This window comes from Parabacteroides sp. AF27-14, from assembly GCF_003635425.1.
GTDB lineage: Bacteria > Bacteroidota > Bacteroidia > Bacteroidales > Tannerellaceae > Parabacteroides > Parabacteroides distasonis.
Genome location: NZ_QTLZ01000013.1, coordinates 49764 through 107434 on the forward strand (window position 1 = coordinate 49764; position 57671 = coordinate 107434).

At 44.3% G+C, this 57671-nt stretch carries 40 protein-coding genes, 1 pseudogene and 2 riboswitches (1 of these 43 only partly in view); of the genes and pseudogenes, 20 read left to right on the forward strand and 21 right to left on the reverse strand.

Annotated features, from left to right (window positions below; genetic code table 11):
* Positions 1–104: 104 nt before the first annotated feature.
* From accC to DWY79_RS14010, 8 genes are all read left to right on the forward strand, one after another.
* Positions 105–1616: an acetyl-CoA carboxylase biotin carboxylase subunit gene (gene accC, locus DWY79_RS13975; RefSeq protein WP_008777846.1), complete on the forward strand. Its 1512-nt coding sequence runs from the start codon at positions 105–107 to the stop codon at positions 1614–1616.
* Positions 1617–1628: 12 nt separating this feature from the next.
* The gene (locus DWY79_RS13980; RefSeq protein ID WP_005859628.1) at positions 1629–2153 is read left to right on the forward strand and encodes a biotin/lipoyl-containing protein; all 525 of its coding nucleotides are present in this window, start codon (positions 1629–1631) and stop codon (positions 2151–2153) included.
* On the forward strand, positions 2146–3678 hold the full coding sequence (locus tag DWY79_RS13985; RefSeq protein WP_005859626.1) for an acyl-CoA carboxylase subunit beta: 1533 nt from the start codon (positions 2146–2148) through the stop codon (positions 3676–3678). The genes DWY79_RS13980 and DWY79_RS13985 overlap by 8 nt, the downstream gene beginning before the upstream one ends.
* 157 nt (positions 3679–3835) lie before the next feature.
* Positions 3836–4037: riboswitch (cobalamin riboswitch) on the forward strand.
* Between the two features lie 299 nt (positions 4038–4336).
* A complete protein-coding gene (locus DWY79_RS13990) occupies positions 4337–6019 on the forward strand; it encodes a putative transporter (protein ID WP_005859616.1) in 1683 nt (560 codons plus the stop codon).
* Between the two features lie 109 nt (positions 6020–6128).
* Positions 6129–6334, forward strand: a riboswitch (cobalamin riboswitch).
* Positions 6335–6371: 37 nt separating this feature from the next.
* A complete protein-coding gene (locus DWY79_RS13995; RefSeq protein WP_034526476.1) occupies positions 6372–8375 on the forward strand; it encodes a TonB-dependent siderophore receptor in 2004 nt (667 codons plus the stop codon).
* A gap of 20 nt (positions 8376–8395) precedes the next feature.
* Positions 8396–9760, forward strand: a complete 1365-nt coding sequence (locus DWY79_RS14000) for a DUF5074 domain-containing protein (protein ID WP_005859612.1) — start codon at positions 8396–8398, stop codon at positions 9758–9760.
* Positions 9760–10878 (forward strand): ABC transporter substrate-binding protein, encoded by a 1119-nt coding sequence (locus DWY79_RS14005; RefSeq protein WP_122369524.1) that lies wholly within the window; start codon positions 9760–9762, stop codon positions 10876–10878. Before DWY79_RS14000 ends, DWY79_RS14005 begins: the two co-directional genes overlap by 1 nt.
* 63 nt (positions 10879–10941) lie before the next feature.
* A complete protein-coding gene (locus DWY79_RS14010) occupies positions 10942–13713 on the forward strand; it encodes an FAD-binding and (Fe-S)-binding domain-containing protein (protein ID WP_122369525.1) in 2772 nt (923 codons plus the stop codon).
* Positions 13714–13811: 98 nt separating this feature from the next.
* Here DWY79_RS14010 and DWY79_RS14015 read toward each other — a convergent pair whose 3' ends face one another.
* The 3 genes from DWY79_RS14015 to carB form a co-directional block, all read right to left on the reverse strand.
* Positions 13812–15188 carry an NAD(P)/FAD-dependent oxidoreductase gene (locus DWY79_RS14015; RefSeq protein WP_008772856.1) on the reverse strand — a complete coding sequence of 459 codons (1377 nt, stop codon included), beginning with the start codon at positions 15186–15188 and terminating at the stop codon, positions 13812–13814.
* A gap of 202 nt (positions 15189–15390) precedes the next feature.
* Positions 15391–17451 (reverse strand): transcriptional regulator, encoded by a 2061-nt coding sequence (locus tag DWY79_RS14020; protein ID WP_008779156.1) that lies wholly within the window; start codon positions 17449–17451, stop codon positions 15391–15393.
* A 77-nt stretch (positions 17452–17528) separates the two neighbouring features.
* Positions 17529–20747 (reverse strand): carbamoyl-phosphate synthase (glutamine-hydrolyzing) large subunit, encoded by a 3219-nt coding sequence (carB, locus tag DWY79_RS14025; protein ID WP_005859594.1) that lies wholly within the window; start codon positions 20745–20747, stop codon positions 17529–17531.
* Between the two features lie 318 nt (positions 20748–21065).
* Here carB and DWY79_RS14030 point away from each other — a divergent pair, with 318 nt between their 5' ends.
* Positions 21066–22784, forward strand: a complete 1719-nt coding sequence (locus tag DWY79_RS14030; protein ID WP_122369526.1) for an ATP-binding protein — start codon at positions 21066–21068, stop codon at positions 22782–22784.
* Positions 22785–22904: 120 nt separating this feature from the next.
* Here DWY79_RS14030 and DWY79_RS14035 read toward each other — a convergent pair.
* The 14 genes and pseudogenes from DWY79_RS14035 to DWY79_RS14105 form a co-directional block, all read right to left on the reverse strand.
* Positions 22905–23265 (reverse strand): annotated as a pseudogene (locus DWY79_RS14035) (DUF6078 family protein).
* Positions 23266–23339: 74 nt separating this feature from the next.
* Positions 23340–24686 (reverse strand): family 10 glycosylhydrolase, encoded by a 1347-nt coding sequence (locus DWY79_RS14040; RefSeq protein ID WP_008772850.1) that lies wholly within the window; start codon positions 24684–24686, stop codon positions 23340–23342.
* Between the two features lie 52 nt (positions 24687–24738).
* The gene (locus DWY79_RS14045; RefSeq protein ID WP_122369527.1) at positions 24739–27969 is read right to left on the reverse strand and encodes an efflux RND transporter permease subunit; all 3231 of its coding nucleotides are present in this window, start codon (positions 27967–27969) and stop codon (positions 24739–24741) included.
* Positions 27959–29452: a TolC family protein gene (locus DWY79_RS14050; RefSeq protein ID WP_005867468.1), complete on the reverse strand. Its 1494-nt coding sequence runs from the start codon at positions 29450–29452 to the stop codon at positions 27959–27961. Before DWY79_RS14050 ends, DWY79_RS14045 begins: the two co-directional genes overlap by 11 nt.
* On the reverse strand, positions 29449–32514 hold the full coding sequence (locus DWY79_RS14055; protein WP_122369528.1) for an efflux RND transporter permease subunit: 3066 nt from the start codon (positions 32512–32514) through the stop codon (positions 29449–29451). The genes DWY79_RS14050 and DWY79_RS14055 overlap by 4 nt, the downstream gene beginning before the upstream one ends.
* A gap of 27 nt (positions 32515–32541) precedes the next feature.
* Positions 32542–33609, reverse strand: a complete 1068-nt coding sequence (locus DWY79_RS14060) for an efflux RND transporter periplasmic adaptor subunit (RefSeq protein ID WP_122369529.1) — start codon at positions 33607–33609, stop codon at positions 32542–32544.
* Positions 33610–33709: 100 nt separating this feature from the next.
* Entirely contained in the window at positions 33710–35518 is a 1809-nt protein-coding gene (locus DWY79_RS14065; protein ID WP_009016859.1) for an O-antigen ligase family protein, read from the reverse strand.
* Positions 35519–35520: 2 nt separating this feature from the next.
* Positions 35521–36930, reverse strand: coding sequence for a transglutaminase domain-containing protein (locus DWY79_RS14070; RefSeq protein WP_122132144.1), 1410 nt, complete (start codon positions 36928–36930; stop codon positions 35521–35523).
* Between the two features lie 6 nt (positions 36931–36936).
* Positions 36937–37797: a signal peptidase I gene (lepB, locus tag DWY79_RS14075; protein WP_008779164.1), complete on the reverse strand. Its 861-nt coding sequence runs from the start codon at positions 37795–37797 to the stop codon at positions 36937–36939.
* 95 nt (positions 37798–37892) lie between these two features.
* Complete coding sequence (locus tag DWY79_RS14080; RefSeq protein WP_005859567.1) at positions 37893–38945, reverse strand: BF3164 family lipoprotein; 1053 nt, start codon at positions 38943–38945, stop codon at positions 37893–37895.
* 188 nt (positions 38946–39133) lie between these two features.
* Complete coding sequence (locus DWY79_RS14090; RefSeq protein WP_005859565.1) at positions 39134–39364, reverse strand: NVEALA domain-containing protein; 231 nt, start codon at positions 39362–39364, stop codon at positions 39134–39136.
* Positions 39365–39570: 206 nt separating this feature from the next.
* Positions 39571–40425: a DUF1573 domain-containing protein gene (locus tag DWY79_RS14095; RefSeq protein ID WP_122369530.1), complete on the reverse strand. Its 855-nt coding sequence runs from the start codon at positions 40423–40425 to the stop codon at positions 39571–39573.
* Between the two features lie 12 nt (positions 40426–40437).
* Positions 40438–41487 (reverse strand): TolB-like 6-bladed beta-propeller domain-containing protein, encoded by a 1050-nt coding sequence (locus DWY79_RS14100; RefSeq protein WP_122114866.1) that lies wholly within the window; start codon positions 41485–41487, stop codon positions 40438–40440.
* An 8-nt stretch (positions 41488–41495) separates the two neighbouring features.
* Positions 41496–41714, reverse strand: coding sequence for an NVEALA domain-containing protein (locus DWY79_RS14105; protein ID WP_009275352.1), 219 nt, complete (start codon positions 41712–41714; stop codon positions 41496–41498).
* Positions 41715–41906: 192 nt separating this feature from the next.
* On the opposite strand from DWY79_RS14105, the gene DWY79_RS14110 reads away from it, so the two are divergent.
* Together DWY79_RS14110 and DWY79_RS14115 are read left to right on the forward strand one after the other, a co-directional pair.
* Positions 41907–42914, forward strand: a complete 1008-nt coding sequence (locus DWY79_RS14110; protein WP_233563985.1) for a helix-turn-helix domain-containing protein — start codon at positions 41907–41909, stop codon at positions 42912–42914.
* 928 nt (positions 42915–43842) lie between these two features.
* Positions 43843–45015, forward strand: coding sequence for an ATP-binding protein (locus tag DWY79_RS14115; RefSeq protein WP_122369532.1), 1173 nt, complete (start codon positions 43843–43845; stop codon positions 45013–45015).
* 72 nt (positions 45016–45087) lie between these two features.
* Here DWY79_RS14115 and DWY79_RS14120 read toward each other — a convergent pair whose 3' ends face one another.
* The 3 genes from DWY79_RS14120 to DWY79_RS14130 all read right to left on the reverse strand — a co-directional run bounded on the left by DWY79_RS14120 (position 45088) and on the right by DWY79_RS14130 (position 48598).
* Positions 45088–46248, reverse strand: coding sequence for a DUF4221 domain-containing protein (locus DWY79_RS14120; protein ID WP_122369533.1), 1161 nt, complete (start codon positions 46246–46248; stop codon positions 45088–45090).
* 33 nt (positions 46249–46281) lie between these two features.
* Positions 46282–47211 carry a 6-bladed beta-propeller gene (locus tag DWY79_RS14125; protein WP_306797874.1) on the reverse strand — a complete coding sequence of 310 codons (930 nt, stop codon included), beginning with the start codon at positions 47209–47211 and terminating at the stop codon, positions 46282–46284.
* Between the two features lie 124 nt (positions 47212–47335).
* On the reverse strand, positions 47336–48598 hold the full coding sequence (locus DWY79_RS14130; protein WP_122369534.1) for a DUF4933 domain-containing protein: 1263 nt from the start codon (positions 48596–48598) through the stop codon (positions 47336–47338).
* Positions 48599–48813: 215 nt separating this feature from the next.
* Between DWY79_RS14130 and DWY79_RS14135 the strand changes: the two genes are divergently transcribed.
* A complete protein-coding gene (locus DWY79_RS14135; protein ID WP_122369549.1) occupies positions 48814–49818 on the forward strand; it encodes a Fic family protein in 1005 nt (334 codons plus the stop codon).
* Here the strand turns inward: DWY79_RS14135 and DWY79_RS14140 are convergent.
* Positions 49813–50766, reverse strand: a complete 954-nt coding sequence (locus tag DWY79_RS14140; protein ID WP_122369535.1) for a DMT family transporter — start codon at positions 50764–50766, stop codon at positions 49813–49815. The genes DWY79_RS14135 and DWY79_RS14140 overlap by 6 nt on opposite strands.
* Positions 50767–50865: 99 nt before the next feature.
* Between DWY79_RS14140 and DWY79_RS14145 the strand changes: the two genes are divergently transcribed.
* The 8 genes from DWY79_RS14145 to DWY79_RS14175 form a co-directional block, all read left to right on the forward strand.
* Complete coding sequence (locus DWY79_RS14145; RefSeq protein WP_009016867.1) at positions 50866–51168, forward strand: PAAR domain-containing protein; 303 nt, start codon at positions 50866–50868, stop codon at positions 51166–51168.
* A gap of 82 nt (positions 51169–51250) precedes the next feature.
* The gene (gene trpS, locus DWY79_RS14150) at positions 51251–52303 is read left to right on the forward strand and encodes a tryptophan--tRNA ligase (RefSeq protein WP_122369536.1); all 1053 of its coding nucleotides are present in this window, start codon (positions 51251–51253) and stop codon (positions 52301–52303) included.
* Positions 52304–52452: 149 nt separating this feature from the next.
* A complete protein-coding gene (locus tag DWY79_RS14155; RefSeq protein WP_005859552.1) occupies positions 52453–52965 on the forward strand; it encodes an RNA polymerase sigma-70 factor in 513 nt (170 codons plus the stop codon).
* Between the two features lie 88 nt (positions 52966–53053).
* Positions 53054–53863, forward strand: coding sequence for a porin family protein (locus tag DWY79_RS14160; RefSeq protein WP_034531632.1), 810 nt, complete (start codon positions 53054–53056; stop codon positions 53861–53863).
* A gap of 12 nt (positions 53864–53875) precedes the next feature.
* Positions 53876–54049, forward strand: coding sequence for a hypothetical protein (locus DWY79_RS23060; protein ID WP_005859549.1), 174 nt, complete (start codon positions 53876–53878; stop codon positions 54047–54049).
* Positions 54050–54064: 15 nt separating this feature from the next.
* A complete protein-coding gene (locus DWY79_RS14165) occupies positions 54065–54910 on the forward strand; it encodes a FecR family protein (RefSeq protein ID WP_008772830.1) in 846 nt (281 codons plus the stop codon).
* Positions 54911–54923: 13 nt separating this feature from the next.
* Entirely contained in the window at positions 54924–57587 is a 2664-nt protein-coding gene (locus DWY79_RS14170) for a TonB-dependent receptor (protein ID WP_008772829.1), read from the forward strand.
* Between the two features lie 3 nt (positions 57588–57590).
* Positions 57591–57671 carry the beginning of a DUF4249 domain-containing protein gene (locus DWY79_RS14175; protein ID WP_121961549.1) on the forward strand. The gene runs 942 nt beyond the window's last position, so the window shows 81 of its 1023 coding nt (coding positions 1–81); the start codon lies at positions 57591–57593; the stop codon falls past the right edge of the window.

Here is a 57671-nt window from a genome sequence, read left to right on the forward strand (position 1 = left end):
CATTCATTAAAGGCTGTTTTTGCTCGAGGGATTAGGAAAGCAGTACGAAAAGAATAAGAATCAATAGTTAATGATTTATGGAGAATTTATGTCCTCGTGGCGACATGATCCGTAAAGTGCTTGTTGCGAATCGAGGTGAGATCGCTATCCGTGTGATGCGCTCATGTAAGGAGATGGGGATTCGCACTGTTGCCGTATATTCGGAGACCGATCGTACCGCTCGGCATGTAATGTATGCGGATGAGGCAGCCTTGATAGGCCCGGCGGCTTCCAAGGAAAGTTATTTGAATATAGACAATCTGATCGCTGCGGCGAAACGGCACCATGCCGATGCGATACATCCCGGTTATGGTTTCTTGTCGGAGAACGCGGACTTCGCACGCCGTTGTAAGCAAGAAGGATTGATATTTATCGGTCCGTCAGCGGAGACGATGGAAGCGATGGGAGATAAGATCGCCGCACGCAAACGCATGATCGCCGCAGAGGTTCCTGTGGTTCCCGGTACGGAGCAACCGTTGCAAAGTGCGGAAGAAGCGCTTCGGGTTTGCGAAGAAATTGGTTTCCCTGTTATGCTGAAAGCTTCTATGGGAGGTGGAGGAAAAGGGATGCGCCTGATACATGAGAAGGGCGAGGTTGTCGAGGCTTATCATACGGCTCGTTCAGAATCGTTGTCCTCATTTGGTGATGATACGGTATATATAGAGAAATTCGTAGAGGAGCCGCATCATATAGAATTCCAGATATTGGGAGATAACCATGGTAATGTCATTCATCTATTTGACCGGGAATGTTCGGTTCAACGTCGTAACCAGAAAATAGTAGAGGAAAGCCCGTCTCCATTCCTAACAGCGGACTTACGTAAAGAAATGGGGGAAAAGGCTGTGGCTGCGGCTAAAGCGGTTCATTATTCCGGAGCGGGAACGATAGAGTTCCTTGTAGATAAGGACCGCCATTTTTATTTTTTGGAAATGAATACCCGGCTACAAGTAGAGCATCCTATCACGGAAGAAGTGGTAGGGGTGGATTTGGTAAAGGAACAAATCCGTATCGCCAATAATGAGGTTTTGCATCTTCGTCAAGAAGATCTTTTCCAACGAGGACATGCCATCGAGTGCCGGATCTGTGCGGAGGATACGGAAAATAATTTCATGCCTTCCCCGGGTATTATCCGGCAATTAACGGAACCGAATGGTATCGGGGTACGTATCGATAGCTATGTATATGAAGGGTATGAGATTCCGGTCTATTATGACCCTATGATCGGTAAATTAATCGTATGGGCAACGACACGTGCGTATGCGATCGAGCGTATGCGCCGGGTTCTATATGAATATAAAATCACGGGCTTAAAGACGAACCTCAGTTATTTGAAACGTATCATGCATAATCCTGATTTCGTGAAAGGGGAATATAATACATTATTTATCGCTAAGAATGCCCGGATGCTACAACGGTCTAACGGTAATAACGAGGAAATCGAGAATATCGCCATGATCGCCGCTTATATGGATTATTTGATGAATTTAGAGGAAAATACTTCTACCCAATTGGTGGATACACGTCCTATCAGCCGTTGGCGGGAGTTTGGTTTACAAAAAGGTGTCTTACGGATTTAACGGGTATTGGTTATGGAAATACATATCGGAAATCGTGTGGCCGATGTGACATTGGTCAGTAAAGAAGGGAATAAAGTCCGGCTTTCTATCGACGGGAAGCCGTATGATGTGGATATCGTGATGACGGAGAACGGCAGTTGTTCTGTCTTGCACGATGGGAACTCATTTAACGCGGAGATCATCTCCGGAGAAGATCATCGGAGTTATGACGTGAATATGTTCTACCGTTCCTATCATGTGGATATCGTAGATACCCAAAAGAAATATTTGCGTATGCGTAAAAGTGCGGAAGAGAAGCAAGATGACAAGATTGTCGCCCCGATGCCGGGTAAAGTCGTGAAAATACCTGTGCGGAAAGGAGATCGCTTGGAAACGGGGGATACCGTGGTCGTACTTGAGGCGATGAAGATGCAGAGTAACTATAAGGTAAGCTCAGCATGCGTGGTAAAAGATATATTGGTATCCGAGGGAGATTCCGTTGATAACAATCAAGTGCTTATGACTTTAGACCTATTAAAAGATGATTCATATGAATAACGAGCAATTATATAAAGATTTTGAGGCTTTGAATAAAGAGGCCTCGTTGGGAGGAGGATTGAATCGCATTGAGAAACAACATGCTTGCGGGCGTATGACCGCCCGTGAACGAATCGAGATGCTGTTGGATAAAGGGACTTTCAATGAGCTGGATAAATTCGTGGTGCATCGGTGTACAAACTTCGGGATGGATAAGAATAAGATTCCCGGTGATGGAATGGTAAGTGGTTATGGAAAGATCGATGGTCGTTTGGTATTTGTTTACGCTTATGATTTTACCGCATACGGTGGGACCTTGAGTGCCACGAATGCCGCTAAGATCGTGAAAGTGCAACAATTAGCCTTAAAGAACGGAGCGCCGATCATCGCCTTGAATGACTCGGGGGGTGCCCGGATTCAAGAAGGGGTGAATAGCTTGGCTGGTTATGCTTCTATCTTTTACCAAAATACGATGGCCTCGGGAGTCGTTCCCCAATTATCGGCTATTTTGGGGCCTTGTGCGGGGGGCGCTTGTTATTCCCCGGCTTTGACCGATTTTATTTTTATGGTCAAAGAGCAAAGTCATATGTTTATCACGGGGCCGGATGTCGTAAAGGCGGTGACTCACGAGGTGATCGATAAGGAAGAGCTGGGCGGGGCGCAGGTACATAGCGGAAAAAGCGGGGTCGCACATTTTGTGTGTGATACGGAAGAGGAGACTTTGATGAGTATCCGGGAACTTCTGAGTTTCCTGCCTTCTAATAATATGGAAGACGCTCCAGTTATAGCTTGTGCTGACGATGTGCGTCGGGTAGAAGAGTCGTTGCAGCATGTGATTCCGGAAGATCCTAATGTCCCTTATGACATCAAGGATATTATAGAGCCGATAGTGGATAATCATTACTTTTTCGAGGTTATGCCTCATTTCGCTCGCAATATTGTAGTGGGATTCGCTCGTTTGGGAGGCCGTACCATAGGTATCGTAGGGAACCAACCTGCCTTTTTAGCGGGAGTCTTGGATATCGATGCTTCTGATAAGGCCGCACGTTTCATTCGCTTCTGCGATTGCTTCAATATTCCATTGATCACGTTCGAGGATGTGCCGGGCTTCTTGCCGGGCTGTACGCAAGAACATGCGGGAATTATACGCCACGGGGCAAAAATTGTCTACGCTTATGCGGAGGCCACGGTTCCCAAAATCACGTTGATTACCCGGAAGGCTTACGGGGGAGCCTATATCGTAATGGCAAGTAAGCCTACCGGTGCCGATATAAACTTGGCATATCCGATGGCTGAGATTGCGGTGATGGGGGCTGAAGGTGCCGTGAATATATTATACCGGAAAGCCAACGATGAGGAGAAGAAACAAGCAATTCGTGAATACACCGAGAAATTCTCAAATCCTTACCGGGCAGCCGAGCAAGGATTTATAGATGAAGTCATACAACCTAGAGACACACGTTTTAAATTGATTCAGGCGTTGGAAATGGCGAAAAATAAGAGCCAGAGTAATCCTCCTAAAAAACATGGAAATATTCCCTTGTAGTAATTATTATTTAAGGAAAATCAAAGCCTCTTCCTGTCGGGAGGATAGCTTAGAGGTTAAAAGATCCCGGTTCAATTGTTTTGTCCCGGGATTTTTTTATTTGGATAATAAAAGTAAACAAAAAAGCGAAAAGATATGATATATACGGAAAACATGCTATCTTTGTTCCCGAATCGGTTCCGCATATACCATTCGGGTATGTGGATTAAAAGGGAATCGGGTGTAAATCCCGGACAGTCCCGCTGCTGTGAAGCTCCGAAGAACATCTTGAAACAACACTATCGCCACTGGTTCTAGCGACCGGGAAGGCCTCAAGATGGGAGTCAGTCAGAAGACCTGCCATTCATTAAAGGCTGTTTTTGCTCGAGGGATTAGGAAAGCAGTACGAAAAGATAAGCAATATCTTAAAAGGAACAAAGACGTATGAAAAGGATCTGTTCGCACTGTCGTGCGACATTTGAATGGCCGGTAACCCTTTTGCCGGAAGAGGAAAGTTTGTCTAAATTATCAGCATAAGAAATAGAAAATATATTAGTAAATGTTGTTAGAATGGATGCCAGATTAAACTGGGATACTAAATGTTCAATATGTGTATCTCTGCCGAAGTGATTCGCCAGAGGTACTTTTTTATCTTAAATTAATATATACATGAATAGATATGGAATGGATTAATGAATTGTTATGGGGAGAAGGGGTAGGGCATTCTATCCTTTTGTTATCCGTTGTGATCGCTCTGGGGATCCAGCTTGGTAAACTGAAGCTATTCGGTATCTCTTTAGGGATTACCATGGTACTGTTTGTCGGGATCTTTCTCGGGCATTTCGGTTTTACGGCGAATCCGTCGGTCGTTCATTTTTTTAGAGAGTTTGGTTTGATCTTATTTGTTTACTCGGTAGGTATGCAAGTAGGCCCCGGATTTTTCTCTTCGTTTCGAAAGGGAGGGATCACGTTGAATATGCTTGCTTGCGGTATTGTTTTTCTAGGGGTGATTACTGCCTTGATTATACATTATATTACAGGCATTCCTATACCGACAATGGTAGGTATCTTATCCGGAGCAGTGACGAATACACCGGGATTGGGCGCTGCTCAACAGGCTTATTCAGATATGACGGGGATCTCGGATGAAACGATCGCTTTAGGATATGCGGTTGCCTATCCGTTAGGTGTGATCGGCATTATCTTGTCGATGATTTTTATCCGTTATGTTTTCCGTATCTCTTTTGCGAAGGAGACGGAACAATTGGAAGAAGAGACGGATACGGAATCGGGAGGAGAGGCTGTACCTATCTCTTTGGTGGTGAAGAATCCGGCGATTTTTGGTCGTAGCGTAAGTGAGCTATCTAAATTGTTGGAACACCGTGAATTTGTTATTTCCCGTATTTTACGTAACGATACGAATCGGATAGAGATCGTGGCGGGGAACACGGTATTGAATGGGGATGATAAGATTTTTGTTATTACCGCAGAGCATGACGTGGAGGCGATAAAGACTTTTATCGGTCAAGAAATACAGATGGATCGTAAGCAATGGATTCCGGCGGAAAGCCAGTTTATCAGCCGGCGTATTTTGGTTACCCGGTCTGAAATCAACGGTAAGCAATTAGGGGCTTTGCAGTTACGCCGTTTACATGGAATTAACGTGACTCGGATCAATCGTGCGGGGCTGGAGTTGGTAGCTACTCCTAATCTGGTCTTGCAAATAGGCGACCGGGTGACAGTGGTCGGTAGTGAATTGGCGGTGGAGAAAGTTGCCGAGACGCTGGGTAATTCAATGAAACGCTTGAATGAACCTAATTTGGTGACTATTTTTGTTGGTATAGTTTTGGGTATTATCGTGGGAAGTCTTCCTATTAGTTTTCCGGGTATTCCTCAACCGGTGAAATTAGGATTAGCGGGAGGTCCGTTGATCGTTGCGATATTGATAAGCCGGTTCGGTTATCGTTATAAATTGGTTACTTATACCACGCAAAGTTCTAATTTACTATTGAGGGAATTAGGAATCACGTTGTTTCTCGCCTGCGTGGGATTGAGTGCGGGTGAAGGTTTTGTCGATACGATAGTCAATAAGGGTGGTGTAGCTTGGATCGGTTATGGTTTTATAATAACGTTATTGCCTCTACTGATTATCGGTTGTGTGGGAAGGTATTTTTATAAACTGAATTATTTTACGTTGATGGGATTGATTGCGGGAAGTACGACCGATCCTCCTGCGTTAGCCTATTCCAATATGGCGGCAGGAAATGATGCGCCGGCGGTTGGATATGCGACGGTTTATCCATTGACCATGTTTTTGCGTGTGTTGACCGCACAGTTAATGATATTATTCTTTTATACATAGAATAAATATTTTGTTGTTAGTAATGTTTAGAAAAGTGTAAACTCCCTAGCCTTCCGCCGAAGTGATTCGCCGGGGGGCTTTTTTGTTGCTAATCAAAAAGTAAACATGTATCTTTGCGGCCAATCAAGGTGTAGATGTTATCGATTCCGATAATAATCAGTAAAAGGGAATCCGGTGCGAGTCCGGAGCTGTACCCGTAGCTGTAAGTCCTTGGAGCCCCGGCAAATCTTGTTGCCACTGCCTATCGGATAGGCGGGAAGGTAGCCGACAGAGGGTGGACGAGCCAGAAAACCTGCCATGATTTTGTTATGCGACGTTTCGGGTGAAGACGTTGGTAAATCTAAATGTTGCTATGCGAGATTTATATCTTATAAGATGCCTATGCGTTTTTAGCGCATGGTTATTCTCTTTGGGTGTCGCTTACGGTCAACAGATCGATACGACGGCCTATCACGAGCTTTCCGGGGTGGAAGTGGTGGAGAAGGTACGTCCGTCGGTCACCCGTGAAGGTACGCCTTTGCAAATTATGGACCGGGCGGGAATCGATCGCTTGGGAGTACAAGACCTATCCGAGGCCGTGAAACGCTTCTCGGGAGTTACGGTACAGGATTATGGGGGGATCGGAGGATTGAAAACGGTCTCGGTACGTAGCTTGGGGGCGAAGCATACCGCCGTCAGTTACGATGGGGTGACGATTACGGACGCGCAAAGCGGGCAAGTCGATATCAGCCGTTTCTCGTTGGATAATGTGGAGATGGTTTCCTTGTCAATCGGGCAGTCGGATGACATTTTCCAAACGGCAAGGGTGTATGCTTCGGCAGGCGCCTTGAATATACAAACCGGAAAGCCCACGTTTAAAGACAAATCGTTTCATACTTATCTTAAGGTTAAGGGAGGTTCCTTCGGGCTTTTTAATCCTGTGCTGCATTATGATCAAAAATTAGGAAAGCGTTGGAGCGCATCCTTACATGGTGATTTCGTGCGTGCGGATGGACAATATCCCTATACATTAATTAATGGGGAATTGGAAACGAGAGAGAAGCGAAGAAATAGCGATATCCATTCTTTCCATTTGGAAGGTAATCTATTCGGCGATTTTGGAAGGGGAGGCGAACTTTCCTTTAAGGCGTACTATTTTGATTCGGAGCGGGGGCTTCCCGGTTCTGTTAATTTATATAACAAGAACACTTCTGAACGATTATGGGATAATAACTTTTTCGTGCAATCGGGGTATAAGAATGTTCTTAATGAGAAATTTACGCTACGGGCCATGGCTAAGTATAATTATGCTTTTACTCGTTATTTAGATATAAATGATAAATATGCTGCGGGCGAACAAGTCGATTTGAATACACAGAATGAGTATTATGGCTCTGTAGGTTTGCTGTATACTCCTATAAAGTATGTATCGGCGACGTTGACTACGGATTTAACTCGCTCTATGCTGGACAATAATTTTGTGAACGGCCCTAATCCAAAGCGAATGGCCTCTCAATCAGTACTAGCGGTGCAATATAAGAACAGTCGATTCACGGCTACCGCTAGTTTATTGGGAACATATATCACTGATAAAGTGGAGCAAGGGGAAAAACCGGATGATAAGAGGCGTTTATCCCCGGCTGTAAGTTTGTCTTGGCGGCCATTCTCGGAAAGTACTTTGCGGATACGTGCCTCTTACAAAGATATATTCCGGGTTCCTACATTTACGGACTTGTATTACCTCCGTATGGGAAATACAAATTTGAAACCGGAAGAAACTTCCCAATATAATGTAGGGGTAACATGGAGTTCTTCCTGTGGGGATTGGCTGCGGCATTTCAGTATTTCGGCGGATGGATATTATAATACGGTGAAAGATAAGATCGTGGCTTTACCTACCATGTATGTTTGGAAGATGATGAATATGGGCGAAGTGGATATTAAAGGGGTAGATGTAAATTTATCTACACAATTCCGATTGCCCTTACGAATGAGCTTGCTTTTGGCTTCCACTTATTCTTTTCAATACGCGGTTGATGTGACAGATCCGGAAGCTAAGAATTATAAGGATCAGATTCCTTATACACCTCGTCATTCTGGCACGGTTTCCGTAACCTTGGAAAATCCATGGGTAAATGTCTCTTATATACTGACTGCGGTTGGTGATCGTTATGCATTGCCGCAAAATATAGATCGGAACAGGATTGATTCTTATATAGAACAGAGTATTTCTATAAATCGAGATTTTCGTTTTCGATATTTCGGTTTGCGTTTGCAAGGTGAATTGTTAAATCTTGCGAACGTGAATTATGATGTTATTCAGTATTATCCCATGCCGGGCCGTTCTTGGCGTTTAAGTATTTGTTTATCCTATTAGTAAACTATAAAAGTAAAGTAATGAAAAAGAAGAATTTAGTTTGTGTCTCTGCCTTGTGTGCATTGATGTCTTTCTCGTTTGTCAGCTGTGATGATGACAATGAGCCTTCACTGAACATACCAAATGTATCTGTAACTAATGTCAGTTTTACGGATGAGAATCCGGAAGCTTTAAAAGTTAGCGGAACCTTAAATTGGACAGCTCCGTCTTCTGTTGACAATGTAACAAAGTACGTGATTTATGGTTCCTCTGATGGAACCGCTAAAGATATGAAAATTGCGGAGGTAGAAGTTGGAACACATTCATATGCTATTACGGATGTCGTAAATATAGGCTATTTATTAGTTATAGCCGCAAATGCGGAAGGTGAGTCTTCTGTTTATGCTTCCGTAAGAGTTATTGATTTTGTGAAGGATAGTTCTTTCATGGCTTTATATTTCTTGAATTCGGGCAATATGGGAAATAACAACTCTTCTTTATATATGTACGACATAGAAAAGGATGAGGTTGTCCCCGATTATTTCTTGGCTCAAAATGGCAGGGGGCTGGGAGATACGGCACAGGATATGATCGTGTATGGCGATAAGATGTATATCGCGGTATATGGAGAGTCTACGATAGAAGTGACAGATCTGAAGGCAAAATCCATTAAGCAAGTCAAGACAGAGGGGCAGCCCCGTTATATGGTATCAGAGGGTGGAAAAGTCTATATTAGCTATTATAATGGATATGTCGCTCGTTTGGATACCGCATCCTTGGAGGTTGAGGCGAAAGTAAAGGTCGGACGGAATCCGGAACAATTGGCGGTATCTTCTAATAAATTGTTTGTCTCAAACTCCGGAGGTATGGATTACAGTACCGAGGTTGGGTATGATAAAACGGTATCAGTGGTTGATCTGTCTACTTTTACAGAGATAAAGAAGTTGGATGTAGTATTGAATCCCACACGGATACAGGCGGATGAGCAAGGAAATGTATATGTGGTTTCTATGGGTAACTATGCGGATATACCCAATACGGTACAAAAGATAAATACGGAGACTTATGAGGTTACTTCCCTTACGAATTGTCCAAACGCAACGGAGATGGCCTATGAGGATGGCAAGCTATTTCTGTTCTATGCGCAATGGGGAATGTCTAGCCCTGCATTTTTAACATTTGATACAAAGAGCCAATCTGCGGGAACGAGCTTTATTACAGATGGAACCTCAATACAATCCCCTTATTCAATCAGTGCCGTGGGTGGAAATGTCTATGTCGCAGAGTCTGATTATAAGAATAATGGCGATATCTATTGTTTCGGAGGTGACGGTAAATTGTTCAAGAAGTTTGAGGCCGGTTTAAATCCCATGAAAGTAGTCCTCGCTCAAAAAGATAATATCTAATGCGATTACTGATTCTCTTAGGGTTCGCTTTCTGGATGGTGGCATGTACGCCATCCGGAAAGCAAACTTCTTCCAAGGAAGCTCTTTCCTCTGATAGTATTCAATATGCCCAAGGTTTCACGGTTCAGCGCTTTGATACCTATATAATGGTGGAAGTTCGTGATCCGTGGGATAGCACCCGTCTGCTTCAACGCTATTTATTGGTAGACCGGACAAAGTCGGTTCCCGGCGGATTACCCAAAGGGACGATCGTGAAGGTCCCGGTAAAAGATATTGTGATTTATACTTCTGTCCATGCGGCTATTATTGATCAACTGCACGAAACCGATAAGGTTATAGGCGTTTGTGAGCCTCGTTATATGGATACTCCTGCCATACAAGAGGGTATACAGGCCGGAAGAATCGCTGATTTAGGTGAGGCTACCTCTCCGAATATAGAGAAAATGATAGAGATCGGCGCGGAACTCGTGATAGCTTCCCCATTCCAGAACAGTAGTTATGGGCCTGTCGAGAAGATAGGGATACCCATTATCGAAGGAGCCGACTATATGGAGGCATTTCCTTTGGGGCGTACGGAGTGGATTCGCTTTTATGGTTTGCTATTCGGAAAGGAAGGGATGGCCGATTCTATATTTAAAGAAACAGAGCAAGCCTATTTGTCTCTAAAGGACTTAACCGCAAATATAGATAATCGTCCTACTGTTTTGTCGGAGAAAAAGTTCGGCTCTTCGTGGTATGTACCATCCGGAGATAGTTATATGGCTCATCTTATCGAGGACGCCGGAGCTGATTATATGTTTAAGGATTTACCGGGTGCCGGAAGTACCCCCTTAGCGTTTGAGACCGTGTTTGATAAAGCGATCCATGCGGATATTTGGCTTGTTAAATATAATCAGTCTTCTGAGATGACCTATAACGATTTACGCTCCGAATATACTCCTTACGAGAATTTCGACGCTTTTAAAAAAAAACGGATTTATACCTGTAATACAGGTGCAGTTCCTTATTACGAGGAATTCCCTATACATCCGGAATATTTATTGAAAGATTTAATCTGGATTTTCCATCCGGAGCTAGTATTCGGGTATTCTCCCCGTTATTTTAGAGAAATGCCCTGATTGTCTTAAAGGTTTCATATCTTTGTTGAAATGTCGTTTCTAGACAAATAAAGGTATTAGACTATGAAGATAAAAAAGGTATATGCTGATGCTTTAACTACATTAGCGAAGGGAACAGATGCCGGGATTTACAGGTTGAATCCCAAACGAGTTGAAATCGTGAGTCGTGAGCAAGATGTAAAACGTGTTCTTGCTGAATGTGAGAAGACTGGTAAATCTGTAACCTTTAAAGCTGGGGGGACCTCTTTATCCGGCCAGACTATTACAGATTCTGTATTGATGGAAATCAGTCCTGACTATGGAAAGGTTAAGATTTCAGGAGATGGGAGTTTGGCTAAATTCCCTTGTGGTATAACTGGAGAAGAGGCGAACCGCTGGTTGAAACCTTATGGCCGTAAGCTAGGGCCTAGCCCTGCCTCCATCAAATCCGCACGTATCGGCGGGATCGTAGCGAATAACTCGAGTGGTTCTAGCTATGGTATTATCCATAACTCCTATAATACGGTCCGGGATATGGAGATTATCTTTGCGGATGGAGCCTTTTTGGATACTTCTTCGTTAGCGAGTCGCAGGGATTTCATGCAAACGCATATAGGCTTATTGGAGAAGTTGATGAATTTCCGTTTGGAGATCTTGTTGAATCCAGACATGGAAGACCGGATTCTATCTAAATATGAGTTGAAGAATACATGCGGTTATGGAATGAACTCTTTCTTGGATTATACCGATCCATACGATATACTCATGCATTTAATGGTTGGCTCGGAAGGAACCTTAGGGTTTATTTCTTCGGTTACTTTCGAGACAGTCCCCGATGAGGCTTTAAAAGCTTCCGCCTTGATTTATTTCCCCTCTTTGATGGAGGCGTGCAGAGCCATAGCCCCGTTACGCCAATGCAAAGTGTCCGCCGCCGAGTTGATGGATAGAAACGCCTTACATGCGGTAGAGGATGAACCGGGGATGCCGGAGATATTACATTCTTTACCCGAGGATGCGGTAGCGTTGCTGATCGACACGTCTTCTAATTCGGAAGAAGAACTTCAAATCCAATTCCGGGATATAGAGGAGCGGCTAGCAGATATACAGACCTTATATCCGGTATCATTTACGACCGATCCGAAGCTTTACGCTACTTATTGGCGGGTACGAAACGGTTTATTTACTTCCGCTGCGGGAAGACGGCCACGGGGTACGGTATCTATTATTGAAGATATCGCTTTCCGGGAAGAGGTTTTAGGAGAGGCTTTGGAACAAGTGCGTGGGGTCTTGTCGGATTATGGATACGGAAATGCGGTGATGTGGGGACATTTATTGGATGGAAACGTTCATTTCACGATTTTTCCGGATATAAACGCACAGGAAGGTATCGATCATTACGCTTCTTTTATGCGTAGCCTTGTAGATGTGGTACTTTACTACGACGGTAGCTTGAAAGCGGAGCATGGCACGGGACGAAATATGGCTCCATTTGTTAAAGATGAATGGGGTGAGGAGATTTATGAGTTGATGTGGAAGATCAAAAGGCTCTTTGACCCGGAAAATATATTAAATCCGGGTGTCCTTTTAAATCGGGACCCGGATGTGTTTATAAAGAACTTAAAGCAAATACCGTTGGCGAATGAGCTGATCGATAAATGCATCGAGTGTGGTTTTTGTGAGATACAATGTCCGTCAAGGCATGTGACATTGACACCCCGGCAACGTATCGTGATCTATAGGGAATTATCGGCTTTGGCGGAACAGGGGGAAACAAACTCTAAGCGATATAAAGAACTCAAGAAAGCCTTTAACTATAAAGGTAACGCTACCTGCGCTACCGATGGCCTATGTGCTACGGCATGTCCGGTTGGCATTAATACCGGTTTATTGATCAAAGAGTTACGGTGGAAAGAGAATGGTGCCTTGGCGAATGCTATCGCTTCGGGCATCGCCGGGAATATGGGAACCGTAACGGGTATGCTTCGTCCTTTGCTTAAGCTGCCCCATGTGTTTTCAAAGCTGGTGGGATATAACGCATTCGAGAGATTTACCTCTTTCTTGTTTAGGGCTTCCGCTCATAAATTCCCGCTTTGGACTCGGCATACACCTTCTGGCGCGTCAAAGTTCAAGGAACTGACGGGTGTAGAGAATGGGATGGAAATGGTTTATTTCCCGTCTTGTATTACCCGCACGATGGGAGCTTCAGCTGATTATGAAGATGTGGATTTTGTAAGTGTAACGGAACAAACAATCGCTTTATTGACAAGAGCGGACTTTACGATTCGTTATCCTGAGAATCTAAGTAAGCTTTGTTGCGGCATGGCTTTTAGCAGTAAAGGGTTCCGGAAGCAAGCGGCGCAGAAGGCAAAGGAATTGAATGAGGCTCTTTTACGAGCGAGCGATAACGGCCGCTTGCCTATTTTGTGTGACATGAGCCCTTGCTTGCTGCATATGAGGGAAACCTTGGATAAACGTTTACGATTATATGAACCTGTGGAGTTTATCTATGACTTTATGCGTGATCGTCTGAACTTTACTAAGTTGCCGGTTACGGTAGCGGTACACTCTACTTGTAGTACAACGAAGATGGGAGTACAAGACAAGCTGGTGGAACTGGCGGGCTTATGTGCGAACCGGGTGGTCTCTCCCGCTCAAGTTACTTGTTGCGGTTGGGCGGGCGATCGTGGTTTCTTCTATCCGGAACTAAACGCTTCCGGTCTTCATTACTTGAAACCGAACTTGCATGGGGCGACGGAAGGATATAGCAATAGCCGTACGTGCGAGATCGGTTTGACGATGAATAGTGGGATATCCTATAAATCGATCGTCTATTTAGTGGAAAAGGCTACTCGTTAAAAATCAAAAACCCCGGTTTCGTACAACTGAAACCCGGGGCTTTGTAGTTTGGCATTCGAAATTATAGGGAGTTTTATTTCATAGATTCTTTATTCATATTATGCGTAACCGTTAAGCATTCCGTTGAAATACATCGGTTTTAAAATATATACCTTTAAGATCCAAGCAAGCCATTGCTCTTTTGATGTATCGATCATCGAGAATGGGAATGAAATGTCGGGTTTCTTTTCGTAGTCAAACTCACAAAGCAACACATGGCCGTAATCCGTGACGATCGGGCAAGCGGCATAACCGTTGTATTTCTCGGTCGGCTCTTTGCCTTCCATGAGCGCGATCAGGTTCTTGGCGGCGATAGGTACTTGCTTACGGATAGCGGCAGATGTTTTACTGGTCGGGATACCGGCTACATCACCCAGAGAAACGATGTTCTGGTATTTCTTATGTACCAAGGTCTCTTTATCGACCATTACCCATGCGTCCGCGGCCAATTTACCTTCTGTCCAACCTAATCCGGCATCACGAACGAAATCGGGAGCGGACATAGGCGGGGTGAAGTGTAAGAAATCGTAATCCTCTACGAACGGCGTTACGATCTTTTCTTCGCCTTTTGTCTCTATCTTCTCAAAATGTACTTGCTTCGCGGATGTGTCTACACCTTTTACACGTACATTCAAGTTAATAGGTATGTTACGTTCATTATATATTTCTAGCAAGCGAGGTGTGAAATACGGGATATCGTATAGTTCCTTCGAAGCGGTAAAATAATTCAATTGCAGCTTGTCGCGTGTCCCTTGTTTCCTTGCGTAATGCTCGGATAATAAACAGATCTTTTTGGGGGCGCCGCCACATTTATGTTTTGTATAGGTATCGGTATAAATACCTTTGCCTCCTTTTTTCGCGAATTCTTGAAGAGCTTTCCATGTCTTTTGGGCTCCTTCGAAATCGTAAATAGAGTTTGCGTTTCCTTGTCCCAAGGTATCGTGGGTAATACCCTCTACTTTTTCCCAGTTACATTGTAATCCCGGGGTCAGTACTAAAAAGTCGTATGGAATCTTTCCGTTACTTTTGGTCGTTACTTGATTCCATACGGGATCAACCGCGGCGACCGAGTCCTTTATCCATTTTATACCGCTAGGCATACAATCCTCTTGCTTCTTCCAAACATCTTCCGGTTGGTACACACCTGAGGCGATCAGAGTGAATCCCGGTTGATAAAACTGACGATCGCTGGGGTCAATCAGGGTGATATCCGGTTCATCAAGCCAATGTTTTAATCGGGCAGCCATACTGATACCAGCGGCTCCTCCACCGATAATAACGATTTTACCTTTTGCGCTGCTTGAAAAAGCGTTTGCTTTTCCGGTATTAACTCCCGCGATCAGTCCTGTCGCCGCTAATAACTTAAAGAAATGTCGTCTGTCGACACCTTTCTTTTCTAGCGCATCTAATTGTTTCTCCAGTTCGTGTTTCATCATGTCGAAAGAATTTAAGATTTTATTCGCCGGCAAAGGAAACATAATAAATTACGGTAGCCATGAAAATGACTACTACACGACTTGCGCAAATGATTTTTTTATTGGATAAGACTACTACAAGACTTTCTCAATCTCTTTCTATGTGCGTTTAATATGCTGTTATGTAGAATATTATATATTAAGCATATTCTAGAAAATATTTTTAGTAGTTCATTAAGAAATCGACAAGATTCGTATCCCCATCAAGGGCTAATCGCTTTCTTAAGCGGTATCTTCTTAGCTCGATAGCCCGTACGGATACATTCATTAACGATGCGATCTCCTTCGTGGAAAGGTTCATGCGGAGTAAGCAACAAATACGCAAATCGCCTGCCGTTATATCTGCGTATTGCTGGCGTAAACGATCCATGAAATTCTGGTGGGCGCTATTGAAATAGGTCTCGAACTGCACCCAATCCGCTTGATCGTTCAAGGTAGATTCGATCAAGGAACGTAAACGGGTATATAACTTATTGGGGTATCGGTCACCCAATGTCTCTTTCTGCTTATCCAGTTCTTCCAACAAAGCTTGGATTGCCTCGTTTCTTTTTACCAAAGCTGTTGTCTGGAGAGTAAGCTCATTGTTTTTGTTTTGCAACTCCGTTTCCAGCATCTCGCTTTTCATTTGTTGAAGCCTTTGCAGTTCGGCTTGTCGCTCTGCCTCCAGCTTTTCTTGTTCTTTTTTCCGCAAATTCCTTAAATGGTACCGAAGTCCTTCTTGAATGGCGAACCATATCAAAGCGACGTAGATCAAATAGGCCCATACGGTATTATACCAAGGAGGGCGCACCGTGATTTGCATCGTGATCTCGGGAAACGGCCCACGGGTTACATATTTACGTACCCTTAGCTCATAAGTTCCTTCCGGAAGTTGTAAGAAGGTAATTTTGCCGTCTTTCTGCCAAGAAGACCAATCGGCGGATACCCCTTCCAGCTTATAACTGATTTGGTGATTAGGGGTGAATACCGTTGTTCCGATGTATAGCGAGAGTTCTTGGAAGTTATGGGGCAGGTCGATTCTTTGCGTGTCCGGATATAAATAATGTGTACCTTCTTGATCTTGATACTCGATGCGCATAAACCGTGGCATCGTCAATCCTCCTAGGCTTCCCTCTATTAATTGACGAGTGTTGATTAATAGGGTTCCTTGCATGGCAGATACCAAATCAAGAGAATCATTCAAGGGGATGATCCGTTTGCCATTGGTTACCAGATTCAGATCGTAATTATCGAATAGGATCCGGCATTTTAAAGTTCCTGTACCGTTTTCCCGATGGAAGAGTCCGGCCTCATTCTGGATCGTGAGCCAATACAAATTGTCTGGAACCGGGTAAATACTTTCTGCGTTGGCGAATACGCTCAATACGTCTTTATTCTTAAATAAAGAGCTTACCGATAAATGATTATCGGTCGTATCCGGATGGATATATGAACGTCCGATCTCATCGGATATCGGGGTAAACTTATCACCAAACATCAGGCTCCGGCTGAAGTAGCCGACATTGGTCCGGATATAGAGGCGGTTATCCTCTTTTACAGCGTCTTCCAACTTTCCGATCTGGCTTCTTTTACCTAACATGGCGATGGGAGGATTGATATCTATTTGGGAGATACCATTATCCAAGGCGACCCAGATTAAATTATTATCCTGTACGCAGATGGAGCGTACGATATTATCTTGTAACTGATTATTGATGTTGAGATGTTGAAAGATCTCCCCTTCGTCGTTGGTGATATAAATACCGGACGTAGATGTTCCCGTGAAATTGAGACCTCCGGCGCTAGCGAAGGAAGTTGGGTGCTTCTCCTCGATTTCTTTCGGGATCGTGTAATTCGTCTCGGGATCATCGAAATTTATATATGACGGGAGCGTATCGATCGGATGGTATTCCAGATTCCCGAGTTTGTCGTATAGCCAATAGCCTAACGATGATTTGCCTTGGGTATAGATAGAATCGTTCTGGAAAGATACTTTATAAATAGGGGTTTTATCCGGTAATGGATATGTGTTCCATGTATTCCCGTCAAAAGTAACCAGACCGGAATTATTAGCTACATATAAGATGCCATGATAGGAAACCGCTAAATCCCAATTTTGGCAACTAGCCTTGTAATCGTCTACGGAATAATTTTGTACGAGGATAGAGGGAGCGACCACAGACGCACGCAAGGCGAAAACCGCCAGTATAGATAATAATATGATAAAAGGTAGCCGTCTGTACATGGTCTTTAAACTATAGAGACAAGGCATAAAGCCTTGTCTCTTTCTATTACACGCATGCAAATATAATCAAATTTTGATTATTTGTACTCCTGCCAGCTCTTAATCTGAATATCTTCTACGTTCATATTGCAGAAAGCGTCGATAAAGGCGCTGGCCAGACGGGCGTTCGTGATCAATGGAATGTTATGATCGATCGCCGCACGGCGGATCTTATAGCCATTGGTCAACTCACGTTTGCTATGATCTTTCGGGATATTTACTACCAATTCGAAAGCGTGATTGCTGAACATATCCATGATGTTCAAATCACCTTCCTCATCCGGCCAGCAAACGGCGGTTGCCTTGATTCCATTATCGTTCAGGAACTTGGCGGTTCCGTGCGTACCATAGATCGTGTAACCCTTGGCATCCAGCATCCGGCAAGGCTCCAATAAATCGACCTTGCTCTTAGCTGCGCCGGAAGAAACTAAAATGTTCTTCTTAGGAATACTGTTGCCTACGGCGATCATGGCGGAAAGCAAAGCCTCGTTGAAATCGTCGCCGATACAACCTACCTCGCCGGTGGAGCTCATGTCCACACCTAATACGGGGTCTGCCTTGTGCAAACGGGCGAATGAGAACTGGGAAGCCTTGATACCGATCCAGTCGATATCGAACGCGCTCTTATCCGGTTTCGTATACGGAGCGTCCAGCATGATGCGGGTAGCCGTCTCGATAAAGTTGCGTTTCAATACTTTAGATACAAACGGGAAACTACGTGAGGCACGTAAGTTACATTCGATTACTTTCACGAAGTTATTCTTCGCCAAGAACTGGATATTGAACGGACCGCTGATGTTTAACTCCTTCGCGATCATCTTGCTTACTTTCTTGATACGACGGGCTGTCTCGAAGTAAATCTTCTGAGCCGGGAACACCAAGGTAGCGTCACCGGAGTGAACACCGGCGAACTCGATATGCTCGGAGATCGCGTACTCAACCACCTCGCCATTCATAGCGACAGCGTCGAACTCGATCTCTTTCGTTCCTTGCATAAACTCGGATACGACCACCGGATATTCCTTGGAAACCTTAGCGGCCAAATCCAAGAACTCGATCATCTGCTCTTTCGTATGGCAAACGTTCATCGCCGCACCGGACAATACGTAAGACGGACGGATCAAGATCGGGAAACCTACTTTCTCGATAAACGCGTCGATCTCTTCCATGCTGGTAAGCTCTGCCCAACGAGGTTGGTCGATACCTAGCGAATCCAACATCGCGGAGAATTTATGACGGTTCTCGGCACGGTCGATTGATAGCGGGGAAGTACCCAATACCGGAACATTCTGGCGGTAGAGTTTCATCGCCAAGTTGTTCGGGATCTGTCCACCTACGGAGACGATCACGCCCTTCGGCAATTCCAGATCGATCACGTCTAGCACGCGCTCGAATGAAAGCTCGTCGAAGTAAAGACGGTCGCACATATCGTAGTCGGTAGATACGGTCTCCGGGTTATAGTTGATCATGATCGATTTATAACCTAGCTTACGAGCGGTCTGGGCGGCATTCACCGAACACCAGTCGAACTCAACGGACGAGCCGATACGGTAAGCTCCGGACCCCAAGATAATCACGCTCTTCTCATTCGGGTAGTAGGTGATATCGTGCGGCGTACCGTCGTAAGTCATATATAGATAGTTGGTCAATTCCGGATGTTCGGAAGCGATCGTGTTGATACGTTTCACGGTAGGGAGAATGCCCATTTTCTTACGCAAGTTGCGTACGCGGATATTCTCTTTCTCCATATTGCCTTCCGGGCTCTCTACGTAACGAGCGATCTGGAAGTCCGAGAAACCAAGGCGTTTCGCCTCTTTCAATACATCCTCCGGAAGATCCTCGATCTTGTTGTAACCTTTCAATACGTTGGCGTAATCCACGATATTCTTCAAGCCCTCCAAGAACCAGCGTGTGATCTTTGACAACTCATGGATCTTGTCTACGCTATATCCCTGTTCCAAGGCTTGTGCCACGGCGAAGATACGCAAGTCGGTAGGGTTCGCCAACTCCTCGTCCAAGTTATCGAAATGGATATCGTTGTTACCTACGAAACCATGCATTCCTTGTCCGATCATACGAAGCCCCTTCTGCATGATTTCCTCGAAGCTCTTACCGATCGACATGATCTCGCCGACGGATTTCATGCTGGAACCGATCTGGCGGCTGACACCCACGAACTTCGTCAAGTCCCAACGCGGGATCTTCACGATCATATAATCTACCTCCGGCGCTTTGTACGCGGAGTTCGGAGTACCCATCTCGCCGATCTCGTCCAATCCGTAGCCCAACGCCAACTTAGCGGCGACGAAAGCCAATGGATAACCGCTGGCCTTGGATGCCAAGGCGGAAGAACGGCTCAAGCGAGCGTTCACCTCGATCACACGGTAATCGCAAGTCTCGGAGTTGAAAGCGTATTGGATATTACATTCACCCACGATACCTAAGTGGCGGATCGTCTTGGTAGAAAGTTCTTTCAATAAATCTAATTCTTTCTCGGTCAAGGAGCAAGTCGGAGCTACTACGATACTCTCGCCGGTGTGTACGCCTAGCGGGTCTACGTTCTCCATGCTCACTACCGTGAAGCAATGGTCGTTCTTGTCGCGGATCACCTCGAACTCGATCTCTTTCCAACCCTTCAAAGATTCCTCGACCAAGATCTGGGATGAGTAAGCGAAAGCGCTTTCCGCCAAGGTGCGAAGCTCGGCCTCGTCCTTGCAGATACCACTGCCCATACCACCTAATGCGTAAGCGGAACGGATCATTACGGGGAAACCGATCTTATAAGCGGCAGCCACGGCGTCGTCCATGCTTTCTACGGCTTGGCTGATCGGGGTCTTCACTTCTATCTCGTTCAGTTTCTTAACAAATAGGTCACGGTCCTCGGTGTACATGATAGCCTCAACGGATGTACCCAATACTTTCACGCCATATTTAGCCAACGTACCGCTGGTGTAAAGTTGAGTACCGCAGTTCAAAGCGGTCTGCCCGCCAAACGCCAATAGGATTCCGTCCGGTTGTTCTTTTTTGATAACTTCCTCCACGAAGTAAGGAGTGATAGGCAAGAAATATACCTTATCGGCTACTCCCTCGGATGTTTGGATAGTCGCGATATTCGGATTTAGCAATACGGTACTGATCCCTTCTTCTTTCAGAGCCTTTAACGCTTGCGAACCAGAGTAGTCAAACTCCCCGGCCTGTCCGATCTTCAGGGCACCCGAGCCCAGAACAATCACCTTTTTGATATCACTTTTCGACATAGTAATTTGGGTTGTTTTGTTTATTATAATGATTTTAGAATATTATACCTTTATATTATATCACCGGACCGATGGACACAAAAAAAATGCGTTAGTAAAAGTAACCAACGCATCTTATATAACCAAATTATAATCCCGTAAAATAGAGAAAAGAGCCTCAACCTCCGACATATAACCGGAATAGAACTTCGGATTATCCTTATGTGTCTTGTTTGTCATCTGCTCTCTCTTCAAAATTTCGGCAAAGATAGGGCTTTTGTTTGAAAGAACAAGTTATTTTCTTAAATTTGTAGTATTGTATCAGAAAAAAGAAAGCTTATGGCACGAATAACGATTCCTTATGCGGTAGCGGATTTTGTAGAGATGCGGGAACGCGATTTCTACTATGTGGACAAGACCGATTTCATTCCGGGCTTGGAAGACTATAAGGCTCCAGTCTTCTTGCGTCCCCGTCGTTTCGGGAAAAGCCTGTTTATCTCTACCTTGGCTTGTTACTACGACCGTACCAAGGCCGACCGGTTCGAGGAACTGTTCGGCGGGACTTGGATCGGGGAGCACCCGACGGAGGAGCATAATCGTTATATGATCGTGCGCTATGATTTCTCAGCCATGGTTATGGCTGATGATATGGAGGGGCTGGAGCGTAACTTCAATCGCTTGAACTGTTCTCCGGTGGAAATTATGGTGACGCATAACCGTGACGTGTTCAAGGATTTTCAATTCTCTAGCCGTGATGATGCTTCCCAGATGCTTGAGGAGGTCTTGGGATACGTTCGCGAGCACGGCCTCCCTAAGGTTTATATATTGGTCGATGAGTACGATAATTTCACGAATCAACTGCTGACGGCCTATAAAGATCCGCTGTACGAGCAAGTGACCACGAGGGACAGTTTCTTGCGTACCTTTTTCAAAGTCATAAAGAAAGGTATCGGCGAGGGGAGTGTGCGTACTTGCTTTTGTGCGGGAGTTCTTCCCGTCACGATGGATGATTTGACCAGCGGGTATAATATAGCGGAGATCTTGACCTTGCATCCGAGGTTTCTGGATATGCTTGGTTTTACGTATGAGGAAGCGAGCGCTTATCTGGGATACGTGTTGAAGAAGTATGGCACGGGGCAGGACTCTTTTGAGGAACTTTGGCAACTGATCGTGAACAACTATGACGGCTATCGCTTCCGTCCCGGTGCGGAGCCTTTATTCAATTCCACGATCTTGACCTATTTCTTTAAGAACTTCGCCACGATGGATGGTATGATCCCGAGTGAGCTGGTGGATGAGAACCTGCGTACGGATATCGGTTGGATTCGTCGCTTGACCCTCTCGCAAGAGAACTCCAAGGAGATGCTGGATGCGTTGGTGATTGATGACGAGTTATCCTATAACGTTTCCGACCTGTCGAGCAAGTTCAACAAGAGGAAATTCTTCGACAAGAACTTCTATCCGGTCAGCCTCTTTTATCTGGGTATGACCACGCTGCGGAATAATTACCGCATGGTGCTACCCAACCTTACGATGCGCAGCATCTACATGGACTATTACAACGAGATGAATCATATAGAGGGAAACGCCCAACGCTATGTGCCTACTTACGAGCGTTTCACGGAAGAGCGTCGTTTCGAGCCGCTGGTACAAAACTACTTCGAGCAATACCTCGGGCAGTTCCCGGCGCAGGTGTTCGACAAGATCAACGAGAATTTCATCCGTTGCTCCTTCTTCGAGCTTTGTTCCCGTTACCTGAGCAGCTACTATACGTTCGCCATCGAGCAGAACAATTCGGCGGGCCGTTCGGATTTCGAGATGACCGGTATCCCCGGTACGGACTATTACAAGGATGACCGGTTGGTGGAATTCAAGTATTTCAAGGCGAAGGAGGCGGAGCGCATGCTGGCGCTCAGCGATCCCCGTCCCGAGGACGTGGCGCAAGTACTCGCCTACGCCAAGGATACCAAGGAGAAGTTCCCGTACTACCATGTCCGTTCCTACATTGTATATATCTGTGCCAACAAAGGATGGAAATGCTGGGAGGTGACTCCGTGATATCAATCCAATTGCTTTATTAATAGTACTTTGTGGTGCCAATGATGTGCCATGCTATTGGCACGTTCGTAACATGGGTAGTGGCACAAGCCTCTCTTCCTTGGTTTACCAGTCGTACTCCTAGAAATAAGCGTCGAAACCTTTTGGCTCTTTTACCCCACAGCGTTTGAGCGCATTCAATACGACCTGTTGCTCGGAGGGTGAGAGCGGCCTTTCTCCCTTGCGGACACGGTAGTAAGTACGCCGGCTGAAGTGCCTCATGAGTCCCGGGATAACGGAGAGCATCTGTTTGTGCGGCAAGCTCTCCAATAGGCTTACGAATCCCGCGGCATAGCGTACTTTCTTGTTCGGACGGTAATAAGGGCAAGTTCCCTTCAATGAGGCGAGGTGTCTCGGGCTGATGATCTGCCAATAGGCCGTCTCGTCGGGCTTTATTAAGTATTCTTGTTAAAGGTGATTGTTTGTTTCGGCGTTCTGGAATAGGGGTGTTTACGCGTGCGGCCTACCTCATGAATTTACGAGGTAGGCCGCGTAAAAATAGCTATTATCAAGTACTTATTTAACCGTAACATTCCATCCGGAAAGAATACCTCCGTAGAAGTAAAAGTCTACGCAGAATGTTTTTCCTGTGTTTAGCTCTTTGACCTCGTAGTATTTCGTGGCACCTTTTTCGTTCACCAATTTATAATCGGCGATATTCGGAATAGGCACGTTGGCGAGCTCCTTGATCTTTGCGTTTATCATGTTCAAGATATCCATGTTCTCGAAAGGATTCGTTACTTTGGTACTCTTGGATAAAGCCGGATTCACCCCATTGTTCTCGGCACGAACCGCACGAACACTATCCGCATAAGCCTTGAACATCGCACGGCTTTCCGGAGTGCGTAAAGCGGATACGGTAAAGATAGAGATTCCTTCCGCCCCATGATTTAGCGCGGCGTCCATGCTGGCTTGCATATCGTCTGAAACCATTAAGCCGCAGTAAAGCGTAGTTTTCGGGTTCTTATCCCGAACATCCTCTATCATACAGTCTGAGATAAAACTAATATCTTCCGTGTAGAAGTTATGGTATACCATGGGGAAGACAATGTCCAGATTCCATTTACCCCAGTCTTGACGAACCATTTTGGACGCCATCTTGGGGGTTGGGAAAGGAGAGGCTGCCATTTTCTTTCCATAGGAGTGAACCACGTCGGCGATCATATTGGCAACCTCGGTAATCTGGTCACAACGGAATTGAAGCCATTTCTCGTCTTGCGAGGGATCTTCCTGTTCTCTTGGATCATATCCGTAAGCGGCCTTGAACTTCTCGATCATAGCCGGGTGATAGCCAAAATCCCATTGCGGATATTCTTGATCTTGCACGATACCGTATTTCGGCCAAAGGGTAGTCGGCAGGATAACGTCCACGAAACGGTGGTAATCGATAGCGATACCGTTCAAACCCTCTACCTCGCAGTAAGCCTCTATTTTCTTCTTGATAAACTCCCGTACCTCGGGTAAGGCAGGGCACATAAATTTGTAGTAATCCACGTAAGCGGTCGTATCGGCCAAGCTTTGTCCGTTACGGTTTACGCTGAACCATTCGGGATGTTCTTTTAAGATAGCGTCTCGGTCATGTTCCAGATTCATCGTCCATAACCAAGCGTAGACCTCTATCCCATGTTTCTGGGCGATGGGAATAGCGGCCCGATAATCATCCGGAGTAGGGGCGTTTAGCATGACACCGTCTATCCCCGCCTCATTCATGATCGTGCAGATGGAGTCGAAATTCATTCCGGGCTGGTAATCCAACCAAGTCCAGAACATCGGATAAGCATCTTTCGTATCATTTTTCGGGGAACTGCAAGCACCTACGCAGCAAGCTACCAGAAGCAATACTAAATAATTTATGTGTCTCATAAGTTTAATGAATTTGATTAACGATTTATCCGTTAAAGATACGTATTCCTGTTTAATGCCGTTCTTTTTTCAGCGTAAATATCGGTAAATAAAAGAAGATGCCTAGGATAGACATGATAAGGCCGCCTATCGTTCCGGCGGCGAGCGGGAACCAAAAGGCTTCTTTATCGGTGCCTAGCATGAACGGGATAAATCCGAGTATGGTCGATATAACGGTTAGGAAAATCGGCGTGATCTTGGCGTTCCATGCCTTTAGATAAGCACGGATTGGGGAAATAGCGGGTATCCGTTCCCGAATTTGGTTATATTCGTTTAAGATATAGATACTGGCGTTTACCGTGATACCGCATAATAAAACGAAGGAGGCGAATCCTCCTTGGTCGAAGTTTAGCTTGAACCAATAGAAGGTCAGGAATACCCCGATATAAGAGATCGGTATGACAAAAATGACCGCCAGCGGTTGTTTCAAGGAATTAAACAAGATACTGGTCGTAAAGAAAATAATAACGATGATCAAGAATAATAACGCATATTGTTTATTATCTTTCTGATCCCATGACCAATAGTTCTTTTCCGCTTTAGCCGTATATCCCATAGGCAGGATCTTGTTAAACTCTCTAAGTTCCCTTTTCTGTATCTTCTCGCCTTGTGAGGAAGCTCCGATATATTCATATTGCAGGCAGAGCCTGTATTGCTGGTTTACTTTCGCTATCTGTTGAGGGGTTTGGCTTTTCTCGACGATAGCGAGTTCGGACAACTTATAGGATTTATCACGGATGGTTTGAGGTACATATTGCATACTCCATATATCGAACTCCTTTGATTGGCGGGAAGAAAGTTTTAGCTTTTCCGTCTCGTTATCAACGACGATGGTACCTGCGTAGATATCTTTACCGAAAACAGGCCGGATAGACGCGAATAAATCGATAGGCAATATATCCGCTTGCGCCATACGGGATTTATTCAAGTTGAAGTAGAATTCCTGATAATCATCCTTCCACCAAGAAAACTCGGAATTGATCAATACTTCCTTGATACGGCGATACGTAAGCAATTTCTCCCGCAGTTTCTCCGCCCATTCGTATAGCTCGTCATAATTATATCCGTACATCTCGATCCGGAAAGAACCTGCGTTCTCACGGACATCATTGCTGAAACCTTGGTCCATAAGTCCCCATACGCCCCAACTGCCACCACCTAATTCCAACGCTTTGCTAATCACCCTGCTTTTCAAGGTGTAGGGGAAACCACTTCGCTCGTTCTCACGGGTGAAATAGACGTTGATACTGGCTTGACGTGCGTTATAGATACTGGTCTGGAACTGCCGTATTTCCTTATAGGTACTCAAGTAAGCCTCCATTCGGTTGATCAAGTGGTTCATTTGATCAAGGGTCGTACCGTTTGGCATGGAAGCGCTGATACTTAATACCGTTTCTTCATTCCGGGTAAAATAACTTCCCTCGTATACCTTTTGGACAAATAGCCGCAAGGTTCCTCCCAAACTCTTATCGACGATAGGTTTTATCGTTTCCTTCCAAATATCTTTCGCTGCGAATTCATTGTAGCGGGCGATCCACAAAGAGTCCCTTGCGGATAGATCCTTCTCTTCCGGCTCGATCTTCTCCGGCAATAAAAAGATCGGTAGTCCGAAAGCCAGTACTAGAATAAGGCAAGCCAGCTTTTTCCAATTGCAAAGGAAACGGATCTGCGTCCGGTAATAATGAGAGAAATAGACTGGGAAACGGTGTATGAACGACCGTATCGGACGGACCACCGGATGTTGTTTCCAATGACTCCGAGCTTTTGGGGAAGAAGAAGCGGCTTTCTTCGGGTGCAAATTCATCTTATCGATCAATGCCGGAACCAAGAATAACGCGATGAACAAAGATACGGCCAGATTAATGATCACGACAGCGGCGAAATCTTGTAAATTCAACCGTATCTTCTCATCCAAGAAGAAGATAATCACGAGGGCACCCATAGTCGTCAAAGTTGCCGCCAGAATAGACAAGAAAGCTTTCCGGTCATGATGGTGCCGGATGTGATCAGTCATCACGATCGTATTATCGATCACCAAGCTGAGAGAGATAGTGATACCCGCCAGCGAGTACAATTGCATCTCCAACCCTAATAAATAATAAAGGATAACGGCTATACACAGGTTGATACTTAAACTGATGATGATCAAGAACAGATAACGTACATTCCGGGTAATCAGCAGAACGAAGAGCAAGAGGATCAAGATGGTCAAGCCTGTACGGACGTAGATTTTATCCAATTCTTCTTGGATAAATTCGGTAGCGTCGTAACTGGTATGGATCTCGTAACCGGGAGGAAGCAAGGTGCGGATATGTTCCATTTCTTCCTTCACTTTCTTGGCTAATTGCAACTGGTTGGCAGTCTCTTCTGCACGGATAGACAGGTAAATAGAGTTTAAGCCATTGATCCGGTAGTAACTTTGCGGGGCCTCTTCTTGCCGGGTTACCTTTATCAATTGATCCAGCCGGATTAAGCTACCATCTTTGTTTGCGACGGTGATATGCGATGGTTCGAACCCATTCGTGATCTTTTCCGGCATTAACGCCAGACGAATCCATTCCTTGCCGATATCTCCTTGTCCCATATTGGCGGTTCCAAGGAACTCTTTTTTGTAATATTGGCTGATCGCCGATTGGATATCCTCTATCGTGATCCCCAGATCTCGTAGCTGGCGGCTATCGTATTCCAAGCGCCATTCCATAGGGGTTGCCCCGCTAACATCGATACGATAAATACCTTGCACGCTGCTAAGCCGGGGCTTTATCTGATCCTCGGCGAATCGCTGGATGAATATCGGGGTAGCGGAAGCGTTCAAGGTATAACTCATGAACGGGCGTGATTCCTTGTCGTCCGGACGGCTCATCTCTAAAATCGGATAACTTAATTCCTCCGGAAGGTCCGGCCACGTCTGCCTAACAATGGTTGATGCCTCGAAACGTGCGGCGTCTATATTCGTATGTTTATCTAGTTCTAAGGTAATCCTTCCCCATCCGTTTCCCGAGGTCGAGGAGATCTCTTTGATTCCTTTGATACGGGCAAGCATCGCTTCCAACCGGGAGGTTACCTCCATCTCGATAACCCTCGCTGAGTTGGAGGGCATATTATAGCTGATACTTAATTTCGGCAGCGTACGGGAGGGAGATAGCTTGATCGGCAATAAAGACACGAAAGCGATCCCCGCCAATGCGATACAAAGGAAGGTGACGATGATCGTAAAGGATGATATGTTCGGCTTAGAACCCATGCTCGTAATCAAATTCGTTGGCTAATGAGATGCCTGTCTCGAAATCATGTAAGGTGAGCTTACGTATTTTGTAATAGCTCAACCAATAATTTTGCAAGGCCGTGATATAATTACGTTGCGCTTCCTGCTGCCGGTTCAAGGAGAGCGTAAGGCTATTGATATCCGCTTTGCCGATCATGAAACGTTGCTTGGTCTCGTTATAGGCCATGATCGCGATATCCAAAGCCTCCTCGGCGCTGGCGATCAGGTTTTGCTGTACATTGAAATCACCGACGGTCATGATAACGTCTTCCTCCAATGTGACTTCCGTCTGCCGTGCGGATATTTGCGTAACATTTAGATTGCTTTTGGCTATATTGTATTTACCCTTCCGTACTCCCCAGTCTATAAGGGGAATAGAGATAGATATCGATACCAAGTCCTGCTGCAGCGGATTCTTGTAAACTTCCTTAAACTGGGTCGCTACTTGATTGAAACCGATACTGGCATTCAAGGAAGCGTTGAATAAGGTTTCCTTTTTGGTCTTATCCACTTGTTGCTCGGCCTCTAACACCTCTTGCCGCACTTCCAGAAACTTGGGGTTATTCTCCCGGGCTAACGTCAATGCTTGATCCACCGGAATATCCATATCATGGGGGCGTGACGGCAGCCGAAGCCGTATCTCCGTATTCTTATCGAAATTCAAATACGAGGCCAGACTGAACATGGCTCGCTTCAAGGCTATATCGGCGTTTTGTAACGTATTGCGGGCATTGATCGCATCCAGTTTGAGTGTTAGTAAATCCGCTTGACTAATAGCCGCGATCTTATGCCGCTCTTGGCCGGTACGGTATAACGTATCGGTTGTCGCTACATTTTCTTTGGCCATATCATATTCTACTTGAGCCATGGCTAAAGAGAAAAAATAAGTGGTGGCTTGCTCGCTGACGGTCTCGATATTATAAAGCAACTCTTTCTTTACTTTCTCATATTTTAGAGGCTCTATCTTCTTCTCCCACCGGAAAGGATTGTATCCCAATAAATCTTGGCTGTATCCGATACGGATTGGAACGGAGGTGAACTGATTATAAGTATTCGAGCCGAAATAGCGCATATACCCCAGATCCGTGTCCACGAAGAAACTACCACCCAGCATATCGAAGTTCTGCTTGATCTTTAAGTTTCCTCCCGCATAAAAGGACTGTTGCTTACGGTATTCGTCGATGTCTTTTTCTGAATCGTATCGTTTCGTGATATCCCGGTAATATTCGGCGGGTGTGATATTCAATGTAAGACTAGGCAGTCGCTCCGCTTTGTAATTACGAAACTCCCAGTAGCCGGACAAGAATAGGTTTTTCGTACGAAAAGCCTCCAGCGAGCTATCGGCGGCCAATGAGATCGTCTTCTCAAGGGAAAGGACGAGCGATTGGGCCGATACTCCTTCGGCTAATAGCGAACAGAACGCGTATAAAACTAGGAATGTCCTCTTGTATCTTTTTTTCATAATGCATGTCTCCTATAGATAAACCAATAAACCAAAGGGATAATAAATAAACTGACTGCCGTACCGATCAGCATCGCCGAGATCATGGCAATGGAGAGTGGCTTTTGCAACTCACTTCCCATATCGAACGTGAATAGTAGCGGTACCATACCGAATATAGTTGTCAATGAGGTCATGATAATCGGGCGCAGACGGCGACGACCCGCCTCATGGATCGCTTCCATCAAGGGTACACCTTCTTTCCGAAGCTCATTGATCGCATCCAGTTTCAAGATAGAGTCGTTTATGATGATACCGCAAGTTACCACGATACCGATAGCACTCATCAGGTTTAAGGTATGCCCGCATATCCATAATACCAGTAAGGAGGCGGCTACGTCTATAGGTATTTCCAGCAGGACGATCAAGGGCTGCAAGAAGCTCTCGAATTGCGCCGCTAAGATAAAGTACATCAAGAGAATGGATATGAACAAGATGACGACCAGTTCATTCAGCATTTGTTGGTTCGAGAAGAAGCTTCCCGAGAAATCGATGTCCCAATTCGTCTTATCCTTGGATTCGCTGCGGACGAGCTCCCGAATATTTTCCATTAACTGTTCCGCGTTCTCTACTTGATAGAAGCTAAAAGGAATATATTCCCCGTTCTTTCCAGCGGTGAGTGTCTTCAAGTCTTCTCCGGGAGTAATCTTTGTTACTGCGCTAAGAGGAACATGATTCGTCTTTTGGTTTTCGTCCGGTTGCGTACGGATTAACGTATTATGTAGGATATGATCGACCGTTTGCTCGTTTCCGGCTAGCGTGATCGGTAAATACTGTTGATAAGAGCGTAAGGTAGCGACTTCATTTTCCTTGAAGGCCGTCTTAAGTACCCGGTAGACCTCTTCATAGGAGATATTATAAAGTAATAGTTTCTGATGGTCTATGGATATGTTTAATTGATTCTCGAAAGCTACGCCAACGGGAGCGAGACCGGTCTTACTCTCTAGTGTTTTCTCTAGTTTTTGCAAAGTAGGGGCATCCGGAGCTTGCTCTTTGTTACGGGCATAGAACTCGGCTACGATATCGGCCTCACCGGTTACGAACAGTTTCTCAAACACAGTCTCCGGCGGAGAGAACGATAATACGGCTGTCGGGTAATTTCGCTTTACCCAAGCGGAGATTTCTTGTTGTAAAGGAGCGATAGCATCGGTCTCTTCTGTCTTGAAATAAAGCTCTACTTCCGAGATGGATAATTCCCTGTCTCGGTTTAGCAGGAATTGTTGCTGTCCGATATAGGCCGTGTGTTGCGCACCTAACCGATCGGCCTCACCAAATAATTCGGTGACTCTCTTTCTATTCTCATCAATATGGATGTTCTCATTCCATTCAACATGTGCGATTAACTCATTCTGATCGATTTCCGGCATCCGGCTTTTGGGGATCATATAGAATAGGATCGCGCAAAGGGGGATGGTGACAGCTACAAATAGTAGGCTAGTGGTCTTATGCCTGAATATGAAATCAACCCCTCCGTCATAGAACCGGTCCAGCGTATGCTCCTTGATCAAATTGTTTATTTTCAGGTTGAAAAAGGAATGCTTGATCTCCGGTATGCTGTAAACTAATTTGTAAAGTACAGGCAGTAACATGATTCCGGTGAAATAAGAGACCATTAAACCAACCGTAACGGCAAACGCCTGATCGAAGAAAATCGCTCCCGCTATACCACTCATAAATACCAGCGGAACGAATACAGCGATCGTGGTAAATGTGGAACTAAGCATGGGGGTGATTACTTCTGTGGTCCCTTTTATACACGCTTCTTCCAGATTATCTCCTTTTGCCCGGTATTGCGCTATATTCTCCGTCACGATGATGGAGCTGTCTATCATCATACCCAATGCCAGAATTAATCCGGATAGGGAGATGATATTTAAGGACATATTGAAAAGGTAGAAGAACAAGAAACTAATGATGATACTGACTACCATACTTAGTCCGATTACCGCCGGGCTTTTTACGTCCCCGAGGAAAAGGATCGCCACGATGCAGATAAATAAGAAACCTAACGATAGGTTCTGCTTGAGGTTGGAGATCGTATAATCCAATAACTCGGTCTGGTTTCTTGTGATCGTAAATTCAATATCCGGGTAAATAGACTTGAAATAATCGGTAACCTCGGCAAGCGCCTCTTTCATATTGTCCATATTCTCATCCGCTTGCTTGATAACGGCTAACGTGACGGCCCTTTCCCCGTTGGCTAGCGATAAGCCGGTTTCTTTTTCCGGTACGACAGCTACCTTAGCCAGATCTTTTATCTGGAAAATCCGGTCATTCTTACGGATATAGATATTTTGTACGTCTTCCGGTGTACGTAATAAGGTAGAAAATTTAATATTGTACTCATAATAACCATCCCGTACGGTCATGCTTCCCGGCTCTATATTATTGGCAGACAAGGCTGATTCCAAATCATTTAACGTAATATCAGCCATATCCAAGAGTTTCATATCCGGTACGATCTGTAATTGCCGTCCTAATATGCCCGTGATATCCACCATCGCGACTTCCGGCAACTGTTCGATCCTTCGTTTGATTACTGTTTCCGCGAATTGGCAAAGATCGAGGAAAGCGGCATCATTTTCAATTGTCTTGAGTGTGAGGTTGAGGCAAAACACCGGAATGTCCGTAGCGCTCGCCTTGACTACCCGTGGACGTTCTACCTCACGGGGCAGGTAATTCATGGCGGCGTCTATTTTCTCATTGACCTCTATAAAGGCAAGATCCGTGTTCGTGCCAAAGTCGAAGCTAAGGCGGATAATACCCGCTCCATCACGAGTCTCGCTATGGATATCCCGTAATCCTGCCACTTGCATCAATTGCAAACGGACCGGCTTCACGACGGTGTTTTCCAATTCCCGTGCGGATGTATTTTGTCCGGATATCTGAACGGTAATCTCAGGTATGGCGATATCAGGTAATAAGGAGACCGGTATGGTGAAATAAGTCACCAACCCCACGATAAAGCAGGCCGTAAAAGCCATCAATACCGCTATCGGACGTTGTAGCAGGAAGCGAATCATACGCAACTAATTTTCAATTCTCAATTCTCAATTTTCAATTACCTTGACCGGTGACTCATGCGCCAGATTAATATTGCCGCTTGTAATCACGACATCCGCTTCTTTCAATCCTTCCAAAAGGGTATAACTATCCGCGTTTTCCAGTCCGGTGCGCACGTAGTTCCAATAAGCGTGCCCATCAACTAAAGTAAATACGACTTGTTTTCCGGAACGTAATACCACAGCCGTTTTAGGTACGACCAATTGCTTCCCAAGCGAGCGTTGTACGCTAACCCGTACATTCATGCCTTCGAATAATTTACCTTTGTCGTTTACCGCCGCTTTCACTTGTACCATCCCGTTCTCATCCACTAGCGGGTTGATCTCGGATATACGTCCTTCAGTCTTTAAGCTGGTGGTGGCGAAAGGGGTAACTTCCACTTTATCTCCGTTTTGGATAAGCGGCAACTCACTTTCCAATACGGTGAAAGAGGCTTCCAGACTATGAGGATCGATAACGGTACAGAATGCGTCCGTCGTAGACGCCACGTTCTCTTGTTTAGCGAAAAGGTTTGCGATAATACCGTCGAAAGGCGCGATTAGCGTCGCATTCTGTTCCTCATATTGGGCAAGTTGATATTGGGCGAGCGCCAGATCATATCCACTTTTTACCCGTGCTAGGTTGAGCGTTGCGGGCGGGACTTTCGCTGAGTCTTCCAGCATATATCCTTGACCGATCAATACGTCTTTTAATTCAAGCCTCGCTTTCTCTAGGGCATCTTTGGCTTGCGCTGTTTTGTTCGTGAGCCGGAAAGTAGCGAGTTCCGCTATTTTCTGTCCTTTGTTTACCCGGTCTCCGTTCTTCACGTAGATACGGGCGATGGGTTCCGCCGACTCAAACCGTAAGTCCACCAACTTGCGAGCGGACAGTTTACCATTGCTTATCAACTCATGATTAAATTCCGTTTGCTTCAATGTCATGATCGTGACTTCGTTCGCCTCATCCGGCAATACGGTCTCTACGGAATCCTGTGTGGCATCTGTATCTTTCTTTTCTCCGCCGCATGCGCTTAAACAGAATAAAAGCGTAAAGGTCAACAATTTATAGTATTTCATACTCGTATGATTGATCGGTTTGTACAATTTGTCATTCGCAAATATAAGTATTTATTGTTACGATGTAGTCGTAATTGCTATAAAAATAAGGATATTGTATTCATATTGATGTGTTGTTTAACATACTTCGTGCTTTCTCTTTCATTTCTTTAATAGCGGAACTTTCCACTTTGGGTTTCTTAGTTAATACGGAATCAATCGCCATTTTCAATTTTGCAGGTTGAAAATAAGATGGTTCCGTATAAAGATTCATTAACAGATAATACGGATAGATACGTTCCGGTAAAATATCAATGGCATGTAACAGGTGCTTTTCCGCTTGTCGGTATTCACCTAAACACTGCTCATTTTTAGCCATTACGTAATAAAGCATGGGATCGGAGCTTAATAAGACAGCTCTCTCCAGATATTCATTCGCTTTCTCATATTGTCCGGTTTTGCTAAGAGATTGAGCGGCCTCGAAAAGGAATTCCGGTTTATGCTTCAATAATGGATACAAAGGTTCATATACCTCCAAGGCCGCTTCGTAAGCTTTATTATTGTAAAACATTTGCGCCTTATTCCATTGTTGATAAGCCTTATAATGATCTTTTTGCATCCAGAACAAACCAATTCCAAGGATAGCGATTCCCATAAAAAATATCTGTTTGCCCCATCTATGGCCATTTGATTCGGCTTGGTTCTCACGGATCTCATCCTTGTCCGGTGTTACGCTCATCACCCCTAGGAATATCAATACTACCCAAAACTCCGGCAATTGTAATGGATAAGAAGAGAAGGCGAATATAGCCAGAGACATCAATCCCCCGCAACAAGCATACCTTTTGTTCTTTATTCCTTTATAAAATAGAAGCCCCAGCCAGCCTATAAATAGGGCTAATCCTACTAACCCCTGTTCTAATCCAATCTGCAAGTATTCATTAAATGCGTACTCCGGGCATCCGGCAACCAACTTTTCCTGTTCAGTCGCTTTTCCCGAAGCCATGTATTCCGCTTGTGTTTCAGCGTAAGCGGCAGGGAACCCACCTAGGCTGGTACCTGTAATCGGTTGTTTTTGTATCGCTTTCGTCGTGATCTTCCACATCAGAAACCTTCCGTCTGCCGAATCTTTCTTTAATGTATAGAGTGATGCGCTCCCGCCAAGAAGCAATATGCCGCCTAGGATACCGCCTATGATATACCACCTTTTGTGTTGTCTCAGTCTGGTCGCTGCCTGTTTCCTGTCAAGGCGGTACAGGGCATATACCCAGGCGCAAGAAACGACCACCGCTATCCATGCCGATCGGCTCATTCCCGCAGGAAGTACAACGATCGCTGTGCCTATACATCCCATGGACAGGTAATAGGGCATATTTCGTTTGGACTGTTCCAGCAAGATGCCAAGAGCCACCGGTAATGTGATCGCCAAATATCCGGAATAAGGCCCCGGATTGAAAAAAGAGCCGGTCAGCCGAAACAGGGAATGGTTCGAATAGGCCCATCCCTGTAATTGACGGAAGCCCCAGATGGCTTCTATAAGGCCTGTCGCGATAAAGAACATTGAAAAATATCCTATGAGCACCGGATATTCATGGAACACCTGCCGAAGCAGATACCACAAGACAACCATTTGTCCGATAAACAGGAGCTTTTCCGGCTCCGGGTGTATGGAGTAGGGATAAGAGAGGAGGATAAGCCCCAAGAGGGAAAGGGGGAGGATATCCACGTAAGTCCATGGGCACAGCCCCTTGCTTGGATTCAACCACAAACCTTGTAGGGACACGGCGGATAAGAACAGGGCGATTAGTTGAATCCAAAAGGTTTTCTCTGTCACCAAGTGTGTGGATAGCATTCCCAATCCTGCGAAAGGGGCGCTTAGCAAAAGTGTCCCGAGTAGGGTATATACGCCGAGTTTCAACAGCTCTTTCATGGTTAATATCTTTTTACCGTATCGTTTTCCACCAAAAAGATACGATCTTCCGCAGCCTTTTCCGGTCGCGAGATCATCGCTTTCAACAGGCTCCCTTTAGGTATCTTGCGAATGAGGATGCCACCGGGTATCGTGTCTGTCGGGAAATATCCGTTTTTAAAACACTGCTGTTCCTGTTCCCAATAAGCGAGTGTATACGGCACTTGCTGTTGATACGGGTTGTCCGAGGCGATAAAGATGGAATCGGTTCGGGCCGGATCGGGCTTAATTTTCGTGATGATCCCCGTATTGCTCACATGGAAAGGGGATGTGATGAAGCGTAGTGAGCCATAAGCCTCTTTGTCATATTCGGCGATGATAAACACATCATCGCCTACGATCTTCGGGAAGGTACAGCGGTTGCCGATCCGTTCGCTCATGGCGAAAGGCCTCCAGTTACCATGATTATAGGTACAGAGGTAAATAGGTGCTCTTTTTGATCTCACCGGGAGGTCGCAAGTCGTATGGATATCTGCGACAGGTGGTAGGTATTGCTCCGTGACAGCGGTCAATAACGGATTTTTTAAGAACGTACGGTATTCATCGGTCGACTCGGTCGTTACCGGATGTAAGGGGGCGAATCCGTATCTGTAAACCTTGGCCGGGGTCAAGAACGGCTTGGTTAGGTTGTAGATCAAGGAATCCGGGCCTTCGTACTCCGGAGCGAAAGGTAGGAATCGCCCATCCTCGTTTAAGAATGCGCACCAATAATGTTCCCCGTTCCTACGAGTCCAGATCGTATGTTCTGCTACAGTGGGAATACCGGCCGCACGCATCAGCTGGATACCATACAAGACTACCCCATCACAACGTCCAACCCCTGTCCGGTGGATCTCCTCTGCGGTTGGATAGTGGATGGGTATCTCCGTTTGATAGGTGACTCGGGTTCGTAGTATCTTTTGTAACCTCACGGCCGCATCGTACGTGTTATCAATATGCGAACTATCCAGCAAAGGGAGGTACGTCCGCATCAGCTCCTCACGTAAACCGGAGGGCGGTTCGTATAACCCCCGGTAGGGAAGTATATACCTGCAAAAATTCTCGAAACTTACCGATTTATTCCAGGGCTTGGGCCACGCCTGAAACGCCAGCTCGATATTACGGATTAGATAGTCCGAGGATAGGGTGGTGATGTCTGATACCCTCTCTCGCTTCTCATATCCGAAATGATAGACCATATTGCGTATCAAAAAGCGGGCGGCCTCTCTTTTTAACGAATCCCCTTCATAGTATTTGATGACATATTCCAACTCTTTCCTGTTATCGCCGGCTTGCGACAACGCATATTCCAACATACTTTCTTCTTGGCTTTTTGAGAAACCGCAAGAGTGCAGACAGATCCAAGCGCATACATATAAAATAAGCTTATTCATAATTCTTCAATTGTTTCGAATATTTTTCCAAAAACGTCCCTTTCTGTATTCCCCCGTGTAAGGGTCAACGGATTTCCACACTTTCCAAGCTACCCCTACGATAAATTCCTCCGGTATAAGTCCGAGATAACGGGAATCTCTAGAGTTTTCTGTCTTATCTCCGGCCACGAAGTAATAGTTGCTTTGGAACTGGTATTGTCTTACCTGTTTGTCTCCTATATAAACTTTACTATCTTTCCACGATAGGGAATCTTTTGATTCCCACTCGATCATTTGTTTGTATAGCTTATAATTTGTTTGATTCACGGTAATTCTATCCCCTTTTCGGGGGATATACAAAGGACCGAAATCATGAACATTCCAATTGAATGTAGAATCAAAAGGGAAACAACGGTAGACACCGTCCGGCATCCGATCCGCTTTTTGTCTGGATAAGTTCGCTTGACTTTCCACATTCCCCAAAGGCTCTTTTGTATGGTTGTTTCGGTAGAATCCCTGTTCGATCCGGATGGAGTCTCCCGGTAACCCGAGGCAGCGTTTGATATAATATTGCATGATGTGCATTTCGATCCGCTCCCATGAATAGGGATGCGGGTAGTTGAATACGAGAATATCATTCCGTTTGATTTGCCCGACTCCGGGTACTCTGTATATATCTACCCGCTTCCCTTTCATAGATGCGAAAATATTGAATAACCTAGGTCCGGCTATCCATTTGTTTACTAATACTTGATCTCCGGTTTGGAGTTGAGGCTCCATGGAATCGGAAGGGATTTTGAACGTGCTGAAACAGAAGATGAGGAGGAATGCGTATATGCAACCAATACCAAATACCCCATAAAATATAAGTGTCAGATATCGTAACATCTGATTTATATTTGTTTTGTATATACGTTTTTCTATTCCCATTCTTTTATGTTTATGCCTCATTTCCTAAATCCAAATTCTTTGGATATCAGTCATCAATAGTCGAACACTACGATATGATATTCCGGATCATCACTGATACCATAGATCTTCCGTTTTTGATTGTCTACAGCGATGGAGGAGACTCCTTGGTCTAATGTGTAATGGCATTCAAGGCTACCGTCCCATCCGATTACAAATAATTCTTTGCATAATATATTGTAATTAGGCTCTGTCACCATTTTTCCATTATAAAGAACAAATAAACTATTCCCCACGTTTACAGGACTATAAAAAGCGTCTCTATAAGTTTGCGGGCTCGCTTTACTTCCGATAATGTCTCCATCCCTAAATTCTTTGAAAACAGATGCGAAATGATCCGGTCCCCGTAATTGTTTTTCCAAGGTCCCGTTCACGTTATAGATGCAAATTAAATCAGTGAAGTAGTGAGTGATTGCAACCTTCTCTTTTCGGTTGGTGGTTAGGTCTGCCCGAAACGCATTGATTAATTCGGCAGGAGTATACTCCTGCTCAGTTTTAGGATAAGTACCGAAATCCATCGTTTTCTTACCTGTTTGATCAAAAAGGAATCCAGGACTCGTCTCTTGATAGGATACGCCTAAGAACCCGTTGCCCAAGCTTCGAATATTGCTCCATAGCGGTTTTGTATCTAGGGAGATACGGCTGGCGTATTCCGGTTCTTTTCCACTGGTAAATTCCGGGATAGAGTAAGTGAAAATCGTAGAGGTCATCATATCAAAAATGACTACGGAATCGTTCCGATTGACGAAACATGGTGTCATCATCTCTTTAGGCCCTTGTCCTACAGGAATACATTCTCCTTCCTTATGTGCCGTATTGAGGTTGAAGATGTGGAATTGTTTTTCCGCCCCTTGATTGCAAGTAACTAGGAAGGAGTCGAATAATTGGATTTGTGAAGGTCGTAAAATAAGACTGTCAAATTCAATAGTTTTTCCGGATAGTGATTTTCGGACTTTGAAATCACTTCTCTGGAAGGTTATGTTTTTGTCATCTTGTTTTTGATCATCGGTACAAGCGATGAATACTAATAGGATGAGTGAAAGATGTAAGATAATGTATTTCTTCATGATACTGATTTTTTAAGGAGGGCATGCCAAATTAAGGGATTGAACACATTTTCTTCTTGCTCAAGATACCTAGAGTCTATGAAATACAAATTAAAAAATCAATGAGAAAACATCTGCATTCCATTGATTTACCGACTGTATTCCATTGTGATTTTTTTCGTTTTGGCACACCCTCCTTTGATTAAATTTTAGTTCCAACGTCCCGGTATGTAAGTGGATGTCCCATCGGAATATTTGATAATACATCCTCCCCCAGAGTAACTGCAATATCCGCTTCCACCTTCCCCACTAGCCAATGCCTCCACATTGTCAAGCGCTAAATCAGAGAGTTTAATCTCGTTTTCACTCTGGTTGATGTTCCATGCCGCAGCTACTGCTACGACTGCCATTACGGCTATTCCTAAAATCTTTTTTCTCATGATATTTCTTTTTTATAGTTTATGTTTTTGAGAATTTAATCTCTTGCTTACTATTCTTCTGCAAGATAAGGATATTCTCGAATTCCTCTTTCAATTTAATTTACTACTTTTGTGTCACCTCCTTTCTGCTTCATGAGTAAAAGTGGGGTGGGAGGCTTGCTTGTGATCGTTCCAATATATCCGGCAAGCTCTCCCTTCTCTTTTATTTATTGAGCCATCCCCCGAATGTTTAATTTTATCAGTTGATTCGTATTGCATTTCACGGAAATCGTCTCGTCAAAGACTCCTTTGTCTTTCGGTGTCATGATGACTCTTACTTGAAGGATCTCTCCCGGCTTGGCGGGATGTTTGTCGAAAGATGGGTGGGCACAGCCGCAGGTTGTAGCCGCGTCTAGTATGACTAACGGGTTGTTTCCTGTGTTTGTTAATCGGAAAACAGCTTCTTTGCTTTCTCCCATTTGGATAGTTCCTAGCTGTATGGATGCCTCTTCCACTTTCACGGTGGTCTGTATTTGTGAAGCGGGTTGTTTTCCGGTGATCTCTTTTAGGTATAGCTCCCGGATATTCGGGTTGTGGATAGGATTTCCTATCACTACGACCTTATTGTCCTTATCCAATAGAAAGGTTTGAAATCTCCCGTCGGCCGGGAAATGATTCAGTTCGTTCAGTCTGTCTGATTGATCCATGCAGATAGGTTTGTCGAAATTGTCTTTTTTCAATAGATACCGTATTTCTTTCTTGTCATCGGACTGGAAGAAAAAGAGGAAGGGAACCGTTCCTTGGGTAATGGAGTCGGTGTATTGAATCAGTTCTTTCCATCGGTGCAGTTGGAGTTTGCAACTGGTACATCCTATGGAATCCACGAAAACCAGCACCTTGTGGGGGGATTTTGGCAGGGTGAAGTCTACCGTATCGGTTGCAAACCGTGCAAAGACCATGTCTTTCGGAAATCGTATCTCTTTTCCTTGCCATTCGGATACTAAATGCTTGATCTCGTCTTTTTTCTTGTCTTGGCAAGCTAGAAGGAATAATAATAGTATGATTAGATTTAAGTATTTCATGATATTTTGTCGTTATATTTTAAATGAAAGAATCGGATCGTTGCTGTTTACATCCGTGGCAAGGATCGTCCCCGTATCCTCATCTACGTCGATACCATAAATGGCATGGTCGAGCACGTACTTCCGGACGGGGTTTCCTTTGAGGTCGAATACATAGATGTATCGCCCGCCATCCTCGATATCTTCCCCTCGTTGGTATGCCTGCCCGATATCTTTGAAACTACGGCCATGAAATACGGTATAAATGAAATGGTCTGTGATATGAACATCACTGAATCCCATGATACCCGTTGGAATTCCCTCCGATTGTGAGATTGCGAATTGAGGTTCTCCATTAGGTCCGTATCGTACGGTTTGTGTAGTATCTGTGAAGTTGTATATTTCTAATGCCTCTCCTAGTTGGGTTGCCATGACCAAGATGCCTTTTTGGGGATTATAGTCGAAGAAGCTTCGCCACGCTTGCGCCAATGCAGGGCGTGCGATGTCTTCATAATTATTTTCGGTCGGGATCTGATTAGCGGAGTGAATCCATTTCCCTTCTCGGTCTGTCCACTTTTGTCTATATTCACCGAGGTAGTCAGATACCAAAAAGCCCGATTCCATCGGGTAAAAGTCCAATGCCCTAACCAGCCGCTTGTCCATATCGATCGTTTCTACGGGGATGATGTTGTTCATATTTTGTTCAATCTTCCACCGGGTTGTTCGCATTTTGTTCGCATCGAGCGTCCAGATAGAATCCTTGGAGATAAACCGGAAGCAATCTGCCGATACCATTTCTTCGGGTCCCTCGCCTCGTTTGCCAAACGATGTCATATATTCCCATTCGGGGTAAGAGAAGGCATGGAAGAAATAATCTACGTTGTGCAAGTCCATGATAATAGCGATACCATCCTTGACCGCTACCCGGAAAGGATAGCGGAACAAGGCGGTATCTAGGTGGATAACCTGCGCATTTAATGCCTTTTCATCGGGAAAATCCTCGTAGCGGGGGAAGTGCCGTGAGGATTCCGAACAGGATACCAGACTACCTATTAATAGAACTATGTACACGTAGTAGTTCATGTGTTGTTTTAACGGTTGTATATATATTTGTAATATCCTCCATTACATGATAGAGAGCCAGCCATATAACAATCTTTGGATCCACTTTCACCGGAAGCTAGCGCTTCAATATTAGAGAAAGTAAGATCTGAGAAATTTTGTTTTCCTTCTTTCAAAAGAAAATACGAAGCACACAAGGCGCAAATGAAAATGATAGCGAAAGCTTTCTTGAAAGTAATTTGTTTCATGTCGTTTCTAATTTTTGTTATAAACGTACGGCTTGGTCTTTGGATAGCCAATCTTTTTAGGTGACTTTTAGCTGACAGTTGAAAAATAAGCCTTTTGTCTACCTATAGTCATCTTTCATCTTGCGAGTTGAATGAATTTATTCGTAGAAAGGGATGGAAAACGTATCTTTGCAGTTTCAACGAGGAATAATTATGGAGAAGCAAAATTGGAAATTTTATTGGAAGTGGAGTGTATTTGTTCTGATGACGATGATTTGCTTGTTGTCTTTTTATAAATCATACCAAAATGTAAAGTATGAATTACAAGAAGAGTCTCAAACGTTATTTCAGCGGGCAGTTCAAGATGATACAAATAGGCGGATAAAAGATTTAGGGGATGCTTTTTGTTTTTCCTATTCAGGCGCTAATCGATTGGAACGAGATAGCATTACAATCAAGACTGCCGATGCGATTATACATATGAGGAATAATAAGGAGGTGGCACGGAGGATGTCTTCACAGGAGAAGTCTGATTTTTGTCTCCAACATTGTTTGTCTATGGAGAATCCGATTCAAGTAACCTTGCTGGATAGCGCTTTTCGTGCATCTTTGTATGAACATGCGATTCCGGCTCAGACCGTAACTTGTTATACCTTTATAGACAAGACGGAATGTAGCTCTTCGGATACTTCTTTTTATCAATCTTTTATACCATTAAAAGAAATTGTTTTTGGAGCGAATCGGACGATCGTTTTACAAGCGTTTGTTCAATTTCCTTTCCTTTATATAGTAGGTGAAGTGTTTTTGCGAAATATATTTTGGATTCTGGCAATGGTTATTCTCTGGGTTATTGCGATTGTCTTGACATGGAAAAGACCAAGGATAAATATCTTACCGCTACAAGAAGCACCTAAAGAGATGATACAAATAACAGAAGATATCTTGTTCGATGAAACACATGGCGTATTGCATTATCATAGGCATCGTATCGAATTGGCAAATCAACGGCTGAAACTGTTTTGTATTTTATTAGAACATAAAGGATATTTCATTGAGTCCGATCGGCTGAAAGAAGAAATCTGGCCTGATGGAAGTGTGTCCAAAGACGCTCTTACCGCTACGGCTAAAAGGCTTAAAGAGGATTTGTCTCCTATTCCGGGTTTGGTGATAGAGAGTGCTCGGGGTAAAGGATATTCGCTAAAGATCGTTTCGGGAGAGTAAATTCTCTATCTCAACGTTCATTTGATGGTTTATTTGTGTGATGAGCTTGCTATCGGCAGTAGTACTGACTTGGCTAAGTAATATATACTGACTTGCCCAACACAGTATATATTACTTAGCTAAGTCTGTATTGGTCTTAGGATTGCCAATCTTTTGGGCTGACTTTTAGCTGATAGTCCCAAAATAAGAGGCTTGCCAGTCTAAGGTCACCTATTTATATCGTGAGTTGAATGAATTTGTGCAAACAATGTTAATTATTTTGTCCGGCTTAACCTCGTTCATGAATAAGATAGAACATGGTCAACCTCTTTTATTACTAAGTCGCAAACCGGTCAACCTGCTTTATAAATAAGATGCGAAGTAGTCAATTAAAAACGTTTACATACAGGGGTATTGTTGTTTCTCGTAGGGAAAACAATGGTTTCTCCTGTAGGAAACTTTAGTTTCTTCCTAGGGAAACAAAAGTTTTACAGTTATAAAACAAAAGTTTCATAAGCGGAAAACTTTTGTTTTTGCTTAGAAAAACTGTAAACTATTATACGTTAATGCTTTATAGGTATCAAGAAGACTGCTGAAGTGATGAAATACGGCGAGTGTAAGAAGATCGTTCTGTTTTGTGGTGAAAAAGCGTAAGTGATTGTAGATAGGATCGGATTATTGTAGATGTTTTTTTATCTGCAATCATGGGTTAAACATCATATAACCAGAGGTCTATATGCGAAGTTGTAGATGTTGTAGATGTTTTTGATTATTTATAGGAAAGGATAGGGTGGTAAATTAATAGTGAGTGGGACGAGAGCGTTTTTAAGCAGATAGCCTTAGGGCAATTTATATAAAGGTATTTGCACGATACGATGTGCAATTTTTATACAAAATTGCACATCGTATCGTGCAATTTTGTATATTTGTCCTTTAAACATGAATCGATATGGAGACCTTATTTCGTTCCTTTAGAACTCAATTAGAGCATACTTCGACAGAAGTCGTGCGCTTTCTTCACGATCAGATCGCATGGGATAGCCGATTGGTTGCGATTTTAGGTGCTCGTGGTGTTGGGAAGACTACCCTATTGTTGCAGCATATCAAATTGTATGATCGTGAGGATGAGTCTTTGTATGTTACGGCAGATGATTTCTATTTTACCAAGTATCGGTTATTCGACATGGCTTATCAATTTTATAATCTGGGTGGGAAAAAACTTTATATTGACGAGATTCATAAATACAAGGATTGGTCTAGGGAGGTGAAGAATATATACGATCAAATTCCTGGTCTTCAAGTTATCTATATAGGTTCGTCTATTCTTGATCTGGAGAAAGGTGGTGCGGATTTAAGTCGCAGGAAGGTAGAGTATAGATTACCCGGACTTTCTTTTCGGGAATATTTGAATATATCGCAGGGGTGGCAGCTTCCATCGTATTCGTTGGAAGAGATTCTTGCTGGGAAGGTTGAGTTCCCTTATAAGGAAGCTCGTCCACTCAAATTATTTAACGATTATTTATCGACAGGTTATTATCCATTTTTTCAAGATACGGAATATCTCTTGCGTCTGCGTAGCGTGATTAACCAAATGGTGGAATCTGATATTCCGATTTTTGCGGATATGACGGTGGCTTCTGCCGTAAAGTTGAAGAAATTATTATATGTATTAGCTCAAAGTGTCCCTTTCAAACCAAATTATACGAAGTTGGCGAGAGATTTGGATATCAGCCGGAATGTGTTGCCCGACTACATGAGTTATTTGGAGAAGGCAGGTCTGGTTAATTTACTGCGAGAAAAAGCGCAGGGCTTGAAATTATTGGAGAAAGTAGAGAAGATCTATCTGAATAATACGAATCTGGCTTATGCGTTGTCGGAGCAGGTACCGGATATCGGTTCCGTGCGTGAGACGGTTTTTCTATCTTGGATGCGAGTCGTATGCTTCGTTACTTCTTCTGCGATTTCAGACTTTGAGATAGATGGCCGAACCTTTGAGATTGGGGGAAAGAATAAGACGCGGCAACAGATCAAGCAAGCGGCGGATGGGTATGTGGTGAAAGATGACATAGAGTATGCTTTCCGCAATATGATTCCTTTATGGATGTTTGGCTTTATCTATTGAATATCTATTAGGAAATCCACTGGAATAAGGCTTGTCTGTGCTTGCTGTAATATGCTGATATACAGTATTTGTTTATCTCCGGCCGTATCGAGAAACTAGATCGAAACGAATAAAACTTAATATATCGTCGTTGAAATCGGGGTTCATGAAATGGCTGTTACATATGTAAAGGCCATCGGGTAAAACTAATAATTGTCTTGAATTGTACGTGTAATTAGGGAAAAGAGTCTCTCCTAGCTTGTTTAACTCTTTGTCAAGGATTATGATTGAAAAGGTCTTTCGTCCATATTCTATAAGTTCCATAGCTTTAACCCCTTTCTCGATCGTAGTGGATGGATAAGCGATCCGATAAAAAACCTCTCGGTAAGGATCGTATATCAAGTCTCCATACATCGCGTTTTGACAGAAATCGATCGCTTGGGCGGTTAGCTCGTCTGGCAATTGCACTTGGTCGATATACTCGCTTTTCACGGATACCTTGCGGATGGAGTCGTGTGCGATATTCGCCACATAGACAGATTCATCGTAAATGAAAGAATATACAAATCGCTGCCCATCAAAAGAACGGCTATAGCTACCCTCTAGCCCGTATCGTTTCAATTTGACCGAAGAGCCGGGATAGTCCGGATAAACAAAAGGTAATGCTCTGATCTCCTTCGTGTCGAGATTGATAGTAGCGGAGACATAATCTTTCTCTATCAAACGGTTGGGATCTGAATAGATATATAGATCCCTCCCTATCAGGGTGGCGGTTCTGAAACTTAGGAAACTACTGTTGTAAAGTCTTGTGCCATCATTTGCTTCCTCATAATTTATTTTTTCTAGTATTTGGCAATCCTTATTGATGCGTATGATCTCTGGTTCAAATAAGCTGGTGAGATATAGGCTGTCCCAATCCTGTATATAGCATCCTAATACACGGCCTACTCCATTTGAACCCTCGATCTCCGGTTCTATCTTGAACGCTAGTTCTTGACTATCCTTATCATAAAAATAGAATTTATTGCTACGGGACTGCATGGAGTAAGATTGTAACACAATATATTCCTTTCCCTTTTTGTCACGATAGTACGATAAGAAAGGGGTTACGTTTTTTGTCTTATCATCCAAGCTGAAAGCCAAGGTCTGATCGGATCTTACTAATTGATAAGACCTACTTTTCTCTGCTTGCTCACAAGAAGAGAGGATAAAGAGCAAGAGTGATAGGAATCGGAAAAATGGTTGTAGTTTCATTCGTTTATTGTATTTAAAATGAATGCATATATTTTATTCTAAATTTAAATAAGCAAACTGAATCTCATCCTCCATGCTCATAATGATCCGCTCGTTTCCTTTGTCATAGCGAAGATTGATGATGTTATATCCTATATCTAAAGTATAGAGATAATTCGCGTTTAGGTCAAAGACACGAATTTGAGTGCAAGGAGTCGGGAGGAGGTTCCCGCTTTTATCTTTGAGGAAGTTATCTTGTCCGGAATAACAAGCGAATATCTTATCACCACAAAATACGATGGAGCGATAATATTCTATCTTGTTAGTTTTCCGGTTGTCCCATCTAGGGCCATATAAGTTATATTTTAGATTACCATCTAAATCGCATATCGTGATCAAATCGTGGTAATTGTAAGCTTCCACATATATATTATGCTCCATGGAAGCATCGCATACTATACGCTTTTTCTCTATTTCCGGGTGTTCGTATTTCATGATTTGGATATCTCCGGTTACCATATTCCATTTACCGATGCTGGGCTTGAAATCATTAGTCCCTATAGGCTGTATGATCCTGCCTATGCATAATGTATCATTTATATATTGATAATCGCTTGGGAATCTTTCGATGTCGATATTCATTTTTACGTAAGGTATGTAAGTGGGATCAGCTAGAACGCTATCCAAATCGAAACTAAAGATTTTCTGTTTGCCATGATCCGTTACATAGAATTTCCGGCGGACTTCATCAATACCTATGTCTCCCATATTTGCGATTTCGGAGGGACCTTCTCCTTTCTGTCCTGTACTGGCTAAGAATTTAAAGGTGTTCTTGTCAAAGATATAGATGAGGTTGTCATAAGCCTTATAATCCTGTATGATTAAATAATTATCCATCAAGTAAATTCGGGGATATCGATTGATCATAATCTCTCCGGTACTTATTTCTTTTACGTTATGCTTTACATCGACAATGTTGTCCATGCTACTTATATGTTTCTCTGTTGTGGAATTTTGTGTACAGCTTAAACATATAATGAAAAAGGATAGGTATAATAATGTTCTCATGATCTGCTATCTTTAGGTTGTTTATTGATTGAATATCCAATTAGGGTCTTGCCACGATCATTACATAATCCCTCTCGAACACTTTAGGATCGTCTAAGAATTTGATCAGGTCTTTTTGGCGGGAGGAGCCTGTGCGTTTAACGGTCTCACGCATTTCGGTGACGGTACGAATCATATAAACACAGTCATCGGTTTGTCCGTCTGGCCAGAACGGAAGTCCATCATCTATATCATTGATAAATCCTCCGGAGCTTTTGGGTAAGGCGTATGTTTTCTTCTCTTTCTTGAGATAGACTACTCGATGAGTGATAACCGGTTTGTAATCGTCCAGCCATCCCAGCCAATTATAGATGGCGGGAGAACCTTTTTGAAAGACTCCCATAAATAGCCCGTTCGGATTCTCCAAGAAAGAACGAAGACCGGTCGGTTTATCTTGATTGTCTTTATGAAGCGCATATAAAGGGGTGATCGAGTGGGAACTTGAAAGCTGGTATACCGTATCTCGATAAGGAATCAAGAAATTCATTCGGTCTTGATCCGTATTCCAATAAAAGGTTTGAAACCGGGTGATCGTATCCGGAGAGACGTTAATATCCTTGGTATCCGCAAGGATGAATTTGCAAAGCGTATCTCCTCGAAGGTTGAATGTCGTTATTCCTTTCGGGATTTTAGAGCCTTCCGCATAATCACAAAGCATATATCCCGAGGAGGAGAAGCCTACTATTTGACTGGCATCCGCATTTATCGAATATTTGGTAGGCAGGTTTTCGGGGAATATATAATTCTGAATGGTCAGCATCGTATCTAATGTGGGTAATTCCCCGATACATGGCCTTATATCGTTGAATGTGGTCGAATCTTTTTTATTGTCTTGGTCGAGGCCGCTCAAGGCGCAGTACATACGGGTTGTTTTCCTGTCGTAAAATAGATTAAGGCCGTTCATACCATGGTTCCATTTATAATCCAAGGCCTTAAATCCATATCGTTTGCTGGGAATGCCTTGCTTACGATAATAAATACGTGGGTTATTGAATGTGATGAAAGCGTCGCTATCCGGAATAGCGATCGCTTGTGTTACCGTGTAACGAGCGTCTCCAACATTATAATATTCCAGCTTAGAGGCTATTTGACTCAGTTTCAACATCGCCGGATGGTCCAGCGCCTTTTCTATATCAATGAGGGCCGGAGTCGTCGAACGATTATACTCCGCTTCATATTGGGGAGAGGTGGGTTGATTCCTTTGCTGACAACTATTTAGGAGCAAGGCAAGGAACAATAAACATGTCGCAAACTTGGTGATCATGGTTGGATACGTATTGTTTGTCGCAAACATATGTAAAATAATTGATTGTAGCAAATGAATTTACGAATTTGTCATAGATATGCGACAGACCCGTAGAATAGTCTTCGAATAATGACTAAAGTAATATGATTTCCTTTATTAAGTATGTGTTTTTCATAAAATGAGCGTCACTAGAGAATCTTTTTTCCTATATTTGCGAAAATCCCATGAATATGATGTATGTACCACCATTCACAATCTCAGCAAATGCCATCAATCTGATTGCGGAAATATCTGCGCAGATTGAGCGGTACGCAATTCGTTTGGAACAAAACGACAAACTGAGATTGCGAAAAGCCAACCGGGTGAGAACGATTCACAGCTCGTTGGCCATAGAAGGTAATACGTTGTCGGAAGACGAAGTGAAAGACATCATTGATGGTAAAACCGTTGTGGCTTCTTTGCGCCAGATTCAAGAAGTCAAGAACGCCATAAAGACATATGAACTTTATAGCGGTTTAAACCCGTTCAACGTGAAAGACTTACTAAAAGCGCATGGCACAATGATGATGGCGCTCACCGATGATGCCGGAAAATTCCGTAGTGGCGGAGTTGGCGTATTTTCGGAAAAAGGCTTGGTTCACATGGCTCCTCCTGCAGATAGAGTACCAAAACTTATTGAGGATTTATTTGAATGGCTTAAGCAAGCTAAGGATCATTTACTCATCCGTAGCTGCGTATTCCATTACGAATTTGAGTTTATTCATCCGTTCAGTGATGGAAATGGACGTACAGGTCGTCTTTGGCAATCACTTATTTTGGGACGACTCCACCCCCTTTTTGAGTACTTGCCTGTAGAAAATATGGTTTATGCCAATCAAGAAGCTTATTACAATGCTATACAAGCCAGTACTGCAGCGGCAGATTCCGGCCCATTCATTGATTTTATGCTTCAAGAGATTTTGAATACTCTGAAAGAACATCAAGGAACTCCGATCATCCAAACCAAGGAAAGCGAAGTTCGGGATAAAGTTCGGGATAAAGTTCGGGATAAGTTCGGTATAAATTCAGGGCAAATCATTGAACAAATCCGACGTAACCCCAACGTCACCCTTGATGAAATAGCAGCTACTCTTTCTGTTACCCGTCGTTCTATTGAAAAAAAGATTAAAGAACTTCGTGATGCCGGTTATTTAAAACGTGAAGGTAGCAACAAATCGGGACGTTGGGTAATATTATGAGGATGCAGGTTCTTTAGCGTTCTTTTTCTTAAGCGGAAGCCTTGGGAAAAGCTTTCGGAAACGGACTAGGTGGCTTGTTACGTTACTTCCTGCGATAATGAGGGTAACGGCTAGGATGATCAAGATGATTCCGCAACACAATCGTAACGTTAATGATTCACCGAAGACAGTCACTCCGAAGAATACGGCGGTCAACGGTTCCAAGGCTCCGAGGATCGCCGTTGGGGTGGAGCCGATATATTGGACCGCTAGTGTCGTGCAAAGGAAAGAGATAGCGGTTGGGAATATGGCTAAAGCGATCAGGTTACCCCATAAATACCAATCATGGACAATGTGAAGGCTCCTGCCGAAATCTATACGGACTAAAAACAAGGTCATTCCGAAAAGCAAGACATAGAACGTAAGTTTCAACGTAGCGATATTCTTCAATAGCGGACGATTTGCGCCTACGATATAAATAGCATAGGAAAGAGCGGAAGCCATGACCAACAGGACACCGGTTAAACTAAGAGTCGTTCCGTCGCCACTTTTATAAAGTAAGCCGATACCGCCTAATGCCAGCAAGATACAAAAGATGGTTTGTAACGTTAATTTCTCCTTGAAGACAAACGCCATGATCAGCGCCACTAAGATCGGATAGACAAACAGCAAAGTCGAGGCGATGCCTGCTTCCATATAATTATAGCTTTGGAATAAGGCTAGGGAAGAGAAGGAAACCAACAACCCCATGAGGATTAAAGGAACGATCTCGTTGGGTTTCAACTTAAAGTTCCGCCCTCTCGCTTTGATCATGATACCCAATACTGGGATCGCGAATAAATATCTGAAAAACAGGACTGAATCCGGATTCATACCGGCTTTATACAAGGGTAGGGCGAACAAGGGGTTCATTCCATAAGTCGCGGCGGCGATAGCCCCTAGAACATATCCTTTTGCTTTTGCATTCATGATTAAAAATATTAGCGCGCAAAAGTAGTATATTCATGATAAATATTATATATTTGTAGATTATCATTTCAATAAATCGTTAACTAAAAAGTAATAAATATGCCTCCAGCAGCAAGATTGACAGATATGCATACATGTCCTATGCAAACCCCGGCTTGGCCATCACCGATACCCCATGTAGGCGGTCCTATCGTAGGGCCGGGAGCGGCGACTGTTCTAATCGGCAAGCTACCGGCGGCGGTAATGGGGGATAGTTGCGTTTGCGTAGGTCCTCCGGATACGATCATTAAAGGATCTTCCACCGTGATGATCTGCGGTAAACCTGCCGCCAGAATGGGAGATACGACAGCTCACGGAGGGCAAATCGTATTGGGATGTCCCACCGTTATAATAGGTGGTTAGGAGGATCTGCGGCATATAATATATGTATATTGTGAGAATATTACTATCTTTGCCGCCACTTGAAAACTAAAAATAACAAGACATGGAAACAGTAGTAAGTGGAATCAGACCAACAGGTAATCTGCATCTAGGCAATTACTTTGGCGCGGTAAAGAGTTTCTTGCGGATGCAAGATGAGTATAATTGCTTCTTCTTTATCGCTGATTGGCATTCGTTGACTACTCACCCGCATCCTGACAATATACGAAATAGCGTAAAGACGATCCTCTCGGAATATCTGGCTTGTGGTATCGATCCGGAAAAAGCTACCATTTATATTCAGAGCGATGTGCCGGAGGTGGTAGAGTTGTATCTATATTTGAATATGAACGCCGGTATCGGCGAGTTGATGCGTACGGCTTCCTTTAAGGATAAGGCCCGTCAGCAGTTGCATATCAGCCGGGAAGGATGTGAAGGCGATGTAGAGAAAGAGATTTTTAATGAAGGTAATAAACATAGCGTAAGCGCTGGTTTGTTGACTTACCCGACCTTGATGGCCGCCGATATTATTATCCATAAGGCGTTGAAGGTTCCTGTAGGTAAGGATCAGGAGCAGAATATGGAAATGGCTCGTCGTTTCGCCCGCCGTTTCAATTCTACCTATGGAGTAGATTTCTTCCCGGAACCAGCTTCGTTCCATTTGGGCGATAAGTCCGTGAAAGTACCGGGCTTGGATGGCTCCGGTAAGATGGGTAAGAGTGAGGGTAACGCGATCTACTTGATCGATGATGAGAAAACAATCAAGAAGAAGGTTATGAAAGCGGTTTCCGATGCGGGACCAACCGAGCCGAATAGCGTGAAGCCCGAGCCGATCGCCAATTTATTCACGATGATGGAAATTGTCTCCGAGAAAGAGACCTATGATTTCTTTAATGAGAAATACAACAATTGCGAGATTCGTTACGGCGATATGAAAAAGCAGTTGGCTGAGGATATCAATAAGTTCTCCGCTCCGATCCGTGAGCGTATCTTGGATATGGCCGCCAATACGGAATATCTGGATAAGGTAGCCCGTATGGGTGCGGAGAAAGCTCGTGAGAGCGCTTCTAAGACTTTAAATGAGGTACGCCAGATTATCGGTTTTCGTCCATATTGATGCTTATTAATTAAAAATAAGAAAAAGCGTTTAGGGATAAGTCCTTAAACGCTTTCTTTTTATTAAAACCATTATAAAGAACCTGAAAAGCGATTTGTTAAAAAGAAAAGGTTGTTACTTTGCGGTGAATAGTTACAGATAACAAACGTATGGCTGCTATTACCACCCAAGAATTTGAACATCATTTCAAGAGTTTATATAAGCCCTTGTGTTTGTTTGCGCTTCGTTATACCGATCAGGTAGACGATGCCGAGGATATCGTGCAACAGGCCTTCGCGGATGTATGGGATAAGAACCGGGCTGGTAATGTGATCGGGAATCTCAAGGCTTATTTATATCAAGCGGTGAGGAACCGTTCTCTTTCATTTACCTCACAACCCGTAAACGCTGAGGCCACCGAGCAGTTACCCGACGTAGAAGATACCTCGGAAGAGGAAGACATCCTGCGATCGGAGCGTGACGCCCGCCTGTGGGACGCTATCGATCGGTTACCTCCCGAACGGAAGAAGATTTTCTTGTTATCCAAACGGGATGGCTTGAAATACCAAGAGATCGCGGAGGAATTGAATTTATCGGTAAAAACGGTTGAGAACCAGATGAGCAAGGCATTGAAAGCTTTGCGAGAGACCGCTATCCGTGTTTATATGTTCTTTTTCGGATAAATTTTATAGAAAGGAATAGGGGTTTTTCATATTTCTCTGTCTTAGAGATAAAGGTTACTTGTTTATTTCATTAAAGCATGGAGAGTGTATGAGGAAGTTGGTGGTATTTGTGATGTTGATGATGTGCGTGATCTCGGCCCAAGCGCAATGGAAAGTGACGCCGGAAGCCGGTATGAACGTGACAAAGTATAAGGGAGATGTCGCAAAGGTAGGCTTTAAGGCTGGGGCTGCGGTCTCTTATACATTCGGATCGGGCTGGTTCTCGCTTCAATCCGGTTTGTATTATGTGCGACGGGGGAAGGGGCTGTCTTCTTATAGTGAGATTTATGGAACTAGTGAGAGTCCATATGGGGGACGGGAAGGTACGAGTATATTTCTCTATCCCGTTTCCAGTGATTATTTGAATCTGTGGGGATACGGTTATGGTAATGGTTACGGCTTTACGGGCTTCTATTATGATACCTATGGAATTAAGGATTTTGATGTAGAAGGTATAAGGCATCGCAGTCAGAAGGAGCATCGTGAATATATCCAATTACCGATCTTGGCTCGTTTCGATTGGCAGGTAAGTAAGGATGTTCGGTTACATTTGGCGGTCGGTCCCTATTTGGCGGTTGGCTTGGGAGGAAAAGTGACGTATGAGGAAAGTGATTATTCTTTAAAAGGAAAGCTGCCCTATAATAAGGAAATATCATATAACCCGTTTAATCCCGGCCAAGGATATGCGGTAGCGCCTCGTTTTGACTGGGGAGCTACCATAGAGGCTGGTATAGAGGTGAAACGGGTCGCTTTTAAGGTTGGCTATGATCTGGGTATAGATAAGCAATACAAGGGATATGCTTATAACATAGGTCTGAACTATCATACGGCTAGTTTTACCTTGGGATACACATTTTAAAGAGAAAATAGGATGAAAGCGATGGTTTGTATAAAGTGGGTATTTATATTCGCGGTGTCGATGATGATTTTCTCATCTTGCGTATCGTCTAGGATCTCGCCGAGTATGAGCGTGGGAGTTCCATTGAAGAAGGGGCAGGCCCCAAATGTCGGATTCCAATGGTATGAGACTGGAAGGACTTATTAAATAGAAGGAATAGTTATGAATAATAACGAGCATGACAATAAATTGGAACAACGCATCCGTTTCGTAGCGAAACGCTATCGGGAAGGAAGCCTTGACCCGGATAAGGCATGGCAGAAGTTCGCTTCTGAGCATGCGATTAGCCGGAAGGTCTCGTTTCGCCGGTATTGGATCGGGGCGGCCGCTGTCGTGTTAGTGCTCGTAGGTTTGGGGACATGGTTTACGGTAGAGAGAAACGCCCCGGATTGGGTTGCGATTACTACCGCCCCCGGACAAATGAAAGATGTTTACCTTCCGGATAGTACCTTGGTCGCTTTGGCCGGCGATTCATGGATCCGGTATGACGCGAAGAGATATGATAAAGAGAGGCGTGCCGTGGAGATGAATGGAAAGGCCTTTTTCCAAGTGACGAGGAACGAGGCACGCCCTTTCTCAGTGAAAACGAGCCAAACGGAAGTTACGGTGCTGGGAACAAGTTTCCAGATAGATGAGAAGCCTACCGTTACGGAAGTCAATGTAGTTACCGGCAAGGTATGTTTTACCGCCGGGGAGGAAAAGGAGAATGTGATACTTACCGCTGGAATGTCGGCTCAGTATTCTATGGAGAACAAGGAGATAACGGTAGTGACGGAAGAAGACGTGAACAAGTTAGCTTGGAGGACAGGGCAACTTCGTTTTATGGAGACACCGCTGGATAAGGTGATTGAGGACTTGAGTGATTATTATCAAGTCAAGATTGCGAACCAGACAAAGAATGAGGGAGCGAGATTGACCGCTACTTTTAATAATCTGCCTTTGGAGGATGTCTTGCAGGTTGTTAACCAGACATTGGACGCACGTTTGGTTTCCACTTCGAAGAAATAAAATCAGATCATTTATGAGATCTATTGTTGTATGGCTGATAGGGATTCTTTTGCTTCCCGGTTGGATGGGACATCTATATGCGCAGATGCCCGAACCTACGCCGACGGTTACGTTGGATATGCGGCAGGTTCCCCTGTTGGATATATTGATGGAGCTTGAGAAACAAACCGGATTGTTCTTCTCGTACGAGTCTTCTCTGCTGAAAGAGCTGCCAGAGGTTTCCCTGTCGGTCCGGGATGAATCCTTGTCGTACTGCTTGAAGCGCTTATTTTCCCCATTACCGATTATCTATCGGGTTACGGGGCAATATATCATCTTAAAGCGAAAGCCCCGTCAATATACGATCAGCGGATTCGTCAGGGATTCAGCCTCGTATGAGAGTTTGTTGGGGGCCTCGGTTCTGGTGAAAAGTTCGAGGGGAGGGACGATGTCTAATAATTACGGCTTTTACAGCTTGATACTTCCACCCGGTAAGGTTCGCCTTAGGGCCTCGTATGTGGGCTTTAAGGCGATGGAGATAGAGATCGATTTGCAAAGGGATACGATGATCGACTTCCCGTTGAGGTCATTGGCCTCGTTAGGCGAGGTCGTTATTCGGGGGACCCGGCCTCGCTACGAGATATTGAGTAGCCGTGCGGGGGTGATCGACGTACCTGCCGAGCGGGTGAAGTCGATGCCCGCTTTGCTGGGGGAGGCGGATCTGGTGAAGACCTTACAGCAGTTGCCGGGCGTGGCGGTAGGCACCGAGGGAATGACCGGCTTGTATGTGCGTGGGGGCGGGGCCGATGAGAATTTGTATCTGCTGGATGGAAATCCGGTCTATCATGTGAACCATTTGTTGGGGTTTTTCTCGGCGTTCAACCCGGACGCGATAAAGAATACCCGGTTTTATAAAGGGAGCTTTCCGGCGGAATACGGCGGAAGGCTCTCGTCGGTTGTAGATGTCCGTATGAATGACGGTAACCGGCAGGAGTATCACGGGAATATCTCCGTGGGTTTGCTTTCCGCACGGGCGAATCTGGAGGGGCCGATTGTTAAGGATCGCTCCTCGTTTAATGTCTCGGTACGCCGTACGTGGTTGGATTTGATAACAGGGACGGCTTTGGCGATCATTAATAAGAACAGTGATACCAAGGAGAGTTTCGGTTATCACTTTTTTGATATAAACGCGAAGGTGAACCATTCTTTCTCGGAACGTAGCCGGGCCTATTTGAGCTTTTATATGGGGCAAGATGCTTTTCGGCAGGGAAGCAAGGAGAAGCATGAGGATTCGGATGATATGTTTCTCTGGCGTTGGGGAAACTTGATCGGCTCCGCAGGGTGGAACTACGTGTTCGGGCAAAAGCTGTTTGGTAATCTAATGGTGGGCTACAGCCGTTTTCGCTCGCATATCCGGCAAGAGGCGAAGGGGTATGAAATCGAAGGAAATAGGGCAGAGCGGCAATCAATTAAGCGGGATAGCCGTTATAAATCGGAGATGGAGGATCTGAGCGTACGTTTGTCGGTGGATTACAGTCCTTCAATGAATCACCGGATACGAATGGGCACGGATTACCTGTATCATAATTTTCGCCCGGAGAATAGCCAGCAACGGTCTTGGGTGAACGATTCGTTAGTAAATCCCGTATATGAGCTTTTGTATGATTATTCCTTGATAAAAGGGCATGAGTTCTCTTTGTTTGCCGAGGATGAGATGCGGGTCACGGATCGCTTGCGGGTGAATGCCGGATTGCGGTATACCTTGTTTCATGTAGAGAATGAGATCTATCATTCTTTTCAGCCTCGTTTGTCGGCACGTTATTTACTTCGTCCGGATCTATCGGCGAAGATATCCTACAGTAAGATGAACCAATATGTCCACTTATTATCGAATACCTATGTGAACCAGCCTACGGATATTTGGGTCCCGGTGACGGAGCAAGTCCCTCCGATGAGTTCTCACCAGATTACCGCCGGGCTTTATTATAATCTGAAACGGATGTATGATTTCTCGATCGAGGGGTATTATAAACGGTTGAATAACTTGATTGATTATAAGGATCATTGGCCGGTTGAGACACATTTCTCCGGTTGGGAAGACCGGGTCGGTTTGGGAAAGGGTAAGACCTATGGTGTGGAGTTTATGGCGCAAAAGACAAATGGGAAGACAACCGGATGGATCGGGTATACGCTCTCTTGGTCGGATCGGTGGTTTCCGGATGGTTCCGTGAATAAGGGGCGTCATTTCCCGTTTCGCTTCGACAACCGGCATAAGGTGAATGTGGTCGTTTCTCGTAAGTTATCCCGGAAGGTGGAGTTAACGGGAGCTTGGGTGTTCGCCTCAGGAAACCATATTAGCTTGCCGGAGTATAAATATCTGTCTCCGATTTATCAGAAAGAGAACGGGTATGCCGGAGTAGATTCATACAGACCGATGAATTCAGGTTTGAGCGCTCGTAATAATTATCAATTGTCTCCTTATCACCGTTTGGATCTGGGCGTGAATTTTTATCGATATAAAAAGAAGGGTCGGATGGGGATTTGGAACATAAGTATATACAATACGTATTTGAAACCGAATCCCTTCATGACGGAGGTTATGGTAAACCAGGATATAAATCAGCGATATCATGTAGTGCTACAGGAGACGATTTTGTTCTATTGCATGCCCTCGGTTTCTTATACTTATAAATTCTAGCTTATGAGAAGATATTTACCTTACCTGTTCGTGTTAGGATTATTGATGGTCTCTTGCGTTCGGGATGTGGAGATTGATTTGGAG

Coding starts and splice junctions, on each gene's coding strand:
- accC (WP_008777846.1), top strand. CDS start 105: ATGATCCGTAAAGTGCTTGTTGCGAATCGAGGTGAGATCGCTATCCGT.
- DWY79_RS13980 (WP_005859628.1), top strand. CDS start 1,629: ATGGAAATACATATCGGAAATCGTGTGGCCGATGTGACATTGGTCAGT.
- DWY79_RS13985 (WP_005859626.1), top strand. CDS start 2,146: ATGAATAACGAGCAATTATATAAAGATTTTGAGGCTTTGAATAAAGAG.
- DWY79_RS13990 (WP_005859616.1), top strand. CDS start 4,337: ATGGAATGGATTAATGAATTGTTATGGGGAGAAGGGGTAGGGCATTCT.
- DWY79_RS13995 (WP_034526476.1), top strand. CDS start 6,372: ATGCGAGATTTATATCTTATAAGATGCCTATGCGTTTTTAGCGCATGG.
- DWY79_RS14000 (WP_005859612.1), top strand. CDS start 8,396: ATGAAAAAGAAGAATTTAGTTTGTGTCTCTGCCTTGTGTGCATTGATG.
- DWY79_RS14005 (WP_122369524.1), top strand. CDS start 9,760: ATGCGATTACTGATTCTCTTAGGGTTCGCTTTCTGGATGGTGGCATGT.
- DWY79_RS14010 (WP_122369525.1), top strand. CDS start 10,942: ATGAAGATAAAAAAGGTATATGCTGATGCTTTAACTACATTAGCGAAG.
- DWY79_RS14015 (WP_008772856.1), bottom strand. CDS start 15,188: ATGATGAAACACGAACTGGAGAAACAATTAGATGCGCTAGAAAAGAAA.
- DWY79_RS14020 (WP_008779156.1), bottom strand. CDS start 17,451: ATGTACAGACGGCTACCTTTTATCATATTATTATCTATACTGGCGGTT.
- carB (WP_005859594.1), bottom strand. CDS start 20,747: ATGTCGAAAAGTGATATCAAAAAGGTGATTGTTCTGGGCTCGGGTGCC.
- DWY79_RS14030 (WP_122369526.1), top strand. CDS start 21,066: ATGGCACGAATAACGATTCCTTATGCGGTAGCGGATTTTGTAGAGATG.
- DWY79_RS14040 (WP_008772850.1), bottom strand. CDS start 24,686: ATGAGACACATAAATTATTTAGTATTGCTTCTGGTAGCTTGCTGCGTA.
- DWY79_RS14045 (WP_122369527.1), bottom strand. CDS start 27,969: ATGGGTTCTAAGCCGAACATATCATCCTTTACGATCATCGTCACCTTC.
- DWY79_RS14050 (WP_005867468.1), bottom strand. CDS start 29,452: ATGAAAAAAAGATACAAGAGGACATTCCTAGTTTTATACGCGTTCTGT.
- DWY79_RS14055 (WP_122369528.1), bottom strand. CDS start 32,514: ATGATTCGCTTCCTGCTACAACGTCCGATAGCGGTATTGATGGCTTTT.
- DWY79_RS14060 (WP_122369529.1), bottom strand. CDS start 33,609: ATGAAATACTATAAATTGTTGACCTTTACGCTTTTATTCTGTTTAAGC.
- DWY79_RS14065 (WP_009016859.1), bottom strand. CDS start 35,518: ATGAAAGAGCTGTTGAAACTCGGCGTATATACCCTACTCGGGACACTT.
- DWY79_RS14070 (WP_122132144.1), bottom strand. CDS start 36,930: ATGAATAAGCTTATTTTATATGTATGCGCTTGGATCTGTCTGCACTCT.
- lepB (WP_008779164.1), bottom strand. CDS start 37,797: ATGTTACGATATCTGACACTTATATTTTATGGGGTATTTGGTATTGGT.
- DWY79_RS14080 (WP_005859567.1), bottom strand. CDS start 38,945: ATGAAGAAATACATTATCTTACATCTTTCACTCATCCTATTAGTATTC.
- DWY79_RS14090 (WP_005859565.1), bottom strand. CDS start 39,364: ATGAGAAAAAAGATTTTAGGAATAGCCGTAATGGCAGTCGTAGCAGTA.
- DWY79_RS14095 (WP_122369530.1), bottom strand. CDS start 40,425: ATGAAATACTTAAATCTAATCATACTATTATTATTCCTTCTAGCTTGC.
- DWY79_RS14100 (WP_122114866.1), bottom strand. CDS start 41,487: ATGAACTACTACGTGTACATAGTTCTATTAATAGGTAGTCTGGTATCC.
- DWY79_RS14105 (WP_009275352.1), bottom strand. CDS start 41,714: ATGAAACAAATTACTTTCAAGAAAGCTTTCGCTATCATTTTCATTTGC.
- DWY79_RS14110 (WP_233563985.1), top strand. CDS start 41,907: ATGGAGAAGCAAAATTGGAAATTTTATTGGAAGTGGAGTGTATTTGTT.
- DWY79_RS14115 (WP_122369532.1), top strand. CDS start 43,843: ATGGAGACCTTATTTCGTTCCTTTAGAACTCAATTAGAGCATACTTCG.
- DWY79_RS14120 (WP_122369533.1), bottom strand. CDS start 46,248: ATGAAACTACAACCATTTTTCCGATTCCTATCACTCTTGCTCTTTATC.
- DWY79_RS14125 (WP_306797874.1), bottom strand. CDS start 47,211: ATGGACAACATTGTCGATGTAAAGCATAACGTAAAAGAAATAAGTACC.
- DWY79_RS14130 (WP_122369534.1), bottom strand. CDS start 48,598: ATGATCACCAAGTTTGCGACATGTTTATTGTTCCTTGCCTTGCTCCTA.
- DWY79_RS14135 (WP_122369549.1), top strand. CDS start 48,814: ATGTATGTACCACCATTCACAATCTCAGCAAATGCCATCAATCTGATT.
- DWY79_RS14140 (WP_122369535.1), bottom strand. CDS start 50,766: ATGAATGCAAAAGCAAAAGGATATGTTCTAGGGGCTATCGCCGCCGCG.
- DWY79_RS14145 (WP_009016867.1), top strand. CDS start 50,866: ATGCCTCCAGCAGCAAGATTGACAGATATGCATACATGTCCTATGCAA.
- trpS (WP_122369536.1), top strand. CDS start 51,251: ATGGAAACAGTAGTAAGTGGAATCAGACCAACAGGTAATCTGCATCTA.
- DWY79_RS14155 (WP_005859552.1), top strand. CDS start 52,453: ATGGCTGCTATTACCACCCAAGAATTTGAACATCATTTCAAGAGTTTA.
- DWY79_RS14160 (WP_034531632.1), top strand. CDS start 53,054: ATGAGGAAGTTGGTGGTATTTGTGATGTTGATGATGTGCGTGATCTCG.
- DWY79_RS23060 (WP_005859549.1), top strand. CDS start 53,876: ATGAAAGCGATGGTTTGTATAAAGTGGGTATTTATATTCGCGGTGTCG.
- DWY79_RS14165 (WP_008772830.1), top strand. CDS start 54,065: ATGAATAATAACGAGCATGACAATAAATTGGAACAACGCATCCGTTTC.
- DWY79_RS14170 (WP_008772829.1), top strand. CDS start 54,924: ATGAGATCTATTGTTGTATGGCTGATAGGGATTCTTTTGCTTCCCGGT.